This is a genomic window from Photobacterium makurazakiensis (genome assembly GCF_050336715.1).
Lineage (GTDB): Bacteria > Pseudomonadota > Gammaproteobacteria > Enterobacterales > Vibrionaceae > Photobacterium > Photobacterium makurazakiensis.
Genome location: NZ_JAKJSJ010000050.1, coordinates 1 through 52741, shown reverse-complemented (window position 1 = coordinate 52741; position 52741 = coordinate 1). Strand labels below are relative to the sequence as shown.

Sequence of the window (52741 nt, the reverse complement as noted above, 5' to 3'; positions counted from 1 at the left end):
GGTTTTATTGCTCAGGCGATGAAACAATAGTTGTTACCGTACTTAACGGTGAGATATAAATCGGACGCGGGATGGAGCAGCTTGGTAGCTCGTCGGGCTCATAACCCGAAGGTCGTAGGTTCAAATCCTGCTCCCGCAACCAATTTACTTGTTGAAATACAAGCATGCGACACTAGCTCAGCTGGTAGAGCGCAACCTTGCCAAGGTTGAGGTCACGAGTTCGAACCTCGTGTGTCGCTCCAAATTCTATGAGCATCATGATGGACTAACTCATTGTGATACTCTTACTCTGCTGCCACTGCATAATGCATAGGTACGGCAAAGCTACTACTGTGAAGTATTAGTTCAAATGCAGCATTCCTGGGTTATTCGACTACCGATGGCCTTGTGTGTTGCCCAAATGTTCCATAACAATTGTTATCGGGAACGCTAAGAAGCAAGCAGCTTCAACTACATCATTTAAGATTTGCTTTACAGCCTTTATTGGCTGTTTGTCGTTATGACGCAAATGTAACTATGCTCTGTAGTCGATACCAAGTGTATCGATGTCAATTGACGACACATGCTCTTTGAATAAGTAATGGATAGCCTGATGGCTACCAACAGGGGTCTGTGAATCGTATCCGCTCTATTTATCCCAGTCTTATCTAGCTGGAATGCCTTGTCATTATTGGGCTAGTGTCCTTTATTGGGCCAAATTGTCACGATCGTACACAGAGTTATCCACAAAATCATCTTGTGGGTAAGTTAGTTGATACGTGTGCTGAGACCATGTGAACAAGTCTGTAATTATCTTTTATAATACACAAAAATCAAAAACTGTTGGTAATTTATCAACAGTTTAAATTGTTGATTTTAAAGTGAATTAATACCTTTATCCCAATCTTATATACAACTAGATCCATTCAATGAGTGATTGGATAAGTTTTTTTTGCGAGATGATTTTCACCTGTGTTTAATATTTCCATCTGGGTATAAATGGGAATAGATGAAAATGTTTTCCACATTAGAGCTGAACTTTGGCTCAGCTCTCATTTTGTGCTATCAGGGCTGGGTGTTTTGCAGGATGGGTGACGGCTAATAAGGTTTACGCGTCTCGTGGAAGGCCTTTTTCTACTATTCTGATGAGCCGTTTGGTTTTTCCTGGAAGAACGGTGATGGCGTCAACTTGGCGACGTTTTTGTTGTTGCTCCAGTGCCCAGTTGATATGGGTATCAAGCAGCTCATTTTCACCAAGGCGTTGCATTAACACATCAATAGTATTGGCATCATAAGGTGCATTTCCCATGGCGATAGTTAAATTACGTAGCCACTGTAAATGACCAATACGGCGGATCGCTGACCCTTCTGTATTTTTAAGAAACTGTGGCTCTGTCCATTGGAACAATGCTGTCAGAGGCTGTTGGTTGAGTGAGTCTCGACAATGATAATCAGACTCTTCTGTTAAGTGAGAAAAGCGGTTGAATGGGCATACGAGCTGACAGTCATCGCAACCATATATTCGATTACCAATGGCTTCACGAAACTCTTCAGGGATCACCCCATCATATTCTATGGTGAGATATGAAATGCAGCGCCTCGCATCGACGACACCTTCTTTGACAATCGCTCCAGTAGGGCAACTTGTCATACAGGCGACACATTTCCCACATTGGTCAGTTTCTGGGGCATCAACCGGTAGGGGCAAGTCAATTAATAATTCACCGAGAAAAAACCATGAACCAGCTTCTTTACTGAGTAGTAAAGAGTGCTTGCCTGTCCAACCCAGTCCAGCTTTTTCAGCTAACGGGCGTTCTAATATAGGCGCAGAGTCAACAAAAGGACGGTAGCCGAATGGCCCAACCTCTTGTTCGATAAGTTGCCCAAGTCGCTTAAGACGGTTGCGGATCAATTTGTGGTAATCACGTCCAAGTGAGTAACGACTAATATAAGCGGTATCAGGGTTATTAAGATTCTTGGCAAAGCCAGCGTCTGGTGGCAAGTAATCCATTCTCACGCTGATCACTCGAACGGTCCCTGGGTGAAGTTCATCGGGACGCGCACGCATCATGCCATGTCGAGCCATCCAGTCCATATCACCATGATAGCCGGCATCAAGCCAGCGCTGGAGCTGAGCTTCGTGCTGCTGTAAATCAATATCGCAAATCCCGACATGCTGGAAACCAAGTTCTTGGCCCCATTGCTTGATTTTTATAGTGAGATCGCGGTAATCGATAGTCATGGTGTTGGTACTTGGCTTAATTGGGGGCGGAAGTGTACCACAATCATTTTAGTTGGTGCGTGCAATTACAGTAACCAATTAACTTAAACAAGTGAGATCGAGCTGTATTCGCTCATGTGGTGATTGTGTCTGTAGTTGGAATTCGGCACTATCGGCAGAACAACGAATGAACAATGGTATTTGGTGGCTTACGAGGAAGGGATAATGGATCGAGCAGAACTGCCCACTCAACTGTATTTAGCCGAACAGGTACGCCAAGGAGAAAGGCAAGCAGCCCGCTTGATGAACCTTGAAATGTACTGCTTGATGGAGCGTGCTGGGCTTGCAGTCTTTGATTATATGACTAAGGCCTTTCCTTCTCCGACTGACATTTTAGTGTGTTGTGGTGGGGGGAATAATGGTGGTGATGGCTATGTGGTTGCACGGCTTGCGTTGTTGGCGGGTTATTCGGTAAGGGTTTGGCACCTTGGGGACCCTACTCAATTAACCGGTGATGCGGCGAAGGCGAAGCAAGCGTGGTTGGCTGCTGGCGGTCAAATTTCAAAACCAGAGCCGTGTCTTCCTGAATCAATAGGCGTCGTCATTGATGCGATTTTGGGTACTGGGCTAACGGGCTCTGTCCGATCCAATGCGCTTGAATTGATTAAAGCGATTAATATGTCTTGTTTGCCCGTTATTGCCGTTGATACCCCTTCCGGTGTGTGTGCCGATACCGGACAAGTGTTAGGTGGATCAATACAAGCTCAAGCCACCATAACATTTATTGGTTGTAAGCAAGGCTTGTTAACAGGGCAAGCGGTGAACTATGTCGGTGAACTGATTTTTGCTGGTTTAGAGGTTGAATCTATATTTCAGTCGGTATGCCAACCTTCAGCAAAACGTGTTACCCATGATGATCTGTCTGGTTGTTTAGGATCAAGAAAACGATCAGCGCATAAAGGGGATCATGGGCGGATCTTATGTGTCGGCGGTGATCGTGGCATGGGAGGGGCGATCCGTTTAGCGGCTGAAGCGGCTGCTCGTAGTGGTGCTGGTTTAACGGCTGTGCTAACTCAACCTGACAATGTATTGTCAATTGTTGCGGCTGTACCTGAAATAATGGCACAAGGTTGGCTAGAAAAAGCCCATGAAGCGAGTCAGAAGTTGGCATGGGCAAAGGTGGTTGTACTCGGTCCTGGGCTTGGAGTGTCGGATTGGAGCAAAGCACTTTTTTTCTATTTTGCTCATTCTGAAAAAAAAATGGTATTAGATGCCGATGGATTGAACTTATTAGCACTTTCACCAGACTATAAAAATAATCGTATAATAACTCCGCATCCAGGAGAAGCTGCCCGATTACTACAATGTACAATTGCGGATATTGAAGCCGACCGTTTCGCAGCGGTTAAAGCACTGCAGCATAAATATGGCGGTGTGGTGGTACTGAAAGGTGCGGGGAGCCTGATCTATGATGGTGTTGACTGCTGGTTATGTACCGCAGGCAACCCAGGGATGGCGACAGGAGGAATGGGGGATATACTCTCTGGCATTATTGGCGCTTTGGCTGGGCAGGGGCTGTCTTTGTCTGATGCTGCAAGGGTTGGAGTATTGATCCATAGCCTAGCAGCAGATCGATGCGCGAAAGATGGCGAGCGTGGTATGCTTGCGAGTGATTTATTCCCTCATATTCGACAATTAGTAAATCCTAAATTAAGAACATAATGCAAACATTCGAAACCTTGCTTGCCGATGAGCAGGCTACAGTTAATTTGGGCCATCAACTCGCACATGCGTGTGATCGCCAAACAACCATTTACCTTCATGGCGACCTTGGTGCAGGTAAAACGACGTTTAGTCGCGGTTTTATTCGTTCCTTGGGCCATAATGGTAATGTGAAGAGTCCCACTTATACGTTGGTGGAACCTTATGAATTACCGCCTTGGCAGGTTTACCATTTTGATCTATATCGATTAGCCGATCCTGAAGAACTCGAGTTTATGGGAATCCGTGACTATTTCACATCGGATGCCATTTGTTTGGTGGAGTGGCCAGAAAGAGGGCATGGTTTACTACCAGCCCCTGATCTAGAGCTGGATATGCGCTATGAAGGCGAACAGCGAAAAGTCACGGTTACAGCCAATAATGAATATGGTGAAGCATTAATCAAGCGTTTGGAGTTGTGTTGATAGGATGTCGTTACGGGCTTTTTTTCATATTGTAGTTTTAGGTGCTGGATTATTTATCAGCTCGTGGGCAATGGCTAATCAACTAGAAGGAATTCGAGTTTGGCCTGCACCGGATGAAACGCGTGTTGTGCTTGATATGCAGGAAAAAGCTGATTACAGCTATTTTACCCTGACTAAGCCTGATCGTTTGGTGGTTGATCTTAAGCAGACAACACTGAAAACCAAGCTACCCGTTGTTGTTAAAGATAGCGCGGTGCTAAAGACTATTCGCAGCAGTGGTGCGCCAACCAAAGGGACTTACCGTTTGGTGTTCGAAACCAAAACGGGTACAACCCCGTCATTGTTTACGTTAGCACCGACGCCTGATGGCCATTATAGCCATCGCTTAGTGCTGGATTTGCCGCATAAGAAAGCGGCGGTGAAGGCCGTTACCCCACCATCAGCAAAGCCTGTTGCCAACCAGCAAGCGATATTACCTTATGGTACTGATGATATTATTGTTGCGATAGATCCTGGCCATGGTGGTGAAGATCCCGGCTCGATCGGACCAACAGGTAAATACGAAAAAAATGTCAATCTCGATGTGGCTAAAAAGCTCCTAGCCCGCATTAATGCAACACCCGGAATGAAAGGGGTGCTGACTCGTAGTGGTGATTATTTTGTTAACCTTAACAAACGCTCAGAGATAGCCCGTAGTAATAAAGCACATTTACTGGTTTCTATTCATGCTGATGGTTTCCATAAACCTCAACCCCGAGGAGCCTCTGTTTGGGTGTTGAATACCCGGCGAGCAAACAGTGAAATCGGTCGTTGGCTTGAACAGCACGAAAAGCAGTCAGAACTGTTAGGTGGTGGTGACGTGTTGTCGGGTGGTAATGATGATCAATATTTGAGCATGGCGGTATTAGATCTGCAGTTTAGCCACTCGCAAAAAGAAGGCTACGATGTAGCTACGCGGGTTTTACGAGAGTTAAGTAAAGTCACCACTCTACATAAGCGTAAACCAGAGCATGCTAGTCTCGCAGTATTAAAGTCACCAGATATTCCATCGCTGTTGGTTGAAACTGGGTTTATTACTAACCCACAAGAAGAACGATTATTGAATGCTAGGTCGCATCAGAACAAATTATCTGACGCGGTGTTTAAAGGGATTTTAGCCTACTTTAATGAAAAGCCACCGGAAGGGACGTTGTTTGCTTCTCGCCAGCAAGGGGTGAAGCATAAAGTCACGAGTGGGCAATCGCTTAGTGTAATTGCTAGCCGTTACGGCACGTCTGTAGCTGCGATAAAACAGGCGAATAACCTCAAGTCGAATACCTTGAAGGTTGGCCAGACGTTGGTGATCCCGGGTAAAGCCCCGGTAACGGCACCAACAGCTGCGGTTAGTGCGACAACCACCAAAACGGTGACACATACGGTGAAGCGCGGTGATTTCCTTGGCAAGATAGCTAGCCAGTATGGAGTGACAGTTGCGAGTATCAGGCGTGATAACAAGTTACGTTCCGATGAACTTGCAGTTGGCCAAAAACTGAAAGTTTCAGTGAATGCTCCGGTAACGACACCTGCAAAGACTGCTGCGACAACCACCAAAACGGTGACGCACACGGTGAAGCGCGGTGAGTTCCTTGGCAAGGTTGCTAGTCAGTATGGCGTGACTGTCGCGAGTATTAGGCGTGACAACAAGTTACGTTCCGATGAACTCGCAATTGGCCAAAAGCTGAGAATTTCAGTGACGGTCCCGGTGTCGGTGGTCCATACCGTGCAGCGGGGTGATTTTCTCGGTAAGATTGCCACTCGCTATGGAGTGACTGTCAGTCGTTTGCGTGAAGCGAACCAATTACGCTCAGACAAATTGGCGGTTGGACAAAAACTTACTATTCCGAGTAGTTAATTATGCCTATTCAGATCTTGCCAGCTCGCTTGGCGAACCAAATTGCTGCTGGTGAGGTGGTAGAGCGACCCGCGTCGGTGGTCAAAGAGCTGGTTGAAAACAGCCTTGATGCCGGAGCCACCCGCATTGATATTGATATCGATAAGGGCGGTAGTCGCACGATCCGTATTCGAGATAATGGCAAGGGAATTCCTAAAGACGAGCTCAGTCTGGCATTAAGCCGCCATGCAACATCGAAAATTGCATCGCTCGATGATCTTGAAGCCATTGTCAGCCTTGGCTTTAGGGGCGAGGCACTTGCCAGTATTAGTTCGGTGTCACGGCTAACCCTAACGTCCCGTACCGCAGAGCAAGAAGAAGCGTGGTCGGCTTATGCCGAAGGGCGTGATATGGATGTGCAGCTGAAACCCGCAGCGCATCCTGTTGGCACCACGCTTGAAGCCTTGGACTTGTTTTTTAATACGCCTGCTCGTCGCAAATTTCTCCGCACTGAAAAGACTGAATTTGGCCATATCGATGAGCTGTTAAAGCGCATCGCATTAAGCCGGATGGATGTCACGATCAACCTAAGACACAATGGTAAGGTGATCCGTCAGTACCGAGAGGCAAATACCCAAGTTCAGAAAGAGCGCCGCTTGGCGGCAGTATGCGGTGGGCAATTTCTTAACCATGCGCTTGCAGTAGAGCTTGCCCATGGTGATTTAAAATTGTCTGGTTGGATTTGTAGTCCACAAGGTGCACGTTCACAAAATGATATTCAATATTGTTATGTGAATGGCCGGATGATGAAAGATAAGCTGATCAATCACGCAATCCGCCAAGCCTATGAAGGCAGTTTAGCGCCAGAGCAATATGCCGCGTATGCTTTATTTATCGAGGTTGACCCGCATCAAGTCGATGTGAACGTGCACCCAGCAAAGCACGAAGTTCGTTTTCATCAATCTCGCCTAGTTCATGATTTTATTTGCCAAGGCTTACAAAGTGCACTGATCCAAGGAAGTGATGAGTATGATGCCGTTGTTGCCCCTCCTCAACCCCGAGCGAGTGCGCAAGCGGCAGAATATGCATCAGCTTCTACGCCAGCCTATCCCGTGTCAGAACCAGATGCTGCGTTGAGTGCAGTGGCCAACACACCTGATTATCCGAATAAAGCGCCAGCGCGCGAGTGGTTGTCGTCAGAACCAAGTCCATCCACACCAAGAGGTGCCGGGCGCGATTATCATCGCCAAGAGTCCGTTGGGTTAGCGCGAGATTCGAAATCGCAATCATCAAACTCTGGTGGAAAGGGAGGGGCTGCTCGTTATAGTGACGATGGGCCGACGGAGCAAGAAGTTGCCGCTTATCAGCAGTTAATGAAAACGGTAGAGGCAGATCCAGCCACTGACCGTGCTAGCCCGGTTCAAGGTGGTCAGTCTCACTCTACCCCTTCAATACCTTCTCAACCGGTTCTACAGCCTCAAAAGGCAGCTGCTCCCACTCAGGTAATACAGCCTATCGAGCAAGTGACGCGTAGTGAAGCGATGCAGTTGACTCGCCAGGATGCCATCGATACCACCAATGGTGTGGGGTTAGGCAAAGCATTATGTCTTGTTAAGCAACGATATTTGCTCTTAAATCGTGATGATGGTGTTGTGTTGCTTGCGCTTGATCTCGGGTCGAAGCTGCGTGCAAAAGGGCAATTGCGTTTGGCGCAAACAGAAGGCTTAAAACCACAGCCATTGCTTATACCTCATTCAGTACCTGTTGAAGCGGGTATGATAGACTGTGCAGAGCAACATGCCTTATTGCTCAAACAGTTAGGTATTCAGTTAAAAGCGAAGGGTAAAACCCATTTAATCATAATGTCGGTTTGCCAGCCATTAAGGCAGCAGAACTTACAGCAATTGATCCCAGCGCTGGTTGGTTATCTCGCCGCTATTGCTGAAGACCCTGAGGCACAAGGATGGGATAAATTACTCGATTGGCTGGCACAGCAACTTGTGATCCCAACAGAATCTTACAGTTTGTCGCAAGCCATTCAGCTCGTTACCGAGTTGGAACAGCTTTGGGGCACTGAACTTGAAAACTATTATCCAAATTTGTTGCGCTCCGTCGATGTGAGTACAGCAATAGAAGCATTTAACTATGACTAAGCCATTACCACAGGCCATTTTTTTAATGGGGCCGACTGCATCTGGAAAAACTAATTTGGCCATTCGTTTGCGCCAAGAATTGCCAGTGGAGTTGATAAGTGTCGATTCAGCCCTTATCTATAAAGATATGGACATCGGTACTGCAAAGCCCGATGCCCAAGAACTTGCCTTGGCACCTCACCGTTTGATCGATATTCGTGATCCAGCGCAAAGTTATTCAGCTGCAGACTTTCGTGCTGATGCACTGAAAGAAATGGCTGATATAGTTGCAGCAGGGCGAATCCCAATGTTAGTTGGCGGTACGATGTTGTACTACAAGGCATTATTGGAAGGTTTGTCGCCTTTACCTGCAGCCGATCCGGTTATTCGAGCTCAAATTGAGCAAGAGGCGGAAGAAAAAGGGTGGCAGGTTTTACATGAGGAATTAGTACGGATTGATCCCGTATCCGGGGCTCGCATTCACCCGAATGATCCTCAGCGATTGTCACGCGCATTGGAAGTTTTCCGTATTTCGGGTAAAACTTTAACTGAGCTTACGAAAATTCAAGGTGATACCTTACCTTACAGGGTTCACCAATTTGCAATAACGCCCACGGACAGGGCTGTTCTGCATCAGCGGATCGAACAACGTTTTGAGAAAATGATCGAAGCAGGTTTTGAACAGGAAGTTCGAGCTTTGTATGAACGAGGAGACCTGCACCAAGATCTACCTTCAATACGTTGTGTCGGCTACCGTCAGATGTGGGAATATTTGGATGGGAAGTGCGATTTGGATGAAGCGGTTTTCCGTGGAATTTGCGCGACTCGTCAATTGGCGAAGCGTCAGATCACCTGGTTGAGAAGCTGGAAAGACCTGACGTGGTTGGATAGCAGTGACGTAGAAAGTGCGTTACAAACGGTCACAAACTCAATTAGATGTGACGTTTGATTAACGTGTATACTGGTTACTGTTTTGCGTATTTTTAATGTTGTTCGTTGCTAACTACAACTACAAACAAATAAGGAAAAGTAATAATGGCTAAGGGGCAATCTTTGCAAGACCCGTTTTTGAACGCTTTGCGTCGTGAAAGAATCCCAGTATCAATCTACCTAGTTAACGGCATTAAGCTGCAAGGTCAGATTGAGTCTTTTGATCAGTTTGTGATCCTATTGAAGAATACTGTTAACCAGATGGTATACAAGCATGCTATCTCTACGGTGGTTCCTGCTCGTCCAGTAAACCACCACCATGCAGGTGACCGTCCGGCACCTACTGAGCGTTCACAGGAAAAAACTGAAGAATAATTCTTCTTCAATAAGGAGTTGATTGCTTGTTTGACCGTTATGAATCCGGTGAGCAGGCAATTCTTGTTCATATCAACTTCACGCAAGAAGGGGAGTGGGAAGACTTAAGCGAGTTTGAAATGCTGGTCTCCTCTGCGGGGGTAAATGCACTACATGTGGTTACAGGTAGTCGTAAAACCCCCCACCCTAAATATTACGTGGGAGAAGGTAAAGCGCAGGAAATTGCCGAAGCGGTTCGGGCTGAAGAGGCCGACATCGTAATATTCAACCATTCTCTATCTCCAGCGCAAGAGCGAAATCTGGAGCAGATTTGTAAATGCAGGGTATTAGATCGGACAGGTTTGATCCTTGATATCTTTGCCCAACGCGCACGTACCCATGAGGGTAAATTACAAGTTGAATTAGCACAGTTGCGTCATATCTCCACTCGATTGATCCGAGGCTGGACCCACCTTGAACGACAGAAGGGCGGGATTGGTTTACGGGGACCGGGTGAAACTCAGTTAGAAACTGACCGACGCTTGTTACGAGACCGAATCAAAACGATTTTACGTCGTCTTGAAAAAGTGGCGAAGCAGCGCGATCAGGGGCGTCGAGCTCGTAATCGAGCTGAGATCCCGACGATTTCACTGGTGGGTTATACCAATGCGGGTAAATCGACCTTGTTTAACCGAGTGACAGATGCCGGGGTATATGCGGCTGATCAGCTATTTGCAACGCTAGATCCTACTTTGCGTAAGATCGATGTTGCCGATGTTGGAACGTCAATTTTAGCTGATACTGTAGGTTTTATTAGGCACTTGCCCCATGATTTGGTGGCAGCGTTTAAGGCGACCTTAAAAGAAACTCAAGACGCCAGCTTGCTACTGCATGTGGTGGATGCGAGTGATGATCGTTTCCGTGAAAACATTGAAGCGGTTGATAGCGTATTAGAAGAAATTGATGCCAGTGACGTACCGACTTTGCTTGTCATGAACAAAATTGACAACTTAGAAGGTGCGCAGCCGCGCATTGAGAGAGACGGCGACGGCGTGCCGCGTCGGGTTTGGGTATCAGCGATGGAAGGGGTCGGTATTGATTTACTGTTTGAAGCCTTAACCGAACGCCTATCCGGAACCATGGTAAAGCATACTCTGTGTCTGCCACCGCAGTATATCGGTCGTTATCGGAGTAAGTTTTACCAATTGGGTTGTATTGTCAGCGAAGAGTATGACACTGACGGCAGCCTAAAAATCGATATCCGTCTACCGTTGGCAGAGTGGTCTCGGTTACAAAAAAGGGAAAGTACTTCGTTAGATGACTTTATCGTTGCTTAATGGACTGCTAGAGTAATAAGAAAAACTGTCGTCATATCATGTTGATGGAGTTCTATAATGGCGTGGAATGAGCCTGGTAACAACGGTGGCCGTGATAAAGACCCTTGGGGTAACAATAATCGCGGTGGTCGAGAACAAGGTCCACCAGACCTCGATGAAGTTTTCTCTAAACTAAGTCGTAAATTTGGTGGTATTTTTGGGAATAAAAAAGGGCCTTCAACTGGCGGTAGTGCAGCTGGTTTAGGGGTAATTGCAGTACTTGCTACTGCGGTATGGGGTTTCTCTGGTTTCTACACCATTGGTGAAGCAGAGCGTGGCGTGGTTTTACGCTTCGGTAAGTTTTACGAAATGGTCGATCCTGGTTTGAACTGGAAGCCAACATTCGTTGACGAAGTAACACCTGTCAATATTCAGGCGATTCGTTCTTTACGCAGCTCAGGTTTGATGCTGACAAAAGATGAAAACGTACTGCAAATTGAGATGGATGTTCAGTACCGTGTTTCTGATGCAAATAAATACCTGTTCAGCGTAACGAATGCTGATGACAGCCTACGTCAGGCTACCGATTCTGCACTTCGTGCCGTTATTGGTGACTCAACGATGGATGAGGCATTGACGACGGGCCGTCAGGTCATTCGTGCTCATACGCAGGAAGCGATCGATAAGATTATCCAGAATTATGATATGGGTATCTTTGTTGTCGATGTGAACTTCCAGTCAGCACGTCCGCCAGAAGCAGTTAAAGACGCTTTTGATGATGCCGTGGCTGCACGAGAAGATGAAGAGCGTTTTGTTCGTGAAGCGGAAGCTTACAGTAACGATATCTTGCCGAAGGCAACGGGTCGAGCTGAGCGTCTGAAGAAAGAAGCAGAAGGTTATTCTGAGAAAGCGATTAACGGTGCGCTTGGTGAAGTTGCTCAGTTTACAAAACTACTACCTCAATACTTGGCTGCTGAAGAAGTAACACGTAACCGTCTTTACCTAGAGACGATGGAACGCGTTTACAGTAATACTAGCAAGGTGATGATTGATTCGAACTCAAGCGGTAACTTGTTGTATTTACCTTTAGATAAGCTGATGAACTCAGGGCAAGGCAGTAAGCCTAAGAGCGAGACATCAAGCGGTTCTTATGGCATCGAGCTTGAGAAAGTCGAAACTACCACACCAGTCTCCACGTCTCCACGTGCAGATACTGGTCGTCAAGGGAGATATTAATTATGCGTAAGTTAATGATCCCAGTGATTGTCATCTTTATTGCTACGTTGCTGATGTCGATGTTCGTAGTACAAGAAGGTGAGCGTGGTATTGTGGTCAGGTTTGGTCGTATTTTGAAAGATGCGAACACTGACGTAACTCGTATTTATGAACCTGGTTTGCACTTTAAAGTGCCTGTGTTTGATCAAGTTCGTGCACTAGATGCACGTATCCAAACCATGGATGATCAAGCCGACCGTTTTGTAACGTCAGAGAAAAAAGACGTCATTATTGATACCTATGTGAAATGGCGTATCGAAGATTTCGGTCAGTATTATTTGACGACGGGTGGAGGCAATGTTTCTACTGCTGAAGCACTATTGAAGCGTAAAGTAATTGATAGCCTGCGTGCTGAAATTGGTTCGCGTGAAATCAAGCAGATTGTATCGGGCCCTGATCGTAATCAAGGTGGTACCACTGCTATCTCTGAGCTTGATGACGCACCAGCGACTGAAATTGTTGCTGAAGTTGCACCACGCAAAGAAGTTGAAGGTCAGCGTGACCAAATCATGGATAACGTACTTGCTGAAATTCAAGTAAGTGCGATGAAAGATTTGGGCGTCAGTGTTGTTGACTTCCGAATGAAGAAAGTCAACTTACCAGACGAAATCAGTGAGTCTATTTACCGTCGTATTCGTGCTGAGCGTGAGTCCGTGGCGCGTAAATACCGTGCTCAAGGTCGTGAGAAAGCTGAAGTTATCCGTGCACAGTCTGAACTGGAAGTGGCTAAGATCTTGTCTGATGCCAACCGTGAAGCTTTAGTTGTACGTGGTACGGCAGATGCACGAACCGCTGAAATCTACTCAGAAGCATTCAATCAGAACCCGGAGTTTTATGGCTTCTTGCGTTCATTGAAGGCTTATGAGGAAAGTTTCAACTCGAAGAGTGACATTTTGGTCGTTGATCCAAATACTGACTTCTTTAAATATATGAAAGATTCATCGGGCGCTTCGAACTAAGCGAAACCGATAGGAATGAAAGCAAGACTTCGGTCTTGCTTTTTTTTTGTTTGGCGTTTGGGAAATAGCGTATATTCATCCCGTTTTTAATATCTTCTTGGAGTCAGTATGACAAAGACAATTTGGCTAGCGTTAGGGTTAGTGTTGATTTTTGAAGGGCTTGGTCCATTGTTAGCGCCACGAGGCTGGCGTGATATGGTCAGTCAGCTTAGTCAACAAAATGATAATTCGTTGCGTCGTATCGGAGGCTGTTTGGTCGTGAGTGGCTGTGTCATTGCTTATATGATGTACAGTAGTATGTAAATCGCCATAGCATTTTATCGTGACACTCTTCTTGCAGTAAATGGGCCTATGGTCAAAAAATGACTGCAAGGCGACGTTGAAGGTGCTAGAATCCTTTTTTAACTACTGATAGACGAAGAAAGATGGCAAATAATGTAGTCGTTCTTGGCACCCAATGGGGTGACGAAGGTAAGGGTAAGATCGTAGATCTTTTGACTGAAGATGCAAAATATGTAGTGCGCTACCAAGGTGGTCACAACGCCGGTCACACTCTTGTCATTGACGGTGAAAAAACAGTCCTTCACCTGATCCCATCAGGTATCCTACGTGACAACGTTAAATGCATCATCGGTAACGGTGTTGTACTTTCTCCTGACGCGCTGATGAAAGAAATGGGTCCACTAGAAGAACGTGGTATCCCTGTGCGCGAACGTCTGTTCTTGTCAGAAGCTTGTCCGCTAATTCTTCCATACCATATTGCTCTTGATCAGGCGCGTGAAATCGCTCGTGGTAAAAAAGCGATCGGTACGACTGGTCGTGGTATTGGTCCAGCATATGAAGATAAAGTTGCTCGTCGCGGCCTACGCGTTGGTGACCTTTTCGACAAAGAAGCATTTGCTGAGAAGCTTAAAGAAGTTATGGCTTACCACAACTTCCAGCTTGAGCATTACTACAATGCTGAGCCTGTAAGCTACGAAGAAGTACTTGAGACTATTCTGTCTCAGGCTGATCTTCTAACTTCAATGGTTATCGACGTAACTAAAGAACTTGATGATGCTCGTCTACGTGGCGACAAGATCATGTTCGAAGGTGCGCAAGGTACACTACTTGATATCGACCACGGTACTTACCCGTACGTAACTTCTTCAAACACGACTGCTGGTGGTGTTGCTGCAGGTTCTGGTTTCGGTCCACGTCACCTTGGTTACATCCTTGGTATTGCAAAAGCATACTGTACACGTGTTGGCGCAGGTCCATTCCCGACTGAGCTATACGATGGTCTAGATAAGCAAGACCCAGTTGGTAAGCACCTAGGTGATGTAGGTAACGAGTTTGGCGCAACGACAGGTCGTTTACGTCGTACTGGTTGGTTTGATGCGGTTGCTATGCGCCGTGCAATTCAGATCAACTCAATCTCTGGTTTCTGTCTAACTAAGCTAGACGTATTAGATGGTCTAAAAGAAATCAAGATCTGTACTGGTTACAAAACCAAGACTGGCGAAATTCTAGAAGTATCTCCTATGGCAGCTGATGCTTACGAAGATCTAGAGCTTATCTACGAAACAGTTCCTGGTTGGTCTGAAAAGACATTCGGTGCTAAGTCTCTAGATGCGCTTCCACAAGCAGCACTAGATTACATCGCTCGTATCGAAGAGCTAACTGGCGTGCCAATTGATATCGTTTCTACTGGCCCTGACCGTAACGAGACAATCATCAAGGTTCACCCATACGGTGAATAATAGCGTTTAGCTACCTTGAATAAAAAGCCAGCCTTCGGGTTGGCTTTTTTGTTTTTATTGCCCGCGTCAAACCCATTATGATTCTGCTTCCAAAAAAACACCCTCTCAGTTGCGTCAAAAAAACTTTCAAGCTATGGATCAAATCGGCAAAAAAATGCCGTTTTAGTACCGAATTTTATTAAAGATTATGCGATAGACGCCGATACACAATTTACGTTCGGATAGAGATCGACCCATGAGACTGCATACTTTGTTACTGAGTACATTGCTGGCTGCAACACCTGCCTTTGCATTGGATGATGTAGGGGATGCGGTACCGGTGTATTCTGAAAATGAACTAAACCGAATGTTTGAAAGCAATAGCCACTTACAGCAAGTGCGAGCCGATGATTGCCAGTTGGTACAAGATATTGAAGCTCGAGCCCTTAGGGTTGAATCTGCCTCTTATCAGTTTCTTTATGGTGATATGCTGGCATGGGGGGTTTGTGTCGAACGTGATGTTGAACAGGGTGTGTATTATATGCAATCTGCCGCTCAGCAAGGTTCACCAGCAGCTTTAGAGCAACTCGGGCGCTACTATTCTCAGGGCACCTTGGTACAGCAAGATAAAGAGCGAGCAATCCCTTACTTGCGCGAGGCTGCGGCGATGGGTAACGTCGATGCCCGTATTCAATTGGCTGAATTGTTATTAAGTGACTATGGTAGCCCGCTAGATTTTGAAGATGCTTATCGCTGGCTTTACAACACGGTGACAGCCAGCCGGACGGATCATCGACAGATTTCACGACTCCGTCAAGGGTTAGAAAACCGTATGCCAGAGAATGTCATTGCACGGGCTAAACGACGAGATACGTTTTGGTAACCTTTCTCGCCAAGGCTGTAATGGAAAACCATCAAATATAAAAAAGAGAGGCTTAGCCTCTCTTTTTGCGTGATAGCGGACTATATTCGCCCGACTACAGTACTTTATGTGGGCCGAAACACTCGTAGTGCAATTGGTCTTCAGACGCCCCCATCTCGATGAGTTGCTTGGCAACGTGCTGCATGAAGCCGACTGGGCCGCAGAAGTAAAACTGCATGTTCGGTGTTGCCAGTTCCGCTTTAAGCTTATTCAAGTCGATAAGACCTTGATAGTCAAAATCTTCTGCAGGGCGATCCGTTGTTAATGGCTCTCGGTACCACACAGTGCTTGAAATGTGATCGTGACTTTCTGCCAATCCAGCGACTTCTGCTTTAAAGGCGTGTTGGGTACCATTTTCAGCGGCATGTAGCCAGTGAACGTCAGCTTGGTGATTGGTCAATGTTTCTAACATTGACAGTGTTGGAGTTAGACCAACGCCTGCTGAAATCAGAGCGATCGGTGTGGTTGGTTCAACATCGAGAAAGAAATCACCTGCTGGTGGTGCTAACTGAATTTTATCGCCCACGTTTAAACTCGTGTGCAGGTAGTTAGAGACCTTTCCGCCTTCTTCACGTTTAACAGAAATACGGTAGCTGTTCTTTTGGGGCGCAGAAGACAGGCTGTATTGACGAATTTCTTGATATTCAAACTCTTTAGGTTTGAGGTAAACCCCCAAATATTGACCGGGTTTGAAATCTGCCACTTCACCGCCATCCATAGGTTTGAAAGTAAAGCTAGTGATCACATCGCTCTGCTGGATTTTTTCGACGACTTCAAATTCACGGGTACCACGCCACCCGCCCGTTTTACTTTCATTTTCTTGGTAAATGCCTTCTTCACGTTGAATGAAGACATCGGCCAATACCCCGTAAGCTTCCGCCCAAGCATCAAGTACTTCTTGGCCTGGGGAGAATAACTCGTCGATGGTCGCAAGTAGGTGCCCACCAACGATCGCATACTGCTCTGCAGTGATCATGAAGCTGGTGTGCTTGTGAGCGATTTTTTCAACGGCGGGTAGCAATACTGCAAGATTTTCAATGTTGTTAGCATAAGCGCAAATGGCGTTGAATAGCGCTTCACGCTGATCGCCATTACGCTGGTTACTCATGTTGAATATATCGTTGAGTTCAGGGTTATGAGCGAACATACGATCATAAAAATGAGCGGTCAGTGCTGGGCCCGTTTGAGCAAGTAACGGTGCTGTCGCTTTCACTGTATCAATGGTTTTCTGGCTGATCATTACGTAATCCTATATTTAAAGTTATATTTGTAATGCATGTTATGAGTTGTATCTTATCTGTATCTTTTAGTCAATAAGAAGATTAAAATGCCAGCAGGAGGAGTTATTGTGCAACTGACTAGTTTTACCGATTATGGCCTACGTGCCTTGATTTATTTAGCGACCCTACCAGAAGGGGAACTTACCAGTATTACCAAAGTGACTGAAGTGTACGGTGTATCGCGCAACCACATGGTTAAGATCATCAATAAACTCGGTCAGTTGGGGTATGTCGACACTGTACGAGGCAAAAATGGGGGTATCCGTTTGGGAATGCCTGCCGAGCGTATTGTCATTGGTGATGTTGTGCGTGCCATTGAGCCGCTACAGATCGTGAATTGTAGCGAAGACTTTTGCCATATTACGCCAGCGTGCCGTTTGAAAGAGGTGTTGTTCTCTGCTCGCCAAGCGTTTTTAGCCGAGCTTGACCAGTATACTCTTTCCAGCTTAATTGACGACAACCCGCCATTGCGTGTGCTGTTGCAACAGCCGATGGCCTAACCTGCAAATCAATAACTTCGAAATCTCTTTAGTGGAGCAGAGAATTTGACTTTGCTCCCGTCTGTTCACCTAGGGCGAAGATATACTAAAGTTATATCTTCGCTAACTTGGATCTAACTATGTCAAAAGGTACTACCGATTTACCGGTCGACCCTTTTCGCGATCGCGAAGCTTCGAACTATGAAAACCCAGTCCCTAGCCGAGAAATGCTGCTGGAAGTGATCCGTGGTTTTTCAGCACCTGTAAGCCGTGATCAGCTATTTACCGAGCTTAAGCTTGAAGGCGATGACCAATATGAAGGTTTACGTCGTCGTTTACGTGCGATGGAGCGAGATGGTCAATTGATCTTCACTCGTCGCCAATGTTATGCCCTGCCAGAGCGTTTAGACTTAATTAAAGGCCATGTTATTGGCCACCGTGACGGCTTTGGCTTCTTGCGCCCTGAAGGTACCAACAGCAAGGAAGGTGATTTACTGCTTCCTCATCACCAAATGCGTGGTGTGATCCATGGTGATTACATCTTGGCTCAGGTGGCGGGTACTGATAAGCGTGGCCGCAAGGAAGGTCGTGTCGTCCGCGTTCTGAAACATTACGAAGGTCAAATTGTTGGTCGCTTCTTTATTGAAGACAACATGGGCTATGTCGTGCCTGATGATTCACGTATCGCACAAGATATTGTTATCCCTAATGAGCACCGCATGGGCGCGCGTATGGGTAATGTGGTTGTGGTTGAAGTTAATCAGCGTGCCACCCGTCAATATAATGCTGTTGGCAAAGTAGTTGAAGTACTTGGCGAGAATATGGCGCCGGGTATGGAAATTGAAATAGCCTTACGTACTCACGACATTCCACACGAATGGCCTTCTGAAGTTGATAAGCAAATTCAGGGGCTTGGGGAAGAGGTGCCTGAAGAGGCGAAAAAAGGTCGTGTTGATTTACGTGGCTTGCCGCTTGTCACCATTGATGGTGAAGATGCGCGTGACTTTGATGATGCAGTTTACTGTGAACGTAAGAAGTCTGGTGGCTGGCGCTTATGGGTTGCGATTGCAGATGTGAGTTACTATGTGCGTCAGGGCACCGCACTTGATAATGAAGCGGTAAAACGTGGTAACTCGGTATACTTCCCATCGCAAGTGATCCCAATGCTGCCGGAAGTGCTGTCGAATGGCTTGTGTTCATTGAACCCTCAAGTCGATCGCTTGTGTATGGTGTGTGAGATGACTATCTCAGAGAGCGGTAACCTATCAGGTTATAAGCACTATGAAGCGGTGATGAACTCTCACGCACGTTTAACTTACACCAAAGTCAGTAAAATGCTGGATGGTGATGAAGAGCTACGTGAACGCTATACACCATTAGTTCCTCATATTGAAGAACTGTATAGCATGTACAAAGTGCTGAAAGGCTCACGTGAAGTGCGTGGTGCTATTGAGTTCGAAACCATTGAAACGCAATTTATTTTCAATGCTGACCGTAAGATTGATCGCATAGTGCCTGCTGTTCGTAATGAGGCGCATAAAATCATTGAAGAGTGCATGATCTTGGCGAACATTGCTTCAGCGCGTTTCGTCGAAAAAGCCAAAGAGCCAGCATTGTACCGAGTGCATGACGCGCCAGGTGAAGAGCGCTTGATTGGGTTCCGCGATTTCTTAGGTGAACTGAGCTTGCAGCTGTCGGGTGGTTTAGAGCCATCACCCAAAGACTATGCTGAGCTAGCTGCGCTGATCCAAAATCGTCCAGATAAAGAGCTGATCCAAACCATGCTGCTGCGCTCGATGAAGCAAGCGGTTTATCAAGCGGATAATGTCGGTCACTTCGGTTTGGCATTGAAGCAATATGCTCACTTCACCTCTCCGATCCGTCGTTACCCTGATTTAACCTTACACCGTGCAATCAAGTACCTTGTAGCTAAGCAAGACGGCACTAATAAGGATCGCTGGACGCCAACAGGTGGCTACCACTATTCATTTGATGATGTTGATGGCCTAGGTGAGCAGTGTTCAATCACTGAGCGCCGTGCCGATGACGCCACACGTGATGTTGCTGACTGGCTAAAATGTGAATACATGCAAGATCATGTTGGCGATGAGTTCGACGGTGTGATTGCCAATGTCACTGGCTTTGGTTTCTTTGTTCGTCTAAACGAATTGAACATTGATGGTTTGGTCCATATCTCAAACTTGGCGAACGACTACTACCAGTACGATCCTGTTGGGCAACGCTTGATTGGTGATAGCTCTGGACAGGTTTATCGTCTGGGTGACACGGTTAAGGTGAAAGTTGCCTCAATTAATCTCAATGATCGTCAAATCGACTTTGATATCGTCGGTAGTAACCGCAAGCCTCGTGGAGATGGCAAAACAGCCAAAAACCGTGAGAAAAAACAACGCATGCGTAAAGCCGAAGGGATGCAGCGCCAAAGCTTGAAGGTATTCAAGGCTGAAGATGGGGAAGCGAAGCAGGCACATCGCTCGAAATCTAAAAAAGAGCGAGGCTCTGTTCGTCAGAAGCTTAAAGCGGGTGCAATCCCTAAGCTTGAGGAAGACAAAGCACCGAATGGCAAAAAGCCTAAACCGGATGCAGCAAACCCTAAAGCGAAAAAGAAATCGAGCAAAGTACGTAAAAAGAAACAACGTGCTGGTAAGAAAGAACGGGCAGAAAAGAAGAATTAATCAATGAGTAATGACATGATTTTCGGCATTCATGCCGTAAACGCAGTATTGGCCACCGATCCTGTGCGCTTTATTGAGGTGTTTGTCCTCAAAGGACGTCAAGACGATCGCTTGTCACCAGTAATCACTGAGCTGAAAGAGTTAGGGATTACGATTCAAGAAGCCGGCCGCAAGGCGCTTGATGATAAGGTTGATGGGGCGTCACACCAAGGTATTGTTGCCCGTGTTCGACCTGGTAAGCAATACAATGAGAATAACTTGGATGATTTGCTGGAAGGTAATGATAATCCGTTATTTCTTGTGCTGGACGGCGTGACCGACCCGCATAACCTTGGCGCATGCCTGCGTAATGCCGACGCGGCTGGTGCAGTTGCGGTTATCGTACCGAAAGACCGCTCTGCTCAGCTAAACGCAACAGCCAGCAAGGTTGCCTGTGGTGCCGCAGAGATTATGCCATTGGTCAAAGTGACCAACCTTGCACGTACCTTACGTGCGCTGCAGGATAAAGGCGTGTGGGTTGTCGGTACCGCTGGTGAAGCGACGCATGATATCTACCACAGCAAACTAACTGGGCCTTTGGCCATTGTTATGGGGGCGGAAGGTGAAGGTATGCGCCGCTTAACGCGCGAGACCTGTGATGATCTGATCAAAATCCCAATGGCGGGCTCAGTTTCAAGCTTGAACGTATCGGTTGCGACGGGTATTTGCTTGTTTGAAGCGGTACGTCAGCGCCAATTAGGTGAATAATGGCATTATAGTTGCTATTATCACGCTACCATTTTGAGTGCCCGCATACCTGTTTGGTATGCGGGCATTTTTTCGCATTATTTTGCTTTTCACCCGCGTGTACCGAGAAATATATCTTGCGTAGAATGCCCAATCTCTGTACTATTCAGCGTCCAAATTCTCGGTTCTATTTTTAGTTCCTTGCTTCCTCTGGATAACCGAGCCAACTCAGGAAGCTGATTAATCCGTAAGGAGCAACCAATGCGTCATTACGAAATCGTATTCATGGTGCACCCTGATCAAAGCGAACAGGTTGCTGGCATGGTCGAGCGTTACACTGCTGCTATCAAAGATTCTGGTGGCCAGATCCATCGTCTAGAAGATTGGGGCCGCCGTCAAATGGCTTACCCAATCAACAAACTGCACAAAGCACACTACGTTCTTATGAACGTTGAAGCTGAGCAGTCTGTAGTTGACGAACTGGAGTCTAACTTCCGTTTCAACGATGCAGTGATCCGTAACATGATCATGCGTACTAAAGGTGCTATCACTGAGCCATCTCCAATGATGAAGGCTAAAGAAGAGCGCGCCCCACGTCGTGAAGAGCGTGCAGAGCAACCAGCTCCAGCACCTTCTGAAGGCGAAGCAGCAGCTGAGTAATTTTTGAATGACCAATCGTCTGGAGTTATCTGGTGTTATCGCCAAAGACCCCAAACGGAGCAAATCGCTGGCGGGAATACCTCATTGTCACTTTGTGCTTGAGCACCGTTCCTACCAGAAAGAAGCTGATTTACCACGGCAAGTGTATTGCTACATTAACGTGGTGGTTAGCGGGCAAGGTCAACAAATACTTACTCAAGATTTAGTTGTCGGCAGTCACATTAAGGTAGGAGGCTTTGTCTCATACCAAACCGGCCGTAATGGCGTTGGTAAATTAGTGTTACATGCTGACTACATTGAAAAAACTTAGATCAGGAGATAGCCCATGGCACGTTTCTTCCGTCGTCGTAAATTCTGCCGTTTCACAGCAGAAGACGTACAAGAGATTGACTACAAAGACGTAGCAACTCTAAAAAACTACATCACTGAAGCTGGTAAAATTGTACCAAGCCGTATCACTGGTACTCGCGCTAAATATCAGCGTCAGCTAGCTCGCGCTATCAAGCGTTCTCGTTACTTAGCACTTCTACCATACACTGACAAGCATCAGTAATCGGTAGCAGTTTAATTAGTTTAAGAGGACAAGATAATGCAAGTTATTCTACTTGATAAAATCGGTAACCTAGGTGGCCTTGGCGATCAGGTTAACGTTAAAGCTGGTTACGCTCGTAACTTCCTTATCCCACAGGGTAAGGCTGTAATGGCAACTAAAGCTAACGTTGAAATGTTTGAAGCTCGTCGTGCTGAACTAGAAGCTAAAGTTGCTGAGCAACTGACTGCATCTCAAGCACGTGCTGAAAAACTAAGCGCACTAGAAGCAGTTGTTATTGCTTCTAAAGCTGGCGACGAAGGTAAGCTATTTGGCTCTATCGGTACTCGCGATATCGCTGATGCAGTTTCTGCAGCTGGCGTTGAAGTAGTTAAAAGCGAAGTTCGTCTTCCTGAAGGCGCACTACGTACTACTGGCGAATTTGAGATCAGCATTCAGCTGCACTCTGAAGTATTCGCTACTATCAACCTAAACGTTGTAGCTGAAGCTTAATAACGGTTAGTGTCGATATGAAAAACCAGCCTTCGGGCTGGTTTTTTTATGCCTGTAATTTGTGGAGAATGGCCACGTTGAATGGCATAGACTCAGTGAATTTTAAACAGCAGATTAATCGACATGGTTGAATCACGCTTTTTAAGCCCGTCGGGTACCCAGCTGTTAAAGTTTTGCGTATTGCTAAACTTAATGGCGATATGATCATTGATGGATGTCGTGAGGTTTAGCTCGGTTTCCATTGTACTGTTACTGTTGCCGCCAATGCCAGTGAATCGTCCATTCACCTCAATGTTCTTGGTTGGCTTCCAGATAAACTTAGTACTACCACGGATGATGAGCTCATCAACGGTTTCTGGAATGACAATATCGTCATCGTCAATTTCATCAATATTAGGCTCTTGATGACGGTAGCCAGGGCCTGCTTCCACCTCCATTTGGAAGGTTTCTCGACGAATTAGCTGGTAACCCAAACCAGTGGCAAGCGTAAAGTCGGTAAAATATGGGCCATAACGGTCATCGATGTAATTAGCATTACCGAGTACATAGGTACGCTCATTGATTTTCATATCACTTTGGAGTTCAAGCTGCCCTCTACGCTTATCTTCATCTCCGTCTTTTTCTGCCAGTAGAAATTTCGCTTCAGCATTATGACGGTACTGGTTCTTGACGTAGGTATAACCAATTCGGCTATTAAGCGTTTCGGAGTCTGAATTGCCACCTAACGCATGGTAACCAAACTCAACCTCGCTCGTCCATGGTGGTGGGATCGGCGTTGGCCTGTCGTCATCTGCGGCTTTAGCCGTCGTATTGGCAAGTAGCAATAAAGCCAGAAAATATCTTGCCAAGTGGCCTCCTCCAGATAAAAAGTGATAGGTAATCAATCAGACGCGCATTTTACCTTATTTATGTCAGCTTTTGGTTAGGAAAGTCGAGTGGAATTTCGCATGGCGGAAGTTATCTCTTTGGTGAGTAAACAATTCAGAGTAAATTTATTTTCCACACTATATTGTTACATAGACTCACCACGATTTAAGGTATAATGATCGGCTTAGTTTCCGGCAATCATTTCAATTCTTATGGCAGAAAACAGCAAACCCAATAAACCCAAAGATACCAAAATGGATGCAATTAAAATGCCTCCACACTCTTTAGAGGCAGAGCAATCCGTACTGGGCGGCTTAATGCTGGACAATGAAAAGTGGGATGCTGTTGCTGAAAAGGTGGTTGCGACAGATTTCTATAGTCGTCCGCATCGCATCATTTTTGAAGGTTCAGCGGCGTTACTTGAAGGTGGCCAGCCGCTTGATCTTATTACGCTATCTGAGCACCTTGAGCGAGCTGATAAGCTAGAGAATGTCGGCGGTTTTGCTTATTTAGCAGAGCTTGCTAAAAATACACCATCAGCGGCGAACATTACCGCTTATGCCGAAATTGTGCGTGAACGGGCCTTGATCCGTGACATGATTGGCGTAGCGAACGAAATTGCTGATGCAGGTTACGATCCTCAAGGTCGTGACAGTGAAGAACTGCTGGATATGGCTGAAAGCAAAGTTTTTGCTATTGCCGAGCAGCGTACATCTGAAAATGAAGGCCCTCAAAATGTTGATACAATCCTAGAAAAGACCCTTGAGCGTATTGAGATTTTGTATCAATCGCCACAAGATGGTGTGACAGGGGTATCAACCGGTTTTACCGATCTGAATAAGAAAACCGCAGGTTTACAAGGGTCTGATTTGATCATTGTTGCCGCGCGTCCTTCTATGGGTAAAACCACGTTTGCGATGAACTTGTGTGAAAATGCGGCGATGGAACAAGAAAAGCCGGTATTGATATTTTCGCTAGAGATGCCCTCAGAACAAATCATGATGCGTATGCTTGCATCGCTATCACGAGTAGACCAAACAAAGATCCGTACTGGTCAGCTTGACGATGAGGACTGGGCGCGAATTTCATCGACGATGGGTATTCTGATGGAAAAGAAGAATATGTTCATCGATGATAGTTCAGGCCTAACCCCGACAGAGGTACGTTCTCGTGCCCGTCGTATTGCACGTGATCACGGTGGTTTAAGTCTTATCATGATTGACTACTTGCAGCTAATGCGAGTACCTGGCTACCAAGATAACCGTACGTTGGAAATTGCCGAGATATCTCGCTCACTTAAGGCGTTAGCCAAAGAGTTGAATGTACCTGTGGTCGCTCTATCTCAGCTTAACCGTTCCTTGGAGCAACGTGCGGATAAGCGTCCAGTAAACTCCGACTTGCGTGAATCGGGTGCGATTGAGCAGGATGCCGATTTGATCATGTTCATCTATCGTGATGAGGTGTATCACGAAGATACTGCCTTGAAAGGGATTGCAGAGATCATCCTTGGTAAGCAGCGTAATGGTCCAATCGGTACCGTTCGCCTGACATTCCAAGGCCAGTTTTCTCGCTTTGATAATTACGCCGGTCCGGCATTTGATGATGAATAATTTGCGTTAATGCAAGCGGTGATGAAACCATTAACCGGGTAAAACAATAGGTAACTTGATGAAAGCGGCAACAGCATATATCAACACTCAAGCGTTGACTCACAACATTAGCCAACTTCGAGCCAAAGCGCCGAATAGTAAGCTATTAGCTGTGGTAAAAGCGAATGGCTATGGTCATGGCTTGGCGCATGTTGCTCGCCACCTACCTGATGCCGATGGTTTTGGTGTTGCTCGCATCGAAGAAGCGTTAACCCTGCGGGTAAAAGGCATCGTTAAGCCTGTTTTATTATTAGAAGGTTTTTACGCCGCGTCAGATTTACCCGTTCTGGTAACGAATAACATTCACACTGTTGTACATTCTATCGAGCAACTAGAAGCGCTAGAGCAAACTGAGTTAGACGCGCCTGTGGTCGTTTGGCTTAAAATCGATACGGGTATGCACCGCTTGGGCGTTCGCCCTGAACAATATGCTGAATTCGTAGATCGCCTCCATGCTTGTGATAACGTGGCAAAGCCATTGCGCTATATGAGCCATTTTGGTTGTGCTGATGAGATGGACAGTATTGTAACCGAGCAGCAAATTGATGCCTTTATGACGCTGACGGACGGTTGTCGTGGTGAGCGGTCGTTAGCGGCATCAGCTGGCATACTGGCATGGCCGCAAAGCCAGCTTGAGTGGATCCGCCCTGGGATAATTATGTATGGGGTGTCGCCATTTACTGAGCCAGAGCGTTCAGCTGAAGCATTCGATATGAAGCCAGTGATGACCCTGACATCTAGCCTCATTGCGGTAAGAGACGTGAAACAAGGCGAGTCAGTGGGTTATGGTGGTATTTGGACCAGTCAGCGAGATACCAAAATAGGGGTGATTGCGATTGGTTATGGTGATGGTTACCCTCGTAGTGCCCCCAATGGCACGCCGATTTTGGTGAATGGCCGTATTGTACCTATGGCAGGCCGTGTCTCGATGGACATGCTAACTGTCGACTTGGGCCCTGATTGTGCAGATAAAGTTGGCGATGAAGCGATACTGTGGGGGGAAGGGCTGCCGGCGGAAATTGTTGCCGAACATATCGGTACAATTGCTTATGAGTTGGTAACGAAATTAACCTCTCGTGTCTCTATGACTTACCTGTAAATAATAGTAGAAATGCATTTTGTCGATATCAATGAATTTTAAAGCCGCAGCAGTCGTTGCGGCTTTCTCATATACAGCATTTGCTCAGGCCGATGGCTGGCCAACATGGTCACCTGAAACCGCATTTGTTCCCTTTGCTTTTTCAACCGATGCGATGGGGCTATCAGTTGGTATGGCCGGTTTGCTGAAAGGCGCAGGACAGCCTCAGGCTGCATTACTAGGTGCTGGTGTTGTAACCGAAAAAGGAACCTGGCTGGCATACCTTGGGGCAAGTAACTATACCCTGAGTGCTGATAGTCGCTGGCTATTTGGCGCAGAACTCTTTTCGGCTGACTACAAGCAGTTCGATTATTATCTGGGTGATTCAACGGGTAATAATTCCAGTGTTGATGACAAGGTTGTGGCTGATGCCACTGAGTCGCAGTACCGATTATCGATGCGTTATATCTTACCGTTTGGTGCCGCGAAAGAGCAGGGTGCCTTTGCGGCGATTAGACCACAACGTGAGGTCTCGGGGAGTACACCATGGCAAAGTGGCGTGAGTTCTATTGAGTTCAGGCCATTTTATCAGTCGCGTGATTTCTCCGAATCACCTCTGCCGGGCTTTAGCGAAGCGGAAAGCGTATGGGGGGTGGAAACTCGTTTCGAGTGGGATAACCGTAATAACAGCAGCAACCCGACCGAGGGTAGTCGCAGTCAATTTAGCGTGACAGTTGATCCGGGTAGCTCAGATCATGCCAGCTGGTGGAAATGGGAATTGAACCAAAGCTGGTTCTGGGATCTCGGGAGCTTAGGCGAGCTGATCGACCAGCAAGTGCTTGCGCTCAATGTATACACTGGCGATACACCAAGCTGGAACAAGACTGAAACGGTTGATGGTAAGGAAGAGCTCCGCCGACCTCCGGCTTATGCGGGAACACGGTTAGGAGGGCTATACCGTTTACGAAGCTTCTCTGGTGGCCGTTTTGTTGATCGTTCTGCGCTGAGTTATAGCATGGAGTATCGGATGCAGCCTGATTGGCAGCCATTACATACGTGGCCTGTGTTTGAATGGTATGACGTGCCATGGTGGCAGTGGGTTGCCTTTGTTGATGTAGGTCGAGTGGCGGATGAGTATGACTTACGTGAACTTCATCAAGACATGAAGTGGAGTGCGGGGGCGGCTATCCGCTTTCAGGTTGAAGGCATCGTCGTTCGAACCGAAATGGCTTGGGGAAGCGAAGACAGCATCTTTAGAGTCATGATTAATCAGCCATTCTAACCTCAATAAAAAGCAAGCATGGTTATATGCTTGCTTTTTTTATGTTATTCACCTTGAAGGGTGACAATGATCTTACGGCTACCGCCATGATCGCGATGCTCACCAAGGTAAATTCCTTGCCAAGTACCTAATGCTAATCTTCCCTGTGAAATGGGCAAAGTAATACTATTGCCAAGTAATGATGCTTTGATATGGGCTGGCATATCATCATCCCCTTCATAGGTATGCTGATAGTAAGGGGCACGTTCTGGTACAAACTGGTTGAAGTGTGCCTCCATGTCACTACGAACTGTTGGATCGGCATTTTCATTGAGTGTCAGACTGGCTGAGGTATGTTGAATGAAAAGGTGAGCAAGGCCAACTGAGAGTTGACTTAACTCCGTGATTTGTTGTTCAATTTCATCGTTTATAAGGTGAAAACCTCGAGATCGGGCTCGTAGGTTGATTGTTTTTTGAAACCACATAATCTTAACCTTGTTGTATTTATCAACTGAAAAACGCAATATCTATTGATTGTATTGCACATTTTTAGGTCAATCATTTACTCTTTGTTTTCGTGACCTGACGCAATGACGGTAAAGCTTACTTCAAGTCATAATTATTCATAAGTTGTAAAATTACAAAAATAGAGCTGACTGCTTAAGTTAGGCTACACTAGACAGAATTTACTTAGATCGGGGATCCGTAGCTTAGGTTATTTTGACACGGCTAATGGATTAACAATTAAAAATCAGGAACTTCACCATGTTGAAAAGCATCAATCCGACCCATACTGAAGCGTGGAAAGCGTTAACTGCCCACTTTGAAGAAGCTCAAGATTTGAAATTGAGTGAATTGTTTGCGAATGATAGCGAGCGTTTTAGCCAGTTTTCAGCCAATTTTGGCGCAGATATTCTTCTTGATTACTCAAAGAACTTAATCACAGAAGAGACAATGACAAAGTTGTTCGCTCTTGCTGAACAAACTGAGGTAAAGGCTGCTATCAGTGAGTTGTTTAGCGGTGAAAAAATTAACCAAACTGAAGGGCGTGCAGTACTGCACTCTGCACTACGTAACCGTAGTAATACGCCAATCATGGTTGATGGCGAAGATGTTATGCCTAACGTCAATGCTGTGCTGGCAAAGATGGAAGCGTTCACTGCTCGAATCGTTGATGGTGAGTGGAAAGGTTATACAGGCAAAGAAATTACGGATGTGGTAAACATCGGTATCGGCGGCTCTGATCTTGGCCCTTACATGGTAACAGAAGCGTTAACGCCTTATAAAACGCGTCTGAATATGCATTTTGTATCAAATGTCGACGGTACGCACATTGCTGAAACACTGAAGCCTTTAAACCCAGAGACAACATTGTTTTTGATTGCTTCTAAGACATTTACGACGCAAGAAACCATGACCAATGCACATTCAGCACGCGATTGGTTCTTAGCATCTGCCAGTGATCAAGCGAATGTAGCTAAGCACTTTGCAGCCCTATCAACTAACGCGAAATCAGTTTCAGAGTTTGGTATTGATACCGACAACATGTTCGAGTTCTGGGATTGGGTTGGTGGCCGTTACTCATTATGTTCAGCGATTGGTTTATCAATTAGCCTTTCTGTTGGCTTTGATAACTTCGTGGCGTTGCTTGATGGCGCACACGAGATGGATAAGCACTTTGCCGAGGCACCTTTAGAGCAGAACCTGCCTGTTATTCTTGCGTTGATCGGTATTTGGTACAACAATTTTCATGGTGCCGAGTCTGAAGCTATCTTGCCATATGACCAATACCTACACCGCTTTGCCGCTTATTTCCAGCAAGGCAATATGGAATCTAATGGTAAATGTGTCGACCGTGATGGCAACCCAATTGATTACCAAACGGGTCCAATTATTTGGGGCGAGCCGGGCACCAATGGTCAGCATGCATTCTATCAGCTGATCCACCAAGGCACGAAATTGATCCCATGTGACTTTATTGCACCGGCATTGAGCCACAACCCACTAAGCGATCACCATCCTAAATTGATGGCAAACTTTTTTGCTCAAACTGAAGCATTGGCCTTTGGTAAAACAAAAGAGCAAGTGGAAGCCGAGTTTTTGGCTGCCGGTAAAACATTAGAAGAAGTGGCAGAGCTTGTGCCATTTAAAGTGTTTGATGGTAACCGTCCAACTAACTCTATCTTAGTGAAGCAAGTAACACCTGCGGTACTAGGGTCGTTAATTGCACTGTATGAGCACAAGATTTTCACTCAAGGTGTTATTTGGAATATCTTCAGCTTTGATCAGTGGGGTGTTGAACTTGGTAAGCAGTTGGCAAATAACATCTTACCTGAGCTGAGTGACGATAAATCAATTGCAAGCCATGATAGTTCAACAAACGGTTTGATCAACGCGTTTAAACAGTGGCGCGCATAATTGGTCTATTTCATAGGGTATTGGAGTGATTTAACTATTACTTAATACTTCTATGTTAGCGAATAAAAAACGCCTCTAGGTTAACTCTAGTGGCGTTTTTTTATAGCTGGTATTTTCAGGCAATTAAGACAGGGCGATGACTTCACTTGCCTGTGGACCTTTCTGACCATCTGTTACGAGAAATTCGACATTTTGACCTTCTTGCAAGGTACGACGGCCTTGGGCTTGAATCGCACTAAAGTGAACGAATACATCTTTGCCATCGGCACCAGAAATAAAGCCAAAGCCTTTTTCATCGTTGAACCATTTTACGGTTCCAGTCAGTTTACTCATGTTACGATCTTTCCTTTGAATGTTATATTTCCTTGCTGGCCTTAGCCGGCTAGCAAAACGACGCTGTAAAGTGGGTCAAAACAATAGGTGTTTTGATGCTTATCCAGCATAGTCAGTCTAGATCGATTACATGACAGTTGGTAGTTTTTTGTCCGATAATTGTGGTAACTTCACATAAAAATCAAAGTGATAGAATTGCTAATAAGAGGCTGAAGATTCAGCCGAGCTTAGCCGGCTGAAGCTGGTGGGAGGCATAAAGTTAGCCGTCGAAGCAAATTTCGATAAAGGCTTTTCCGTATTCAGAATCAAAGGGCATGATTATAATTGCACCATCACATTTATGGGTGATGGTATGCCCTCTACCTGAAACAACAGCAGGGGTTGCCATTTCAAAGTCATACCCTTTCTCGGATAAAATACGTTTGGCGCCACCTGTGACCATATTGGTGATTTCACCCACCATATCTGTTACTTCTTCATTTACCCCATGTGGGCGTTCACCCAGCATGCGTTGCATGATTTCTAAGGCTAATCCCTCATCAAAAGTGATCGACATTGAGCCTTTAGTTTGTGGACCTATCATCCCAATTAAACCAGAAACATCGCCACGGGCAACTTCATCTTTTTTTAATCGAGGTTTTTGTGGAGCTAGCTCCATTGACGCCATCGTTTTGAGGACATTCAAAAGTGACGCTAAAAAAGGGTTTACGAATTCTGCTCGCATAATCTTATAACGACTGTCTTAAATTAAAAAACTTACTTGTTTTTACATTGCTGGCAAATACCATGGCTTTCTACAACGTGGTTCGATATTTCAAAACCCTGTTGTTCTGCTTTTTGGCTTAGTAATTTGGCCAACTCATCATCGTGGTATTCCTCTACCGTGCCACATCCATCACAAATAAGCAGCTGAGAGCAGTGATCAGCATGGCCAAGCAGACAGCAAGCTATATAGCTGTTTGTCGACTCAACTTTATGAACAAAACCCTGAGCGAGGAGAAAATCTAGAGCACGGTATACCGTCGGTGGTTTCGCTTGTGGCTCAGTTTCTCTGAGTAAATCGAGAAGCTCGTAAGCACTAATAGAGCTATGGTGCTTGATGATCAATCCAAGGACTTTAAGTCTTTGAGGTGTCAACCTTACTCCACGTTGCTCGCATATCTGCTGTGCTTTGACCAGCAGTTGCGTCTGATTTGACATATGACCTCAAAAAACAAGCGATAAGTACAGCATTCTAGCATATCCAAGGATAAACGTATCTTAGATATAGGCTTTCTGTCTTGTGATTAAGAAAAAATCGCGGTATCGATCACGCCTCATTTGATCAGAATAAGCTGCTATCAACGTTATAATTACTAAATGTACAGCTTTTATGAGCGATGGCTGCACTTCGTTGAACGCCGTTTTTGGTTTGGAATGAGCTTTTATCTAACCTGTTGTTATGATTGGGGTTTATTTGGTGTGCAGCTTTTGGGGTATTTGTGTTCGATAGCTTTAAAAGCTGTACGGTGAGTTTTTGGTTGTTATTTTTCACTTTAAAATTATGAGGTTACACTGCTTTTGTATTGCTGGTGACTTTTTGCAATTGGTTCGTCATAGTTATTTCAGTAATTACATTTATGTACAGCTTTTTTGTGATTTGTTTGCTCTTTGATTTTTTGGTTTTAGTTTGATTACTGGTAGGCCTACTAAGTTATTGATTTTGTAGTGGGGAAATCAACGTGTACAGCCTTTTGGGTTGTTATGTTACTAAAGCTGTTTTTTCTGTACACACGAGATTGTTATTAAGATTTCCAATTGATTTGTATGGGTTTTTTTGGTTTGAGCTTTATTCCGGCCATGTTCTTTTTAATTTTCATATGTTCTATTTATTAGCGATTCTAGAGCTGATTTACCTGCTGAGTATATTTTAGACTGTGTTTGGGATGGGGGCTGTAATAGGGTAGAATCCGCACTCTTTTCTGTTTGGGCGTTTTATCGTCTTTTGCTATTGAGCAAAACAGTATAAATACTGGTATGGTCATCAATACATGCCAGCGATGTAGGTAACAGTGGGTCAATAATGAGGTCTTCAGATGACAGATAGCGCAATGGTAGTAAATGAACAATCAACAATAGAAGTGGCAACAAAGGGTGATTACCCTTCATGCCGCTTTTCTGTTGCGCCAATGCTCGATTGGACTGATCGCCATTGCCGGTACTTTCATCGATTACTGAGCGACAATACGCAGCTCTATACTGAGATGGTTACAACTGGCGCCATTATCCATGGTAAGGCTGACTACTTAGCTTATAACGAAGAAGAGCACCCGCTGGTTTTGCAACTGGGCGGTTCGAACCCTGCAGATTTGGCAACATGTGCCAAGCTAGCCTATGAGCGTGGCTATGATGAAATTAATTTGAATGTAGGTTGCCCATCGGATCGCGTACAAAACGGTCGTTTTGGTGCGTGTTTAATGGGTGAAGCTGAACTGGTTGCACAATGTGTTTCAGCTATGCGTGAAGTCGCGGATACCCCTGTTAGTGTCAAAACGCGAATTGGTATTGATGAGCAAGATTCATATCAGTTTCTAACCGACTTTATTGCAACCGTCAGTGAAAAAAGCGGTTGCCAAGATTTTACTATTCACGCGCGAAAAGCATGGCTAAAGGGCTTAAGCCCAAAAGAAAACCGCGAAATTCCACCGCTTGATTACCCGCGTGTCTATCAATTAAAGCAAGACTTCCCCCATCTTACGATGGCGGTAAATGGTGGTGTTAAAACACTGGAAGAGATTGAAGCGCATCTGATGCACCTTGATGGTGTCATGGTGGGTCGCGAAGCTTACCAGAACCCATACTTGCTCGCAGAGATTGATCACCGTTTGTTTGGTTGTGATAAACCGATGAAAAAACGTCGTGAAATTGTAGAAGCGATGTACCCATATATTGAGCGTCAGCTAACGAATGGTGCGTACCTCGGTCATATTAGCCGCCATATGCTTGGTTTATTCCAAAGTATGCCTGGTGCACGTCAGTGGCGTCGCCACATCAGTGAAAATGCACATAAGCCTGGCGCTGGTATTGAGGTATTACAGCAAGCAATGGCGAAGATCCCCGCCCACTTGGATGTATAATTTCACCATAAGTTAGTCGGGTTGGCCAAATTCGTTGGTTAAATAGACCAAGCTAGTAAAAAGGCACTGAGTTTATTCTCATGTGCCTTTTTTAATGGTTGATTTTTAACAAGTTATTTTTATTTGTCGCATTGGTCTGAATTGTGCAAAGTACTTCTATATTGTTTACTGGTGAATTGCATGCTTTGGTAAGGAGTTAGATATGGTCGAACTATTATTCTTAATTGTATTTGCGGTTGTATTGTTTTTTTCTGGGATCAGTTTATTGGGGATGCTGCTCGCAATTGCTGCTGGTTTTGTCGTTATGGCGGTTGTCGGAATGATTGGCATAGTATTTAAGTTATTACCATGGCTGGTACTCATTGCGATCGTGATTTGGTTTTATCGTGAACGCAAAACCGAGCAACGCCATCGTGATAAATATTTTCGCTAATACTGTGCTATTAAATCGTTAGCGCTTGTATATGAAGGAAGATAGCGTTTTATCTTGAAAATCCTTGCACAGTGTACAAAATGCGGCTTTCTTGTACAGCTTCTGATATAGTCTTCGCCGTTTAAACATACTAATAATGAGCGGAGACTCGAAATGAAAAAATTAGCGCTTTCTGCTGTAGCAGCAGCTGTCGCCCTGTCAGCAGCACTACCTGCTCAGGCCGCAACTCTTTTAGGGGTAAAAGCAGGTGCTGACGCATGGTTTACCGATGCCAAAATCACTGATGATAATCTTTCGTCAGATAGCAATACCTCAGGTTCGTACTACATTGCGCTAGAACATTTTATCCCTCTGATCCCAAACTTTCGCCTACGTTACACCGATGTAGATAATGGTGATGTGTCTTTTGGTCAGACGGACTACACAGCGTACTATGAAATTCTAGATAACGATGCTGTGGCGTTTGATATCGGTCTAAGCATGGCTAAATTCAACGCTGGTAAATTTGGTTCTGAATCATTCAGCGAATGGCAGCCAAGCGTTTACGGTAATGTTGAAGTAGGCATCCCAATGACTTTTCTTTCTGTCTTTGGTGACCTTAACTATGGTAAATACGACAGCACCACGACCATTGATGGTCAGCTTGGTATGAAATGGTCTATTCCTTTGGTTGCCGCTGATCTAAACATCCGTGGTGGCTACCGTGTGATGGATTACGATTTTGACTTTGTTAAGCAAAACAACGGTGAGTTTAAAACCGATGGCTGGTTCTTAGGTGTTGAAATCGACATCTAATTAGGCTAATAACTGAACTTGATTCTCAAAGCCACGAAATATCGTGGCTTTTTTGTTGCCTGTTTCTCACTTTTTGTACCATTTTTAAAGGGGCAAGACGATCGGGAAGTGGCTTATGACATTAACTCAATTGCAGAACCTTTATACATCCAGTGATATTGTTGAAGCCGTGATCGAGCCATCGATCCAGGCGAATGGTTGGATCGTGGAATTTCGTCATCGTCGGGGCGGCTTTGTGCCTTTGACAGACGGTGCGGGTAGTGAAAAGTGCTATCACGATATAGATACAGCAACGGAGCGGGCGTTTGAGGTCGGCTTTCACCAAGTAAGAATTGCAGACACCTTCTAACTCCCCCTTATGAGGTGTGTCGTTTCTAAACTGGAGTCATTATGTACTCCAGTTTTGTCTTTTTTCTCCTCTAAATACCTTGATCTCATTGTGCCTATCCATACCAAAAGTTATAAAACATTCTTATCTATTCTTTCTTGTTATTTCATTCAGTAGCTAATCTAACCCGTACGCAATGTATAGGGATCGTCGTGTCATGTTACTAAAGGAACTCTCAGCTTTGGCCAGCCCGCTAAATGATCAGCAAATTGATCAACTTAAGCAGGCTACTACCGAGCTTTCGCCACAACAGATGGCGTGGATTAGTGGATATTTTTGGGGGCTAAGCCAAACTCAGACTTCTGATCAGCTTAAGCCTAATCAGCAACCTGTCGCTGCAGTCGCTTCTCGCCCTGCAGGTAAGTTAGTGATCATTTATGCATCACAAACCGGTAATGCTAAAGGGGTTGCACAGGCTCTTAAAGAAGAAGCCGATGCGGCGGGTGTGGCTGTTGAGTTGTTTGCTGCGAGTGATTACAAAGGCAAAAATCTCGCCAAAGAAAGCCATGTGATCATTGTGGCGTCAACGCATGGTGAGGGTGAAGCACCTGATGATGCCATTGAATTGCATGAATTTTTACAGTCAAAAAAGGCACCTAAGTTACCTAACTTGCAGTATGCCGTGATTGGTTTAGGCGATTCGAGTTATGAATTTTTCTGCCAAACAGCAAAAGACTTTGATACGTACCTTGCCAAGCTAGGTGCAACACCGATGCTTGAGCGCTTAGATTGTGATGTTGACTATGATGCATCTGCGGCCGAATGGCGCATTAAAGCGTTAGACAAAGTTTCAGAGACAATCGGTGGCAATGAAGCCGAAGTGGTTCAGCTACCTGTTGGTCAGGCAGCGGCATCGACGTATAGCAAGCAGAAGCCTTATGAAGCGAGCTTGTTGGTCAGCCAAAAAATCACAGGACGACGTTCTGGTAAAGATGTGCGCCATGTTGAAATCGACCTTGAAGGTTCTGGTCTAACGTATCAACCCGGCGATGCACTAGGTGTTTGGTATGACAACGATCCAATACTTGCTCAAGCGCTGGTTGCCAAAGTAGGTTTAACGGGTGAAGAGTCTGTTGAGGTTGATGGCGTAGCAACACCACTGTTGCAGGCATTAATTACCAGTTATGAAATCACTGCGGCGAATCCACAGTTGGTGACTCGTTTTGCCGAAATCTCAGGTAGTAAAAAGCTAGAAAAACTAGTGGCTGACAAAGAGAAGCTACGTGAATATTCCGCAAATACTCAGATCATTGATGTGTTGGGGGAAAAGAAAACTCAGCTAAATGTTGAGCAACTAACTGGCTTGCTAAGACGTTTGACTCCACGATTATATTCTATTGCATCGAGCCAAGAAGAAGTGGGTGAGGAAGTGCACTTAACTGTCGGTCTGGTGGAGTATGAGAAAGGCAGTGAACCTCGTCAAGGCGGCGCATCGAGCTATTTATCTCACCGCTTAGAAGAAGGTGATAGCGTGAAGGTGTTTGTTGAAGATAACAAGCATTTTAAATTGCCAGAAGATGATACGACTCCTGTGATAATGATTGGCCCTGGTACCGGAATCGCTCCATTCCGTGCTTTTGTCCAAGAGCGCGAAAACCGAGATGCAACAGGAAAGAACTGGCTATTTTTTGGTGATCGAACCTTCACCGAAGATTTCCTTTATCAGGTTGAATGGCAGAAATACTTAAAATCAGGCGTGTTAAATCAGCTCGATGTTGCATTTAGCCGCGATCAAAAAGAAAAAGTTTATGTGCAACATCGCTTATTAAAGCAGGCAACAGATGTGTGGCAATGGCTACAAGATGGCGCACATATATATGTTTGTGGTGATGCTAATCGAATGGCTAAAGATGTGCACGATGCACTGCTCACCATTGCAGAAAAGCAAGGGCAATACAGCCGTGAGCAAGCAGAGCAATACTTCAACGATCTACGTAAGAGCAAGCGTTATCAAAAGGATGTGTACTAATGAGCGAACAGAAACTATCAGATAACGAACGCCTTAAACGCGAAAGTAACTTTTTACGTGGTTCGATTGTTGAGGATCTAAGCGATAAAATTACCGGTGGATTTACGGCAGATAATTTTCAGTTAATCCGCTTTCACGGCATGTACCAGCAGGATGACCGTGATATTCGTGCTGAACGAGCGAAACAGAAGTTAGAGCCGTTACATAATGTCATGCTTCGTGCGCGTATGCCGGGTGGGGTGATCACCCCAACCCAATGGTTGGCTATCGATAAGTTTGCCGAAGAACATACCATGTATGGCAGCATTAGGTTGACCACTCGGCAGACATTTCAGTTTCATGGGGTGCTTAAGCCAAACGTGAAATTGATGCACCAAACATTAAACAGCATTGGTATCGACTCTATTGCGACGGCTGGTGATGTAAATCGCAATGTATTATGTACAACGAACCCTGTTGAATCTGAATTGCACCAAGAAGCTTATGAATGGGCGAAGAAGATCAGTGAACACCTACTGCCAAAAACACGTGCTTATGCTGAAATTTGGCTTGATGGTGAGAAGTTAGAAAGTACTGACGAAGAACCGATTTTAGGCAGTACTTACTTACCGCGTAAATTTAAAACGACGGTAGTCATCCCCCCACAAAATGATGTTGACGTTCACGCTAACGACTTGAATTTTATTGCCATTGCGGAAGATGGCAAGTTAGTTGGCTTCAATGTTTTGGTTGGTGGTGGTCTTGCGATGACCCACGGTGATAAGTCGACTTATCCACGTCGTGCCGATGACTTTGGTTTTGTGCCGCTTGCGAACACGTTAGATGTCGCCGCAGCCGTCGTCACTACCCAGCGTGACTGGGGTAATCGTTCAAACCGTAAAAATGCTAAAACCAAATACACGCTTGATCGTGTTGGTAGCGACGTTTTCAAAGCAGAAGTTGAAAAGCGTGCCGGTATTAAGTTTGAGTCGAGCCGCCCTTATGAGTTTACTGATCGTGGCGATCGTATTGGCTGGGTTGATGGGATCGATGGTAAGCACCATTTAGCGTTATTTATTGAAAATGGTCGCCTACTGGATTATCCCGATAAGCCTCTAAAAACAGGTATGGCAGAAATTGCAAAGGTGCATACTGGCGATTTTAGGATGACGGCAAATCAGAACATTATTATTGCAGGTGTTAACAGTGATGATAAAGCGACGATCGAAAAGATCGCGCGTGATCACGGTTTGATTGATGATGGTGTGTCTGAGCAGCGAAAGAATTCCATGGCATGTGTATCGTTACCAACTTGCCCACTTGCAATGGCCGAAGCTGAGCGATTCTTACCTGATTTTGTTACTGATATTGAACAACGTTTGGTTAAGCATGGTTTAGCCGCTGAGGAAAATATCATAGTACGCGTTACTGGTTGCCCGAATGGTTGTGGCCGAGCGATGTTGGCAGAAGTAGGGTTGGTTGGTAAGGCGCCTGGTCGTTATAACTTGCACTTGGGGGGTAACCGTAACGGCACCCGTATTCCTAAGATGTATAGAGAAAACATTACTGTGGCCGAGATACTGTCAGAAATTGATAGCTTAATTGGACGCTGGTCGAACGAGCGAGAAGTTGGTGAATATTTTGGGGATTTCACCGTTCGTGCCGGCATTATTGAACCAGTATTGGTTTCTAAGAGAGATTTTTATGCTTAAAGAGCCGCTTGCGACGTTATTAGCGCAAAATAAAGTTGAGCAGATTTTACAGTTGGCTCAAATTAATGCTGAGCTTGAAGTGATGTCGGCACAAGCGCGTATTCGTTGGGCTCTTGAAAACTTGCCGGGACAGTTTGCTCTAGCATCAAGTTTTGGCATCCAGTCGGCTGTTATGCTGCATATGGTGACGAAAGAGAAAGCAAATGTGCCTGTTATATTGACAGATACGGGTTACCTTTTTCCCGAAACTTACCAGTTTATTGACCTATTAACTAATCAGTTATCGCTTAATTTGCATGTATACCGGGCAGAATTAAGCCCTGAATGGCAAGAAGCGCGCTATGGCCGACTTTGGGAGCAAGGGCTTACTGGTATTAAGCAGTATAATCGACTCAATAAAGTTGAACCGATGAGGCGTGCATTCGATGAGCTTGCAGTTGAAACATGGTTTTCAGGTTTGCGCCGAGAGCAGTCAGAAAGCCGGGCTACGTTGCCAGTACTCGCGATTCAAAATGGTCAATTTAAATTTTTACCATTGATAGATTGGAGTAACGAGCAGATAGATGCTTACTTAGTCGCTCATGGCTTACCTTACCATCCACTAAAAGAGTTGGGCTATTTATCGGTGGGAGACATTCATACCACTAAGAAATGGGAGCCAGGGATGACAGAAGAAGAAACACGGTTCTTTGGTCTGAAGCGAGAGTGTGGTTTACATGAAAGTGATGCCGAGTCGGACGGTTCTGGGATCTAGTCTTTCCTACTTTGCGAGGCCTTAAAGTAAAACGCCTTATCATTTATTGATAAGGCGTTTTTTATTGATAGATAGTTGATGCTGTAATGCCATAAATTCACAGAGTGATGACAGATGACCTTGATTCATACGCTACATTTCTGCGAAAAAATGAACCTACTGAGGTATGGGGTCGTTATGTACCTACCAGTATCGGTGAAAGCCTTAATTGGTTGTGGGGTTCCACACATTACCAAGGCTTTCCATCAGGCCTGCACTTGCTCCTTGATCGCCAAGAAATTGCATAACAACAGGAATGAATTGGCTAACCATACTGGCATCCATGCCCAGCGCACCAAACACTTGATTGATGGTGTCCATATTGCCAAGTAAGCTACCCATACCTGGGGGTAAGCTATCTGCAAGCGCATCAGCTCCAGGGATTATTTTGGCTAATTCAGAAGCTTGATCTCCGCTAAGTTGGCTTGATGCAATTGAAAGTAGAGCTCCTGCACCACCAGTTGCTTGCTCTGGACTAACGCCAAGTTGGCTGCTGAGTAGATCGGTTAATGGATTATTTGCTTTAGTTTCGGCTGGGGTCTCATCATCTCCCCCGAAGAGATCCGATAAACTGAATGCTGCACTGGTTGCTGGCATTGCCAGTAACGTGACGAGTGTGGTTGTGAGTAGAAAGCGCTGACGCCAGGGTGATGAGTTTGCCATCAAAATCCTCCTTGAATGATATAGAGCAATAAGGCTTGCTATATATTCAGTCTAGTTAGGAATGCGGCGTAGATGCCAAAAGAATAACAAAAACACAAAAAAATTAGAAAGCTGTCGCGATGGTGTTGGTAAGATGGCTGGGAGAGAGAACAAAAAACGGTGCCGAAGCACCGTTTTTACCGATAATCGCAATACGATTAAAGGATGTCTAGTAGTTCAACTTCGAATACTAGAGCAGCATATGGAGGGATTGCAGCACCTGCGCCGCGCTCGCCGTATGCTAGGTCTTGTGGGATGTAAAGCTTCCACTTAGAGCCAACAGGCATCATTTGTAGAGCTTCAACCCAACCTGCGATAACGCCAGTTACTGGGAACTCAGCAGGTTGACCACGAGATACAGAGCTGTCGAAAACAGTACCGTCTGTTAGTTCGCCGTGGTAGTGAACACGTACTTGCTTGTCTGAAGATGGAATTTCACCGTTACCTTCAACAAGAACTTCGTACTGTAGACCAGATTCAGTTACAGTTACTTCAGAGCGTAGTGCATTGTCTTTTAGAAATGCTTCGCCGTCAGCTGATGCCGCTTGAGCTTGTTCTTGACGAGCTGCTTCTGCGCGAGTGTGTAGATCGCGAAGTGCGTTGTTGATGTCGTCAACTTCGATTTCAGGCATGTCGCCAGTTAGAGAAGTCGCGATACCTTTTGCGATAGCAGCAACGTTAAGGCCTTCAAGACCGCTTTGTGCTAGCTGTTGGCCCATTTGTAGACCGATACCGTAGCTTGCTTTAGTTTCAACTGTATCTAGTTTAACGTCAGACATGTGTCATCTCTTAATTAGAGTAAATAAAGCAGGAAGGATAACAGTTTCACCCCCTTAGGGTAAACTTTTGTGGCAAGATGTTGTTTGATTGCGTGAGTAGGAAAGCGCTGGAGTGTATTTATGGGACAGGCCAAACGCCGTTTAAAGAAAAAAAGAGAATTTACGTTTCCTCGTCTTACCTTTGATAAGGCGACGTTGAAACAGGTCGGATCTAATTTACGCGTAAAACTGGCACCACTTGAATCTAAATGGCGTCAGTTACCAAAGTTGCACCGCCGTGCTCTGACGGTATTGATCCCTGTCATGGGGCTCCTTATGCTGTTACCAGCGAGCCCTCCTTTACCGAGTGGGGCGACAAGCGATACGGTTCGACGTGAACTGGTACTCGATCTTAGTGGAAACCAGCAACCTGAAGTGAATGTTGTTGAGGTTGGAGAACGTCCGGAACCAATCTCCCCGTCACGATCAGTGCAACAGCCGAAGCAAGAAGTGGTTAAGCAGGCACCTGCACAGCCCCAGCGTACTGAGTGGGAACAAGTTAAGGTGCAAAAAGGTGAGACTCTCGCCAATATTTTCCGTAAAAATGCATTACCGCTGACCGATCTTTACGCCGTTGCTGCGATTGAAGGTGATGATAAGCCGCTAAGTCGAGTAAAGGCGGGACAGCTGTTACGTTATAAGCAAACGGCGAAAGGTAATTTAGATGCATTGCAAATCGAAGGGCGTAATGGTGAGCCTGTGATGTTCTTCCGTCGTTCAGATGGCAGCTTTGCTCGAAGCCAATAATTTAGCTAATAGCTGATTAAAAAAAGCCACATTACGTGGCTTTTTTTATGCCTGTTTTTGTGAAGAAATACGCTTAGTGAGTCGCATATCTATATGAGGGATCCCGTCTTCAAGGTATTCCTCGGAGCAGGCCGTAAACCCGTAACGCTGATAATAATGCTGTAGGTGCGATTGAGCGCCAATCTCTATACTGTGCTCAGGCCAGTGCTTTTCTGCTTCAATAAGCCCTTGCTCTAAAAGTTGGTAGCCAATGCCGTTTCCTCGCGCAGAGGGAGAGGTAAGCACCCGTCCGATACTGACATCTGCATAGGTGATCCCGGGGGGAAGTAAGCGTAGGTATGCGAGCAACTCACCTTGTTGATAACCCAGTAAGTGATAAGTACCTGCATGGCAGTCATGATTATCAATATCAGGATAGACACAGTTTTGCTCAACAACGAATACATCGGAACGAAGCTTGAGTAGTTGATATAGCTGGTGGGTGTTAAGTTGCTCAAACGTGAGGCATTGCCATTGCATTGAACTCTCCTGAACTGAAGTAGTGTGAATTAGTCATGCAAGAGTAAGTATTTAAATTGCCTTCTGCATTAACAAAAGGCAAGAGTAAATATTATTCGTTGTTTTCATCGAGGGTTTGGCGCTTTTTGATACGACTCAAACTGGTAGAGGTGACTCCTAGGTATGACGCGATTTGGTAGTCGGCGAGTCGCTCAATCAGTTCCGGAAAGCTATTGGTGAACAATGCGAATCGCTCTTCTGGGCTATGGGTCAGCATAAACCGCTCTTTGTGTTCTTTAAATTGTAATTGACGTTCAAGTAGGTTGAGGTAGAGGGTTTCTCGATGACACCGCCATTGCTCAACAAGCTCAATGGGTAAGGCAACAAGCTTACTGGCACTTAATGTTTCAAGTAAAAAAGGAGAGGGCGTATTGGTGAGTAGGCTTTCAAAACCAATTAATACATCCTGATCCCAATAGAATTCTTTGCTAAATTGTTTACCTTCAGGCGTGAGGTAACAAGCGTGGCAAATACCCTCAAGCAAAAAGTAGCAATATTCGGGTTGTTCACCTTGATTGAGTAAAATATGCCGAGTGGGTAATTCTAGCTGTTCAGCCGCAGCGAGTGCTTGCTCGATAAGAGGTTCTGTCGCACCGTGCTGATGCAAAAATGTTGCGAGTTCAGATTTCATAACATTGTGATTGGTTGCCTGACGTTACTAAGAGCATATCAAAAAAATACCGCAGCTGATGCTGCGGTATCTGTTTCTACATTCAAGATAGCTGAAGTGAATTACTTCTGAAGATCAATACGGTAAATGGCAAAGCCGACTTTATCCGTTGTGACTTTTTCCATTGGGTATTGTGCCTTCTCTTTTATAAAGGCAGCAGCTTTTTCACTTGGCGAGGTTTCGAAAGTGATGTTTAACTGCTTATCACTCTTCAATGGAGCAAAACGCCAGTTGTTATCAGCGCTTGGTACTACTTGGCCTTCTTCTTTGCTTATACGTGTAATGTAATCGGCAACAACGGTACGGTTTTCATCTGGTGATGCGAAGGCAATAAAGTCTTCACCGGTTCCTGGGAATTTACCGCTGTAAGCACGGTAGTTGTTGGTTGCTACGATAAAAGGTTGATCGTCTGTAACGGGTTTACCATTGAATGTGAGATCTTGGATTCGCTCAGCTTTATCATTAATTAGCTTACAATCACCATCAAAACGAGCGGGTTGTGACACATCAATGTTGTAATTCACACCATCAATAACGTCGAAGTTATAGGTACGGAAACCATCCCAGTTGATTAGGCCTTGTTGTTCAGTGCTGTTTAGATCAATTTGATTGAATTGACCCGCAGAGCATTCCAACCAGTTCTTCACGTCTTTACCTGTGACTTTCATTGCCACAAGGGTATTTGGGTAAAGGTACAGATCCGCGGCATTACGGAAGGTTAACTGTCCAGACTCTACCTCGGTAAAGTTTGTCGGATCGTTACCACGACCACCTGCTTTAAATGGGGCGGCAGCCGATAGAACAGGTATACCATCAAGATCGGGATCGCCTTGAATGAAGCGTTCAACGTAATCTTTTTGTGCAAGGCTAACAATTTGCACTGTTGGATCATCTTGTACTAGCGCTAGGAAGCTATACATTACATCGCTGGCTTTACCTAGTGGTTGATTCACAAATTCACGTGTGCCTTTGTGATCGGCTTGTACGGCTGCAACCATTTTCTCGTCAGCGTCGACTAAAGATTTGTTATTTTCAACATCAAATATCGGACGAGCTTCGGTTTGCGCGCTTGTTACCGTCCATTCATCACCGTTTTGTTTTAGAACAAGATCCATTACCCCTAGGTGATCGCCCCAGCGGCCTGGCATTACTGCTGGGATACCATTGATTGTGCCTTTTTCTACGTCAGTATTGGGCAGATTGGCAAAGCTCTGGCTCGGGAATACTGCATGTGAATGACCAAAGGCGATAGCGTCAATGCCGTCTACTTCCGTGAGGTAATACACTGAGTTTTCAGCCATTGCTTTATATGGATCCGTGGAGATTCCGGAGTGCGGGATAGCAACAATGATATCAGCACCTTCGGCTTTCATTTGAGGAACGTATTTTTCAGCTGACTTTTTAATGTCTTCTGCTTTTACTTTTCCTTCAAGGTGCTTCTTATCCCAGATTAATATTTGAGGTGGAACGAAGCCGATGTAGCCCACTTTAACTTCGTGTTCTGCACCATCGGTGTCTTTAAAGATGTGCGTTTTGACCAGGTATGGCTTAAATAGTGATTTCCCTGTTTTGGCATCGTAAACATTCGAGTTGATATAAGGGAAGTTTGCCCCTGCAATGGCCTTGTCTAAAAACTCTAACCCATAGTTGAACTCATGGTTGCCGATGTTACCTGCATCATAACCAAGTTGGTTCATGGCTTTATATACGGGATGGATATCGCCACTTTCAAGCCCTTTGGCTGCCATGTAGTCACCCATAGGGCTACCTTGGATCAAATCACCATTATCAACCAAGATGCTATTAATGACCTCAGATTGTGCTTGCTTTACTAGGGTCGCAGTTCGTACCAAGCCAGTTTTCAGTGTTGGCTTATCTTTGTAGTAATCGTAATCCATGACATTAGTATGAATGTCAGTGGTTTCAAGAATACGAAGCTTAATGGTGTCTGCAGTTGCTGGGCCCGCGATGGCTAGCATGCCGCCCAAAATCGCTAGCGATAATGGCTTGGCTGATAACGTCATGTTTTTCTCCACGTTGATAGATACAGGAAGTGTGCATAAGGTAACAAAAATGCGATGTTTGTTACGCATTATATTGATTTTAGTGTGCTTGGACTCTCGTTTTTTTGCTTTTAAAGATGTGGGTTTGTGCAGCTTGTCTCTTTTCTATACTGGTCGCTATTGTTCATAAAGGTAGACGAAAAAAGCATAACTTAAGTGAAATGGGTCTATCTAAGCGGCGTTGAGTTGAGTGTTATCGTGAAAAAGAGCTTTTTTTAACTCAAATCAGGCCGTTTTTTGTGAAGTATGAGAAATTGAAACAAAAAACATCATCCAGACAAACTTTTTGGAATAAAAAATGAAGTTTTAGAATTTCAGGTAATATTCCCTCGCCACTATAGTTCATCCATTACGGAATTGTAGGTGCACTGATAAATGGAATATTTGCCAATATTTGCAGACTTAAAGCGACGCCCATGCTTGGTTGTTGGCGGGAATGATATCGCTTGGCGTAAAACTCGAATGTTGTTAAATGCTGGTGCCGATGTCAGGGTGATTGCAGACAGCTTTTCGCCTGAATTTCAACTCGCAATAGATGATGCGCGAGTGACGTTTATTGGCACTGAATTCTCACCTACCGATCTTGATGGCATCTTTCTAGCAATTGCCGCGACAGAACGTAAAGCGATTAATGCATTGGTGTATCAATCTGCTAACCAGCGTCAAGTGTTGGTGAATGTCGTTGATGATACGCAGCGTTGTAGCTTCATCGTACCTTCTATTATTGATCGCTCTCCTATTATTGTTGCGGTTTCATCGTCAGGTAAAGCGCCAGTTTTGGCTCGCTTGGTTAGAGAGCAGCTTGAAGCTTTATTGCCTCAACACCTAGGCAAGATGGCAACAATTGCAGGCAACTTTCGTGCTCGTCTAGCATCCAAAATCACTTCTTTCTCCGCTCGCCGTCGTTTCTGGGAGCAAGCTTTCTCTGGTCGTTTTGCATCATTAGTTGCCTCTGGACAGGAACTGGCTGCCAGGCAAGAGTTAGAGCAATTATCTAATGGTGTGGAAAACACTGGGGAAGTCGCGTTAATTGGTGCAGGCCCTGGTGATGCAGGCTTATTAACATTAAGAGCATTACAGCTGATGCAGCAAGCTGATGTGGTGCTATATGACTATTTAGTGTCTGACGATGTGATGGCTTTAGTTCGACGTGATGCTGAATTAGTGTGCGTCGGGAAAAAAGCAGGCTTTCATAGTGTCCCCCAAGAGCAAACTAATAAGCTGATTGTGCAATATGCATCGCAAGGTAAGCGTGTTGTGCGTTTAAAAGGGGGTGACCCATTCGTATTTGGACGTGGTGGTGAAGAACTTGAAGTGTTGTTCGATGAAGGAATTCCTTTTCAAGTCGTGCCGGGTATCACTGCCGCTGCTGGGGCGACTGCTTATGCTGGTATCCCACTCACGCATCGTGATTATGCTCAGACAGCAATGTTTATTACGGGGCACCTAAAACCTGATGGCAGCGCGCTGGACTGGTCGACTCTCGCACGAGGCAACCAAACGCTCGTTATTTATATGGGGTTGATGAATTCTTCAGAGATTCAACTACAGTTGATTACACATGGACGTGCAGAGAGCACGCCTATCGCTATCATTGAACGTGGTAGTCAGCCTTCTCAGAAAGTATTCAAAGGCCAGCTCCATGAACTGGCAGAATTAGCACAACAAGCCTCTTCTCCTTCATTAATTGTTGTGGGTGAGGTTGTCACTCTTTCAGAAAAACTACATTGGTTCGGACAACAGGAACAGCATTTGCATAACAGTACTGATAAACAGTCTGTCGTGAAGCTGGCTTAGTATGGAGAGAATAATGGACCCGAAACGACTAACCCACCTAAAGCAACTTGAAGCAGAAAGTATTCATATTATCCGTGAAGTTGCCGCGGAGTTTGATAACCCTGTGATGATGTACTCAATTGGTAAAGACTCCTCGGTGATGCTGCACTTAGCACGCAAGGCGTTTTACCCGGGAAAAATTCCTTTTCCATTGTTACATGTCGATACGGATTGGAAATTTCGCGAAATGATTGAATTTCGTGATCGAGCAGCAGAGAAATATGGCTTTGATTTACTAGTACATAAAAATCCCGAAGGGTTAGCGATGGGGATTAGCCCATTTAAACATGGTTCATCCAAGCATACCGATATCATGAAAACACAAGGACTAAAGCAAGCATTGGATCATTATGGTTTTGATGCTGCGTTTGGTGGTGCTCGGCGTGATGAAGAGAAATCCCGAGCGAAAGAGCGTGTCTATTCATTCCGCGACCAAAACCATACTTGGGATCCTAAGAATCAACGACCTGAACTTTGGAAAACGTATAACGGCCAAATAAATAAAGGTGAAAGCATTCGTGTTTTCCCGCTTTCGAATTGGACGGAGTTAGATATTTGGCAATACATCTACCTTGAAGAGATTGATATCGTACCTCTTTATTTATCTGACGTACGTCCAGTGGTCGATCGTGATGGCATGTTGATAATGGTTGACGATGAACGAATGGAGCTTAAGCCAGGTGAAAAAATTGAACACAAGAGTGTCCGTTTTCGCACCTTAGGCTGTTATCCACTGACTGGTGCGATTGAATCTGAAGCCAACACCCTTACAGGGATCATTGAAGAGATGTTAGTCGCGACATCCAGTGAGCGTCAGGGACGAGCGATAGATCACGACCAGTCGGGTTCAATGGAGCTTAAAAAACGTCAGGGATACTTCTAAGGAGAGAAATATGAACAGTGCAATTGAACAGCAAGTGGCTGAGTTAGGTATAGAAGGCTACCTTGACCAGCATCAACATAAGTCCCTATTACGTTTTTTAACGTGCGGCTCGGTCGATGATGGTAAAAGTACATTGATTGGTCGTTTGCTGCATGACTCCCAACAAATTTATGAAGATCAGTTAGCTGCGATACATGCCGATAGCCAAAAAGTGGGAACAACGGGTGATAAGCCAGATCTTGCTTTGTTAGTTGATGGGCTACAGGCTGAACGAGAGCAAGGTATTACTATTGATGTGGCTTATCGTTATTTTTCGACTAAGCAGCGTAAATTTATTATTGCTGATACCCCAGGGCATGAACAGTACACTCGGAATATGGCAACAGGTGCATCAACGTGTGATGTTGCTGTTATCTTAATCGATGCGAGAAAAGGGGTACTCGACCAGACTCGTCGACATTCTTTCATCGCGAGTTTGTTAGGGATCCGCCACTTTATTGTAGCAATCAATAAAATGGATTTAGTAGGGTTTGAGCAAGAGCGGTTTGAAACGATCCGCGATGAGTACCTTGCCTTTGCTGAGAAGTTAAACCCTTCACTAGATATTAAACTGGTGCCTCTTTCGGCATTAGATGGTGATAACGTCGTTGATATGAGTGAGCAGACACCTTGGTACCATGGTGAGTCATTACTGTCATTATTAGAATCAGTCGATATTAGCCATGATAAACAAGGTGGTGACTTCCGTTTACCTGTGCAGTATGTCAACCGACCAAATCTCGATTTCAGAGGGTTTGCTGGCACGATTGCGTCAGGTGCCATTAATGTCGGAGATACCATCACGGCTTTGCCTTCAGGTAAGTCTTCTAACGTTGAGCGTATTGTGACATTCGATGGTGATCTACCAACGGCGTTTGCAGGCCAGGCTATTACTTTAACCCTTACTGATGAAATTGATGTTAGCCGCGGTGATACCTTAGTCGCAGGCGATGCTACGGTACCATTAAGTAATCAATTACTCGCTGATATTGTATGGATGGCAGAGGCACCATTAGAGGTTGGTCGTCAATATGATATTAAGGTAGCGGGTAAGAAGACTGTCGGTAGTGTGCAGGCAATCCGACACCAAGTCGATATCAATAATTTAGAGACGTTCAAAGTTGATAGCCTCCCATTGAATGGTATTGGACTTTGCGAGGTTGCACTTACAGAAAATATTGCTGTTGATTCATACCAAGATTGCCCTGATACCGGGGGTTTTATTGTTATCGATAGACTGAGTAATGTCACCGTTGGGGCTGGGATGATCCGAGAGGCATTGGCAGCAGAGCAACCAATAGCACAAGAACCAACAGCTTCTTTTGAAGTTGAACTCAATGCACTCATCCGGAAGCATTTCCCTCATTGGGAAGCGAAGGATGTCAGTAAGTTGCTAGGGTAGATATGATGGAATGGGAACAAGGAATGGTTCTTGCCATGTTAATGGTGATCATAACCTGTTTAATTACAACAAAAATTAAAGCGCCATATTTATTTGCTGGTGCTGCATTTGTTGGATTTCAGGTTGGAATGATTGATTTGCCGACTTTAGCCGGTAACTTCACGAATTCATCACTATTGACGTTAGTGCTACTAATCCTTGTTTCTATTGCCTTAGAAAAGACACGCTTGATTAGTTGGGTAGGAAGACAGATTTCGCAAGGAGGACAGTCAACGGTGGTTGCTAAGTTAGGGCTATCAACCGCTTTTCTATCGTCATTTACGAATAACACCGCTGTTGTTGTGTCATTGATTGGTGCGATTAAGCGTAATCAAAGGCATGCGCCCTCACGTCTACTTATTCCTTTATCTTATGCTGCAATTCTAGGTGGTACGCTGACATTAATTGGTACCTCAACCAACCTGATCATCAACAGCTTTGTTGAAGATGCGGGTTTACCAAGCCTAGGCTTTTTTGCGCCAACGACCATTGGCTTAGCTGTATTGGTGATTGGTCTACTTATTTTAATCCCACTAAGCTACCTATTGCCTGTTTATGATGATAGTAGCCAAGATGACTTGCCGTATTTTCTTGAAGCTAAAGTTGAAGTTGGCTCTACATTGGTAGGAAAAACGATTGCAGAGAATGGATTGAGAGCCCTACGCCGCCTGTTTTTGGCTGAAGTGATTCGTGATGGACAAACAATTGCTCCTGTTTGCCCTGACACCCAGTTAATTGCTGGTGATAGATTATTATTTTGTGGGGATGTTGAAAGCGTTACAACGCTTCAAGAAATTAACGGATTGACGCTGTTTGGCCAACATCACTTGAATGGTCAGTCCATGCTAGAAGTTATTGTTAGTCAGTCTGCAGGTATTAGAGGCCAGACATTAAAAAATGTGAAATTTAGAGAACGTTTTGATGCCGTTGTTGTTGCGATAAGACGAGGACATGAACGACTAGCTGGTGGCTTGGGGAACATCGAACTGCACGCGGGAGATACACTTGTTATTGTTCCTGGCAAAGAATTCAATCAGAAAAAACAGCAATTAAATAGAGAATTTGTACTTGTTAATGGTCTTGATTCAAGTGCAAAGCTTGATCGTTGTAAAAGCATGGCTGTGCTGCTGGGCTTTGCGGCAGTTATCGTAGGTTCATTGTTTGAGCTATTTCCAATTATAAAAGGTTTAGCTGCTTATTTATTACTTTTAATTTTCACTGGAACTATTTCTTTTGCCGAATTAAGGCGACGCTTTCCTGTTGATATCGTTGTTATCGTTGGTTCTGCATTGAGCCTTGCTCAATTAATGCTATCAAGCGGTTTGTCAGCGCGGATGGGGGAAATGCTAATGACCTCATTTAATGGATTAGGTATATACGGTGCACTGGTTGCAGTTTACTTCTTAACCTTAGTTTTGACAGAGCTGGTCACTAATAATGCAGCAGCGGCACTTTCCTTTCCTATCGCTTATAGCTTAGCAATTAGTTATGGCGTAGATCCTATGCCATTTATTATGGCTATTTTGTTTGGAGCAAGTGCTAGTTTTATATCACCTTATGGTTATCAAACAAACCTGCTTGTGTACAGCGTAGGCAATTATAAGTTGAAAGATTACCTAAGAGTTGGGCTCCCTATATCGTGTGTCTATTCAATGGTTGTTCTTACTTTGATCCCAATGTTATTTCCTTTTTAAATATTGATACAAATGGAGTTGATTATGTCCTCGGTTGTTGAGCCTAAGCAGAGTGAAAACGTTGTTTGGCATTCTTATTTGGTTGATAAAGGTTTTAGGTCTGAACAGAAAAAACAGCAACCTTGTGTTTTGTGGTTTACAGGCTTAAGTGGCGCTGGTAAATCGACGGTTGCGGGGGCACTAGAATCACGTTTATCGCAGTTGGGTTACCATACGTACCTGCTTGACGGTGACAATGTACGTCATGGTCTTTGTCAAGATCTTGGCTTCTCTGCCGAGGACCGACGTGAGAATATTCGTCGAATTGGTGAAGTGGCGAAGTTAATGACAGATGCTGGCCTTATTGTACTTAGTGCATTTATTTCACCTCATCGACAAGAAAGAAAACTGGTACGCGATATGCTGCCTTCTGAAGAGTTTATAGAGGTCTTTGTTGATACGCCTTTAGAGGAATGCGAAAAACGGGATCCTAAAGGATTGTATAAGAAAGCACGGGCGGGCGAGATCAAGCACTTTACAGGTATTGATTCTGAATATGAGAAGCCAGTTAACCCCGAGATCCACTTGTCAGCAGGAAGTGCAACCATTGATGAGTTAGTCTCGCAGTGTTTAGGTGCTATGAAAGAACAGGGTATTATTCGTTAATCGAAAGGGTGAGGTATTAATGAGTTGCTTGAATCAATAAACTTAGTTACTTCACAAGCTGGTGGCGTGAGCATGAATAACTAACGTGTCTATAATAGGCTATCGACCTGATAGCATTCGTTGATTCAAGTTGGCACCTCGTCAAGCTGTTACCTTATTGCCGAAAGCGTTATCGCTGAGTGGCGCTCTCAGTTGTGGCTCTAACTTACAACCACGGTTGATCCTTCTATATAGTGATTTGGATAAACACGCTTGCGGCAATGCTATTTATAAGCTTGTCGCATATTTTGTTCACTTCATCTCATTATCTTGTCTATTCTTATGAATCAAAGCTGAAAATAACCCTCATAATTGCTTTAGATTATCTTCAACGTGCCTTTTTTGTGGTTTTTATGGCTTTTATGCTGTAATTGTCTGCAGTCGGTAATAAATCACAATAAAAGTATTGCCTCAAGCGAGGGGTTCTCTATAATGCCGCCACACCAGCAGATACTCTGGCTTTAGTAAGTTATTTACAAGCTGTGTATAACTTGTTGGTTAATCGGTTCTATGACTTTTGAATTGAAAATTAGCTTGACTCAGCTTTTTAAATGTTTAGTATTGCCGCTCTCGTTTAAATGTAATGCCTAATGTGTTGAAAAACACACTTTACTTTATTCGGGTCTTGTCAAATAAGGGTTTTGAAAAAAACATTTCAAAATTTTGTTGACATAAAAGGTTTGCAGTGTAAGATGTGCAACCTCGACCAGCACGGTGTGCTGAGTCAATGTTCTTTAACAATTTGACCATGCAATCTGTGTGGGCACTCGTGAAAAAGTTAAGTCAAAAGATTTATCAATGAACTGAGTGACCAATACAAGGTGACGCTATYTCTTGTAGATAACGAAACTTTGGCACAGTCAATTCGAATGTCATGACTAGCTTCTAGTTATTGATGTTCAATCAGTATTCGTTGAGCCGGTCGAGAGACCACAAAAATTCTAATTGAAGAGTTTGATCATGGCTCAGATTGAACGCTGGCGGCAGGCCTAACACATGCAAGTCGAGCGGCAGCGACAACAACAATCCTTCGGGGGCGTTGTTGGGCGGCGAGCGGCGGACGGGTGAGT

At 45.0% G+C, this 52741-nt stretch carries 48 protein-coding genes, 2 tRNA genes and 1 rRNA gene; 39 read left to right on the top strand and 12 right to left on the bottom strand.

Features of this window, described 5'->3' with window-relative positions; all coding sequences use genetic code 11:
- The first annotated feature begins 65 nt into the window (after positions 1–65).
- Positions 66–142: transfer RNA gene (locus L4D09_RS20720), tRNA-Met, on the top strand.
- A gap of 24 nt (positions 143–166) precedes the next feature.
- Positions 167–242, top strand: a tRNA-Gly gene (locus L4D09_RS20715).
- A gap of 845 nt (positions 243–1087) precedes the next feature.
- On the opposite strand, the gene queG is transcribed toward L4D09_RS20715, so the two are convergent.
- Complete coding sequence (gene queG, locus L4D09_RS20710) at positions 1088–2221, bottom strand: tRNA epoxyqueuosine(34) reductase QueG (RefSeq protein WP_428459432.1); 1134 nt, start codon at positions 2219–2221, stop codon at positions 1088–1090.
- 204 nt (positions 2222–2425) lie between these two features.
- Here queG and L4D09_RS20705 point away from each other — a divergent pair, with 204 nt between their 5' ends.
- The 12 genes from L4D09_RS20705 to motX all read left to right on the top strand — a co-directional run bounded on the left by L4D09_RS20705 (position 2426) and on the right by motX (position 15826).
- A complete protein-coding gene (locus L4D09_RS20705; RefSeq protein ID WP_428459431.1) occupies positions 2426–3922 on the top strand; it encodes an NAD(P)H-hydrate dehydratase in 1497 nt (498 codons plus the stop codon).
- The gene (gene tsaE, locus L4D09_RS20700) at positions 3922–4386 is read left to right on the top strand and encodes a tRNA (adenosine(37)-N6)-threonylcarbamoyltransferase complex ATPase subunit type 1 TsaE (RefSeq protein ID WP_428459430.1); all 465 of its coding nucleotides are present in this window, start codon (positions 3922–3924) and stop codon (positions 4384–4386) included. Before L4D09_RS20705 ends, tsaE begins: the two co-directional genes overlap by 1 nt.
- Positions 4387–4390: 4 nt before the next feature.
- Positions 4391–6277, top strand: coding sequence for a LysM peptidoglycan-binding domain-containing protein (locus L4D09_RS20695; RefSeq protein ID WP_428459429.1), 1887 nt, complete (start codon positions 4391–4393; stop codon positions 6275–6277).
- 2 nt (positions 6278–6279) lie between these two features.
- Positions 6280–8409: a DNA mismatch repair endonuclease MutL gene (mutL, locus tag L4D09_RS20690; protein WP_428459428.1), complete on the top strand. Its 2130-nt coding sequence runs from the start codon at positions 6280–6282 to the stop codon at positions 8407–8409.
- Complete coding sequence (miaA, locus tag L4D09_RS20685; RefSeq protein ID WP_428459427.1) at positions 8402–9337, top strand: tRNA (adenosine(37)-N6)-dimethylallyltransferase MiaA; 936 nt, start codon at positions 8402–8404, stop codon at positions 9335–9337. Before mutL ends, miaA begins: the two co-directional genes overlap by 8 nt.
- An 86-nt stretch (positions 9338–9423) precedes the next feature.
- Positions 9424–9693, top strand: coding sequence for an RNA chaperone Hfq (hfq, locus tag L4D09_RS20680; RefSeq protein WP_428459426.1), 270 nt, complete (start codon positions 9424–9426; stop codon positions 9691–9693).
- A 26-nt stretch (positions 9694–9719) separates the two neighbouring features.
- Positions 9720–11009 carry a ribosome rescue GTPase HflX gene (gene hflX / locus L4D09_RS20675; RefSeq protein ID WP_428459425.1) on the top strand — a complete coding sequence of 430 codons (1290 nt, stop codon included), beginning with the start codon at positions 9720–9722 and terminating at the stop codon, positions 11007–11009.
- A gap of 57 nt (positions 11010–11066) precedes the next feature.
- Positions 11067–12224 (top strand): FtsH protease activity modulator HflK, encoded by a 1158-nt coding sequence (hflK, locus tag L4D09_RS20670; protein ID WP_428459424.1) that lies wholly within the window; start codon positions 11067–11069, stop codon positions 12222–12224.
- Positions 12225–12226: 2 nt separating this feature from the next.
- Positions 12227–13222 (top strand): protease modulator HflC, encoded by a 996-nt coding sequence (gene hflC / locus L4D09_RS20665; RefSeq protein WP_428459423.1) that lies wholly within the window; start codon positions 12227–12229, stop codon positions 13220–13222.
- 108 nt (positions 13223–13330) lie between these two features.
- Positions 13331–13525, top strand: coding sequence for a DUF2065 domain-containing protein (locus L4D09_RS20660; protein ID WP_428459422.1), 195 nt, complete (start codon positions 13331–13333; stop codon positions 13523–13525).
- Positions 13526–13647: 122 nt separating this feature from the next.
- Positions 13648–14964, top strand: coding sequence for an adenylosuccinate synthase (locus tag L4D09_RS20655; protein ID WP_428459421.1), 1317 nt, complete (start codon positions 13648–13650; stop codon positions 14962–14964).
- Positions 14965–15199: 235 nt separating this feature from the next.
- Positions 15200–15826 carry a flagellar protein MotX gene (gene motX / locus L4D09_RS20650; RefSeq protein ID WP_428459420.1) on the top strand — a complete coding sequence of 209 codons (627 nt, stop codon included), beginning with the start codon at positions 15200–15202 and terminating at the stop codon, positions 15824–15826.
- A gap of 94 nt (positions 15827–15920) precedes the next feature.
- Here motX and hmpA read toward each other — a convergent pair whose 3' ends face one another.
- Complete coding sequence (hmpA, locus tag L4D09_RS20645) at positions 15921–17105, bottom strand: NO-inducible flavohemoprotein (protein WP_428459419.1); 1185 nt, start codon at positions 17103–17105, stop codon at positions 15921–15923.
- A gap of 108 nt (positions 17106–17213) precedes the next feature.
- On the opposite strand from hmpA, the gene nsrR reads away from it, so the two are divergent.
- The 7 genes from nsrR (at position 17214) to rplI (ending at position 22745) form a co-directional block, all read left to right on the top strand.
- Positions 17214–17645 (top strand): nitric oxide-sensing transcriptional repressor NsrR, encoded by a 432-nt coding sequence (nsrR, locus tag L4D09_RS20640; protein ID WP_428459418.1) that lies wholly within the window; start codon positions 17214–17216, stop codon positions 17643–17645.
- 119 nt (positions 17646–17764) lie between these two features.
- A complete protein-coding gene (gene rnr / locus L4D09_RS20635; protein ID WP_428459417.1) occupies positions 17765–20317 on the top strand; it encodes a ribonuclease R in 2553 nt (850 codons plus the stop codon).
- A 3-nt stretch (positions 20318–20320) separates the two neighbouring features.
- Positions 20321–21064, top strand: a complete 744-nt coding sequence (gene rlmB, locus L4D09_RS20630; protein WP_428459416.1) for a 23S rRNA (guanosine(2251)-2'-O)-methyltransferase RlmB — start codon at positions 20321–20323, stop codon at positions 21062–21064.
- Positions 21065–21304: 240 nt separating this feature from the next.
- On the top strand, positions 21305–21703 hold the full coding sequence (gene rpsF, locus L4D09_RS20625) for a 30S ribosomal protein S6 (protein ID WP_428459415.1): 399 nt from the start codon (positions 21305–21307) through the stop codon (positions 21701–21703).
- Between the two features lie 7 nt (positions 21704–21710).
- A complete protein-coding gene (gene priB, locus L4D09_RS20620; RefSeq protein WP_428459414.1) occupies positions 21711–22013 on the top strand; it encodes a primosomal replication protein N in 303 nt (100 codons plus the stop codon).
- A gap of 15 nt (positions 22014–22028) precedes the next feature.
- Entirely contained in the window at positions 22029–22256 is a 228-nt protein-coding gene (gene rpsR, locus L4D09_RS20615) for a 30S ribosomal protein S18 (protein WP_087024481.1), read from the top strand.
- Positions 22257–22292: 36 nt separating this feature from the next.
- A complete protein-coding gene (gene rplI / locus L4D09_RS20610; RefSeq protein WP_428459413.1) occupies positions 22293–22745 on the top strand; it encodes a 50S ribosomal protein L9 in 453 nt (150 codons plus the stop codon).
- 92 nt (positions 22746–22837) lie between these two features.
- On the opposite strand, the gene L4D09_RS20605 is transcribed toward rplI, so the two are convergent.
- Positions 22838–23593 carry a DUF481 domain-containing protein gene (locus L4D09_RS20605; protein WP_428459412.1) on the bottom strand — a complete coding sequence of 252 codons (756 nt, stop codon included), beginning with the start codon at positions 23591–23593 and terminating at the stop codon, positions 22838–22840.
- 231 nt (positions 23594–23824) lie between these two features.
- Between L4D09_RS20605 and L4D09_RS20600 the strand changes: the two genes are divergently transcribed.
- Genes L4D09_RS20600 through L4D09_RS20590 form a run of 3 tightly spaced genes read left to right on the top strand, consistent with a single transcriptional unit; the run spans position 23825 to position 27621 of the window.
- Positions 23825–25222 carry a replicative DNA helicase gene (locus L4D09_RS20600; RefSeq protein WP_428459411.1) on the top strand — a complete coding sequence of 466 codons (1398 nt, stop codon included), beginning with the start codon at positions 23825–23827 and terminating at the stop codon, positions 25220–25222.
- 58 nt (positions 25223–25280) lie between these two features.
- On the top strand, positions 25281–26360 hold the full coding sequence (alr, locus tag L4D09_RS20595) for an alanine racemase (RefSeq protein ID WP_428459410.1): 1080 nt from the start codon (positions 25281–25283) through the stop codon (positions 26358–26360).
- Between the two features lie 31 nt (positions 26361–26391).
- Positions 26392–27621 (top strand): BamA/TamA family outer membrane protein, encoded by a 1230-nt coding sequence (locus tag L4D09_RS20590; RefSeq protein WP_428459409.1) that lies wholly within the window; start codon positions 26392–26394, stop codon positions 27619–27621.
- Between the two features lie 44 nt (positions 27622–27665).
- Here the strand turns inward: L4D09_RS20590 and L4D09_RS20585 are convergent, their stop codons facing one another.
- Entirely contained in the window at positions 27666–28085 is a 420-nt protein-coding gene (locus L4D09_RS20585; protein ID WP_428459408.1) for a secondary thiamine-phosphate synthase enzyme YjbQ, read from the bottom strand.
- Between the two features lie 280 nt (positions 28086–28365).
- Here L4D09_RS20585 and pgi point away from each other — a divergent pair, with 280 nt between their 5' ends.
- Positions 28366–30018, top strand: coding sequence for a glucose-6-phosphate isomerase (gene pgi, locus L4D09_RS20580; RefSeq protein ID WP_428459407.1), 1653 nt, complete (start codon positions 28366–28368; stop codon positions 30016–30018).
- A 123-nt stretch (positions 30019–30141) separates the two neighbouring features.
- On the opposite strand, the gene L4D09_RS20575 is transcribed toward pgi, so the two are convergent.
- The 3 genes from L4D09_RS20575 to zur all read right to left on the bottom strand — a co-directional run bounded on the left by L4D09_RS20575 (position 30142) and on the right by zur (position 31551).
- Entirely contained in the window at positions 30142–30351 is a 210-nt protein-coding gene (locus L4D09_RS20575) for a cold-shock protein (RefSeq protein WP_428459406.1), read from the bottom strand.
- Positions 30352–30610: 259 nt separating this feature from the next.
- Entirely contained in the window at positions 30611–31075 is a 465-nt protein-coding gene (locus L4D09_RS20570; protein WP_428459405.1) for a chemotaxis protein CheX, read from the bottom strand.
- 32 nt (positions 31076–31107) lie between these two features.
- Positions 31108–31551, bottom strand: a complete 444-nt coding sequence (zur, locus tag L4D09_RS20565) for a zinc uptake transcriptional repressor Zur (RefSeq protein WP_428459404.1) — start codon at positions 31549–31551, stop codon at positions 31108–31110.
- An 890-nt stretch (positions 31552–32441) separates the two neighbouring features.
- On the opposite strand from zur, the gene dusA reads away from it, so the two are divergent.
- From dusA to L4D09_RS20530, 7 genes are all read left to right on the top strand, one after another.
- On the top strand, positions 32442–33467 hold the full coding sequence (dusA, locus tag L4D09_RS20560) for a tRNA dihydrouridine(20/20a) synthase DusA (protein WP_428459433.1): 1026 nt from the start codon (positions 32442–32444) through the stop codon (positions 33465–33467).
- 202 nt (positions 33468–33669) lie between these two features.
- Positions 33670–33900, top strand: a complete 231-nt coding sequence (gene pspG, locus L4D09_RS20555; protein WP_428459403.1) for an envelope stress response protein PspG — start codon at positions 33670–33672, stop codon at positions 33898–33900.
- A gap of 153 nt (positions 33901–34053) precedes the next feature.
- The gene (locus tag L4D09_RS20550) at positions 34054–34695 is read left to right on the top strand and encodes a TIGR04219 family outer membrane beta-barrel protein (RefSeq protein ID WP_428459402.1); all 642 of its coding nucleotides are present in this window, start codon (positions 34054–34056) and stop codon (positions 34693–34695) included.
- Positions 34696–34810: 115 nt separating this feature from the next.
- Positions 34811–35044, top strand: coding sequence for a thymidylate kinase (locus tag L4D09_RS20545; RefSeq protein WP_428459401.1), 234 nt, complete (start codon positions 34811–34813; stop codon positions 35042–35044).
- Between the two features lie 196 nt (positions 35045–35240).
- On the top strand, positions 35241–37052 hold the full coding sequence (locus L4D09_RS20540) for an assimilatory sulfite reductase (NADPH) flavoprotein subunit (RefSeq protein ID WP_428459400.1): 1812 nt from the start codon (positions 35241–35243) through the stop codon (positions 37050–37052).
- On the top strand, positions 37052–38743 hold the full coding sequence (gene cysI / locus L4D09_RS20535) for an assimilatory sulfite reductase (NADPH) hemoprotein subunit (RefSeq protein ID WP_428459399.1): 1692 nt from the start codon (positions 37052–37054) through the stop codon (positions 38741–38743). The genes L4D09_RS20540 and cysI overlap by 1 nt, the downstream gene beginning before the upstream one ends.
- Positions 38736–39497 (top strand): phosphoadenylyl-sulfate reductase, encoded by a 762-nt coding sequence (locus tag L4D09_RS20530; RefSeq protein ID WP_428459398.1) that lies wholly within the window; start codon positions 38736–38738, stop codon positions 39495–39497. The genes cysI and L4D09_RS20530 overlap by 8 nt, the downstream gene beginning before the upstream one ends.
- Positions 39498–39701: 204 nt before the next feature.
- On the opposite strand, the gene L4D09_RS20525 is transcribed toward L4D09_RS20530, so the two are convergent.
- Both L4D09_RS20525 and bamJ read right to left on the bottom strand, forming a co-directional pair.
- Positions 39702–40199, bottom strand: coding sequence for a DUF2780 domain-containing protein (locus L4D09_RS20525; RefSeq protein WP_428459397.1), 498 nt, complete (start codon positions 40197–40199; stop codon positions 39702–39704).
- Positions 40200–40396: 197 nt separating this feature from the next.
- On the bottom strand, positions 40397–41017 hold the full coding sequence (bamJ, locus tag L4D09_RS20520; RefSeq protein ID WP_428459396.1) for a BamJ family beta-barrel-assembly machinery protein: 621 nt from the start codon (positions 41015–41017) through the stop codon (positions 40397–40399).
- A 120-nt stretch (positions 41018–41137) separates the two neighbouring features.
- On the opposite strand from bamJ, the gene L4D09_RS20515 reads away from it, so the two are divergent.
- On the top strand, positions 41138–41803 hold the full coding sequence (locus tag L4D09_RS20515) for a LysM-like peptidoglycan-binding domain-containing protein (RefSeq protein WP_428459395.1): 666 nt from the start codon (positions 41138–41140) through the stop codon (positions 41801–41803).
- Positions 41804–41848: 45 nt separating this feature from the next.
- Here L4D09_RS20515 and L4D09_RS20510 read toward each other — a convergent pair whose 3' ends face one another.
- The 3 genes from L4D09_RS20510 to L4D09_RS20500 form a co-directional block, all read right to left on the bottom strand.
- Complete coding sequence (locus L4D09_RS20510; RefSeq protein ID WP_428459394.1) at positions 41849–42322, bottom strand: GNAT family N-acetyltransferase; 474 nt, start codon at positions 42320–42322, stop codon at positions 41849–41851.
- 91 nt (positions 42323–42413) lie between these two features.
- On the bottom strand, positions 42414–42992 hold the full coding sequence (locus tag L4D09_RS20505; RefSeq protein WP_428459393.1) for a Crp/Fnr family transcriptional regulator: 579 nt from the start codon (positions 42990–42992) through the stop codon (positions 42414–42416).
- Positions 42993–43093: 101 nt separating this feature from the next.
- Positions 43094–45055 (bottom strand): bifunctional 2',3'-cyclic-nucleotide 2'-phosphodiesterase/3'-nucleotidase, encoded by a 1962-nt coding sequence (locus tag L4D09_RS20500; protein ID WP_428459392.1) that lies wholly within the window; start codon positions 45053–45055, stop codon positions 43094–43096.
- Between the two features lie 414 nt (positions 45056–45469).
- Between L4D09_RS20500 and cysG the strand changes: the two genes are divergently transcribed.
- The 6 genes from cysG to L4D09_RS20470 all read left to right on the top strand — a co-directional run.
- Positions 45470–46891, top strand: coding sequence for a siroheme synthase CysG (gene cysG / locus L4D09_RS20495; RefSeq protein WP_428459391.1), 1422 nt, complete (start codon positions 45470–45472; stop codon positions 46889–46891).
- Between the two features lie 13 nt (positions 46892–46904).
- The gene (gene cysD / locus L4D09_RS20490) at positions 46905–47813 is read left to right on the top strand and encodes a sulfate adenylyltransferase subunit CysD (protein WP_428459390.1); all 909 of its coding nucleotides are present in this window, start codon (positions 46905–46907) and stop codon (positions 47811–47813) included.
- Between the two features lie 10 nt (positions 47814–47823).
- Positions 47824–49254, top strand: coding sequence for a sulfate adenylyltransferase subunit CysN (gene cysN, locus L4D09_RS20485; protein ID WP_428459389.1), 1431 nt, complete (start codon positions 47824–47826; stop codon positions 49252–49254).
- Positions 49255–49259: 5 nt separating this feature from the next.
- Positions 49260–50987, top strand: a complete 1728-nt coding sequence (locus L4D09_RS20480) for an SLC13 family permease (RefSeq protein ID WP_428459388.1) — start codon at positions 49260–49262, stop codon at positions 50985–50987.
- A gap of 24 nt (positions 50988–51011) precedes the next feature.
- Complete coding sequence (gene cysC, locus L4D09_RS20475) at positions 51012–51632, top strand: adenylyl-sulfate kinase (RefSeq protein ID WP_428459387.1); 621 nt, start codon at positions 51012–51014, stop codon at positions 51630–51632.
- Positions 51633–52613: 981 nt separating this feature from the next.
- Positions 52614–52741 (top strand): 16S ribosomal RNA (locus L4D09_RS20470); the annotation flags it as partial.

What these genes read in the sequence shown, in the direction of transcription:
- queG (WP_428459432.1), bottom strand. Translation starts at nt 2,221, where the DNA reads ATGACTATCGATTACCGCGATCTCACTATAAAAATCAAGCAATGGGGC.
- L4D09_RS20705 (WP_428459431.1), top strand. Translation starts at nt 2,426, where the DNA reads ATGGATCGAGCAGAACTGCCCACTCAACTGTATTTAGCCGAACAGGTA.
- tsaE (WP_428459430.1), top strand. Translation starts at nt 3,922, where the DNA reads ATGCAAACATTCGAAACCTTGCTTGCCGATGAGCAGGCTACAGTTAAT.
- L4D09_RS20695 (WP_428459429.1), top strand. Translation starts at nt 4,391, where the DNA reads ATGTCGTTACGGGCTTTTTTTCATATTGTAGTTTTAGGTGCTGGATTA.
- mutL (WP_428459428.1), top strand. Translation starts at nt 6,280, where the DNA reads ATGCCTATTCAGATCTTGCCAGCTCGCTTGGCGAACCAAATTGCTGCT.
- miaA (WP_428459427.1), top strand. Translation starts at nt 8,402, where the DNA reads ATGACTAAGCCATTACCACAGGCCATTTTTTTAATGGGGCCGACTGCA.
- hfq (WP_428459426.1), top strand. Translation starts at nt 9,424, where the DNA reads ATGGCTAAGGGGCAATCTTTGCAAGACCCGTTTTTGAACGCTTTGCGT.
- hflK (WP_428459424.1), top strand. Translation starts at nt 11,067, where the DNA reads ATGGCGTGGAATGAGCCTGGTAACAACGGTGGCCGTGATAAAGACCCT.
- hflC (WP_428459423.1), top strand. Translation starts at nt 12,227, where the DNA reads ATGCGTAAGTTAATGATCCCAGTGATTGTCATCTTTATTGCTACGTTG.
- L4D09_RS20660 (WP_428459422.1), top strand. Translation starts at nt 13,331, where the DNA reads ATGACAAAGACAATTTGGCTAGCGTTAGGGTTAGTGTTGATTTTTGAA.
- L4D09_RS20655 (WP_428459421.1), top strand. Translation starts at nt 13,648, where the DNA reads ATGGCAAATAATGTAGTCGTTCTTGGCACCCAATGGGGTGACGAAGGT.
- motX (WP_428459420.1), top strand. Translation starts at nt 15,200, where the DNA reads ATGAGACTGCATACTTTGTTACTGAGTACATTGCTGGCTGCAACACCT.
- hmpA (WP_428459419.1), bottom strand. Translation starts at nt 17,105, where the DNA reads ATGATCAGCCAGAAAACCATTGATACAGTGAAAGCGACAGCACCGTTA.
- rnr (WP_428459417.1), top strand. Translation starts at nt 17,765, where the DNA reads ATGTCAAAAGGTACTACCGATTTACCGGTCGACCCTTTTCGCGATCGC.
- rlmB (WP_428459416.1), top strand. Translation starts at nt 20,321, where the DNA reads ATGAGTAATGACATGATTTTCGGCATTCATGCCGTAAACGCAGTATTG.
- rpsF (WP_428459415.1), top strand. Translation starts at nt 21,305, where the DNA reads ATGCGTCATTACGAAATCGTATTCATGGTGCACCCTGATCAAAGCGAA.
- priB (WP_428459414.1), top strand. Translation starts at nt 21,711, where the DNA reads ATGACCAATCGTCTGGAGTTATCTGGTGTTATCGCCAAAGACCCCAAA.
- rpsR (WP_087024481.1), top strand. Translation starts at nt 22,029, where the DNA reads ATGGCACGTTTCTTCCGTCGTCGTAAATTCTGCCGTTTCACAGCAGAA.
- rplI (WP_428459413.1), top strand. Translation starts at nt 22,293, where the DNA reads ATGCAAGTTATTCTACTTGATAAAATCGGTAACCTAGGTGGCCTTGGC.
- L4D09_RS20600 (WP_428459411.1), top strand. Translation starts at nt 23,825, where the DNA reads ATGGCAGAAAACAGCAAACCCAATAAACCCAAAGATACCAAAATGGAT.
- alr (WP_428459410.1), top strand. Translation starts at nt 25,281, where the DNA reads ATGAAAGCGGCAACAGCATATATCAACACTCAAGCGTTGACTCACAAC.
- L4D09_RS20590 (WP_428459409.1), top strand. Translation starts at nt 26,392, where the DNA reads ATGAATTTTAAAGCCGCAGCAGTCGTTGCGGCTTTCTCATATACAGCA.
- L4D09_RS20585 (WP_428459408.1), bottom strand. Translation starts at nt 28,085, where the DNA reads ATGTGGTTTCAAAAAACAATCAACCTACGAGCCCGATCTCGAGGTTTT.
- pgi (WP_428459407.1), top strand. Translation starts at nt 28,366, where the DNA reads ATGTTGAAAAGCATCAATCCGACCCATACTGAAGCGTGGAAAGCGTTA.
- L4D09_RS20575 (WP_428459406.1), bottom strand. Translation starts at nt 30,351, where the DNA reads ATGAGTAAACTGACTGGAACCGTAAAATGGTTCAACGATGAAAAAGGC.
- L4D09_RS20570 (WP_428459405.1), bottom strand. Translation starts at nt 31,075, where the DNA reads ATGCGAGCAGAATTCGTAAACCCTTTTTTAGCGTCACTTTTGAATGTC.
- zur (WP_428459404.1), bottom strand. Translation starts at nt 31,551, where the DNA reads ATGTCAAATCAGACGCAACTGCTGGTCAAAGCACAGCAGATATGCGAG.
- dusA (WP_428459433.1), top strand. Translation starts at nt 32,442, where the DNA reads ATGGTAGTAAATGAACAATCAACAATAGAAGTGGCAACAAAGGGTGAT.
- pspG (WP_428459403.1), top strand. Translation starts at nt 33,670, where the DNA reads ATGGTCGAACTATTATTCTTAATTGTATTTGCGGTTGTATTGTTTTTT.
- L4D09_RS20550 (WP_428459402.1), top strand. Translation starts at nt 34,054, where the DNA reads ATGAAAAAATTAGCGCTTTCTGCTGTAGCAGCAGCTGTCGCCCTGTCA.
- L4D09_RS20545 (WP_428459401.1), top strand. Translation starts at nt 34,811, where the DNA reads ATGACATTAACTCAATTGCAGAACCTTTATACATCCAGTGATATTGTT.
- L4D09_RS20540 (WP_428459400.1), top strand. Translation starts at nt 35,241, where the DNA reads ATGTTACTAAAGGAACTCTCAGCTTTGGCCAGCCCGCTAAATGATCAG.
- cysI (WP_428459399.1), top strand. Translation starts at nt 37,052, where the DNA reads ATGAGCGAACAGAAACTATCAGATAACGAACGCCTTAAACGCGAAAGT.
- L4D09_RS20530 (WP_428459398.1), top strand. Translation starts at nt 38,736, where the DNA reads ATGCTTAAAGAGCCGCTTGCGACGTTATTAGCGCAAAATAAAGTTGAG.
- L4D09_RS20525 (WP_428459397.1), bottom strand. Translation starts at nt 40,199, where the DNA reads ATGGCAAACTCATCACCCTGGCGTCAGCGCTTTCTACTCACAACCACA.
- bamJ (WP_428459396.1), bottom strand. Translation starts at nt 41,017, where the DNA reads ATGTCTGACGTTAAACTAGATACAGTTGAAACTAAAGCAAGCTACGGT.
- L4D09_RS20515 (WP_428459395.1), top strand. Translation starts at nt 41,138, where the DNA reads ATGGGACAGGCCAAACGCCGTTTAAAGAAAAAAAGAGAATTTACGTTT.
- L4D09_RS20510 (WP_428459394.1), bottom strand. Translation starts at nt 42,322, where the DNA reads ATGCAATGGCAATGCCTCACGTTTGAGCAACTTAACACCCACCAGCTA.
- L4D09_RS20505 (WP_428459393.1), bottom strand. Translation starts at nt 42,992, where the DNA reads ATGAAATCTGAACTCGCAACATTTTTGCATCAGCACGGTGCGACAGAA.
- L4D09_RS20500 (WP_428459392.1), bottom strand. Translation starts at nt 45,055, where the DNA reads ATGACGTTATCAGCCAAGCCATTATCGCTAGCGATTTTGGGCGGCATG.
- cysG (WP_428459391.1), top strand. Translation starts at nt 45,470, where the DNA reads ATGGAATATTTGCCAATATTTGCAGACTTAAAGCGACGCCCATGCTTG.
- cysD (WP_428459390.1), top strand. Translation starts at nt 46,905, where the DNA reads ATGGACCCGAAACGACTAACCCACCTAAAGCAACTTGAAGCAGAAAGT.
- cysN (WP_428459389.1), top strand. Translation starts at nt 47,824, where the DNA reads ATGAACAGTGCAATTGAACAGCAAGTGGCTGAGTTAGGTATAGAAGGC.
- L4D09_RS20480 (WP_428459388.1), top strand. Translation starts at nt 49,260, where the DNA reads ATGGAATGGGAACAAGGAATGGTTCTTGCCATGTTAATGGTGATCATA.
- cysC (WP_428459387.1), top strand. Translation starts at nt 51,012, where the DNA reads ATGTCCTCGGTTGTTGAGCCTAAGCAGAGTGAAAACGTTGTTTGGCAT.